49 protein-coding genes, 9 tRNA genes and 1 other RNA gene (2 of these 59 cut by a window edge) are annotated in these 55,573 nt (G+C 67.5%); 35 read left to right on the plus strand and 24 right to left on the minus strand.

Translation table 11 applies throughout. The features are described 5' to 3' along the window. The 3 genes in view from recC to recD are tightly spaced (at most 11 nt apart) and all read left to right on the plus strand, a layout consistent with a single transcriptional unit that may run on beyond the window. A protein-coding gene (recC, locus tag ML342_RS00540) for an exodeoxyribonuclease V subunit gamma (RefSeq protein WP_240124975.1) crosses the window boundary here: on the plus strand, positions 1-2,773 show its 3' portion. 926 nt of this gene lie to the left of the window's left edge; 2,773 of the gene's 3,699 nt are visible here — the last part of the coding sequence; the start codon falls outside the window, past its left edge; its stop codon occupies positions 2,771-2,773. A gap of 11 nt (positions 2,774-2,784) precedes the next feature. Further along, positions 2,785-6,492, plus strand: a complete 3,708-nt coding sequence (locus tag ML342_RS00545) for a UvrD-helicase domain-containing protein (protein WP_240125338.1) — start codon at positions 2,785-2,787, stop codon at positions 6,490-6,492. Further along, on the plus strand, positions 6,489-8,351 hold the full coding sequence (recD, locus tag ML342_RS00550; protein ID WP_240124976.1) for an exodeoxyribonuclease V subunit alpha: 1,863 nt from the start codon (positions 6,489-6,491) through the stop codon (positions 8,349-8,351). Before ML342_RS00545 ends, recD begins: the two co-directional genes overlap by 4 nt. 54 nt (positions 8,352-8,405) lie before the next feature. On the opposite strand, the gene ML342_RS00555 is transcribed toward recD, so the two are convergent. The 5 genes from ML342_RS00555 to ML342_RS00575 all read right to left on the minus strand — a co-directional run bounded on the left by ML342_RS00555 (position 8,406) and on the right by ML342_RS00575 (position 8,970). Further along, positions 8,406-8,490 (minus strand) — tRNA-Leu (locus ML342_RS00555). A 45-nt stretch (positions 8,491-8,535) separates the two neighbouring features. Beyond that, positions 8,536-8,611: transfer RNA gene (locus ML342_RS00560), tRNA-Lys, on the minus strand. A 68-nt stretch (positions 8,612-8,679) separates the two neighbouring features. Then, a tRNA-His gene (locus tag ML342_RS00565) sits at positions 8,680-8,756 on the minus strand. Positions 8,757-8,781: 25 nt separating this feature from the next. Continuing rightward, a tRNA-Arg gene (locus ML342_RS00570) sits at positions 8,782-8,858 on the minus strand. Positions 8,859-8,893: 35 nt separating this feature from the next. Continuing rightward, positions 8,894-8,970 (minus strand) — tRNA-Pro (locus ML342_RS00575). A gap of 276 nt (positions 8,971-9,246) precedes the next feature. Here ML342_RS00575 and tig point away from each other — a divergent pair. The 8 genes from tig (at position 9,247) to ML342_RS00615 (ending at position 18,313) form a co-directional block, all read left to right on the plus strand. Then, positions 9,247-10,539: a trigger factor gene (gene tig, locus ML342_RS00580; protein WP_240124977.1), complete on the plus strand. Its 1,293-nt coding sequence runs from the start codon at positions 9,247-9,249 to the stop codon at positions 10,537-10,539. A gap of 60 nt (positions 10,540-10,599) precedes the next feature. Beyond that, positions 10,600-11,223, plus strand: coding sequence for an ATP-dependent Clp endopeptidase proteolytic subunit ClpP (gene clpP / locus ML342_RS00585; protein WP_240124978.1), 624 nt, complete (start codon positions 10,600-10,602; stop codon positions 11,221-11,223). 172 nt (positions 11,224-11,395) lie between these two features. Further along, positions 11,396-12,685, plus strand: a complete 1,290-nt coding sequence (clpX, locus tag ML342_RS00590; protein WP_240124979.1) for an ATP-dependent Clp protease ATP-binding subunit ClpX — start codon at positions 11,396-11,398, stop codon at positions 12,683-12,685. 238 nt (positions 12,686-12,923) lie between these two features. Next, a complete protein-coding gene (gene lon, locus ML342_RS00595; RefSeq protein WP_240124980.1) occupies positions 12,924-15,401 on the plus strand; it encodes an endopeptidase La in 2,478 nt (825 codons plus the stop codon). Positions 15,402-15,587: 186 nt separating this feature from the next. Continuing rightward, positions 15,588-15,899: a non-specific DNA-binding protein Hbs gene (gene hbs, locus ML342_RS11855; RefSeq protein ID WP_338064974.1), complete on the plus strand. Its 312-nt coding sequence runs from the start codon at positions 15,588-15,590 to the stop codon at positions 15,897-15,899. Positions 15,900-16,003: 104 nt separating this feature from the next. Beyond that, positions 16,004-16,078 (plus strand) — tRNA-Val (locus ML342_RS00605). Positions 16,079-16,136: 58 nt separating this feature from the next. Continuing rightward, positions 16,137-16,213 (plus strand) — tRNA-Asp (locus ML342_RS00610). Positions 16,214-16,336: 123 nt separating this feature from the next. After that, entirely contained in the window at positions 16,337-18,313 is a 1,977-nt protein-coding gene (locus tag ML342_RS00615; protein WP_240124982.1) for a peptidyl-prolyl cis-trans isomerase, read from the plus strand. Positions 18,314-18,381: 68 nt separating this feature from the next. On the opposite strand, the gene ML342_RS00620 is transcribed toward ML342_RS00615, so the two are convergent. Continuing rightward, a complete protein-coding gene (locus tag ML342_RS00620) occupies positions 18,382-19,170 on the minus strand; it encodes an enoyl-ACP reductase FabI (protein WP_240124983.1) in 789 nt (262 codons plus the stop codon). Between the two features lie 106 nt (positions 19,171-19,276). After that, positions 19,277-20,038 (minus strand): hydroxyacylglutathione hydrolase, encoded by a 762-nt coding sequence (gloB, locus tag ML342_RS00625; protein WP_240125339.1) that lies wholly within the window; start codon positions 20,036-20,038, stop codon positions 19,277-19,279. Positions 20,039-20,084: 46 nt separating this feature from the next. Here gloB and ML342_RS00630 point away from each other — a divergent pair, with 46 nt between their 5' ends. Genes ML342_RS00630 through dnaQ form a run of 3 tightly spaced genes read left to right on the plus strand, consistent with a single transcriptional unit; the run spans position 20,085 to position 21,930 of the window. Continuing rightward, complete coding sequence (locus ML342_RS00630) at positions 20,085-20,756, plus strand: methyltransferase domain-containing protein (RefSeq protein ID WP_240124984.1); 672 nt, start codon at positions 20,085-20,087, stop codon at positions 20,754-20,756. Beyond that, a complete protein-coding gene (gene rnhA, locus ML342_RS00635) occupies positions 20,753-21,217 on the plus strand; it encodes a ribonuclease HI (RefSeq protein WP_240124985.1) in 465 nt (154 codons plus the stop codon). The genes ML342_RS00630 and rnhA overlap by 4 nt, the downstream gene beginning before the upstream one ends. Next, on the plus strand, positions 21,217-21,930 hold the full coding sequence (dnaQ, locus tag ML342_RS00640) for a DNA polymerase III subunit epsilon (RefSeq protein ID WP_240124986.1): 714 nt from the start codon (positions 21,217-21,219) through the stop codon (positions 21,928-21,930). Before rnhA ends, dnaQ begins: the two co-directional genes overlap by 1 nt. A gap of 57 nt (positions 21,931-21,987) precedes the next feature. Here the strand turns inward: dnaQ and ML342_RS00645 are convergent, their stop codons facing one another. Then, on the minus strand, positions 21,988-22,692 hold the full coding sequence (locus ML342_RS00645) for a PP2C family protein-serine/threonine phosphatase (RefSeq protein ID WP_240124987.1): 705 nt from the start codon (positions 22,690-22,692) through the stop codon (positions 21,988-21,990). A gap of 232 nt (positions 22,693-22,924) precedes the next feature. After that, positions 22,925-23,015 (minus strand) — tRNA-Ser (locus ML342_RS00650). A gap of 83 nt (positions 23,016-23,098) precedes the next feature. On the opposite strand from ML342_RS00650, the gene ML342_RS00655 reads away from it, so the two are divergent. Then, positions 23,099-23,506, plus strand: coding sequence for a DUF6165 family protein (locus ML342_RS00655; protein WP_240124988.1), 408 nt, complete (start codon positions 23,099-23,101; stop codon positions 23,504-23,506). Between the two features lie 3 nt (positions 23,507-23,509). Here the strand turns inward: ML342_RS00655 and ML342_RS00660 are convergent, their stop codons facing one another. Continuing rightward, positions 23,510-24,562, minus strand: a complete 1,053-nt coding sequence (locus tag ML342_RS00660; RefSeq protein WP_240124989.1) for a glycosyltransferase family 9 protein — start codon at positions 24,560-24,562, stop codon at positions 23,510-23,512. A 21-nt stretch (positions 24,563-24,583) separates the two neighbouring features. On the opposite strand from ML342_RS00660, the gene ML342_RS00665 reads away from it, so the two are divergent. Beyond that, positions 24,584-25,327, plus strand: a complete 744-nt coding sequence (locus ML342_RS00665; protein WP_240124990.1) for a 3-deoxy-D-manno-octulosonic acid kinase — start codon at positions 24,584-24,586, stop codon at positions 25,325-25,327. Between the two features lie 78 nt (positions 25,328-25,405). On the opposite strand, the gene ffs is transcribed toward ML342_RS00665, so the two are convergent. Continuing rightward, an RNA gene (ffs, locus tag ML342_RS00670) (signal recognition particle sRNA small type) lies at positions 25,406-25,502 on the minus strand. Positions 25,503-25,573: 71 nt separating this feature from the next. Beyond that, positions 25,574-25,666: transfer RNA gene (locus tag ML342_RS00675), tRNA-Ser, on the minus strand. Between the two features lie 91 nt (positions 25,667-25,757). Between ML342_RS00675 and dnaX the strand changes: the two genes are divergently transcribed. From dnaX to ML342_RS00705, 6 genes are all read left to right on the plus strand, one after another. Beyond that, the gene (gene dnaX / locus ML342_RS00680; protein ID WP_240124991.1) at positions 25,758-27,482 is read left to right on the plus strand and encodes a DNA polymerase III subunit gamma/tau; all 1,725 of its coding nucleotides are present in this window, start codon (positions 25,758-25,760) and stop codon (positions 27,480-27,482) included. Between the two features lie 50 nt (positions 27,483-27,532). Next, positions 27,533-27,853, plus strand: coding sequence for a YbaB/EbfC family nucleoid-associated protein (locus ML342_RS00685; protein ID WP_240124992.1), 321 nt, complete (start codon positions 27,533-27,535; stop codon positions 27,851-27,853). Between the two features lie 48 nt (positions 27,854-27,901). Beyond that, a complete protein-coding gene (gene recR / locus ML342_RS00690) occupies positions 27,902-28,501 on the plus strand; it encodes a recombination mediator RecR (protein ID WP_240124993.1) in 600 nt (199 codons plus the stop codon). A 230-nt stretch (positions 28,502-28,731) separates the two neighbouring features. Then, positions 28,732-29,082 carry a histidine triad nucleotide-binding protein gene (locus tag ML342_RS00695; RefSeq protein ID WP_240124994.1) on the plus strand — a complete coding sequence of 117 codons (351 nt, stop codon included), beginning with the start codon at positions 28,732-28,734 and terminating at the stop codon, positions 29,080-29,082. Positions 29,083-29,171: 89 nt separating this feature from the next. Beyond that, entirely contained in the window at positions 29,172-29,798 is a 627-nt protein-coding gene (locus tag ML342_RS00700; RefSeq protein WP_240124995.1) for a DUF47 domain-containing protein, read from the plus strand. A 12-nt stretch (positions 29,799-29,810) separates the two neighbouring features. Then, positions 29,811-30,932, plus strand: coding sequence for an inorganic phosphate transporter (locus ML342_RS00705; protein WP_240124996.1), 1,122 nt, complete (start codon positions 29,811-29,813; stop codon positions 30,930-30,932). 33 nt (positions 30,933-30,965) lie between these two features. On the opposite strand, the gene ML342_RS00710 is transcribed toward ML342_RS00705, so the two are convergent. Continuing rightward, positions 30,966-31,376 (minus strand): hypothetical protein, encoded by a 411-nt coding sequence (locus ML342_RS00710; protein WP_240124997.1) that lies wholly within the window; start codon positions 31,374-31,376, stop codon positions 30,966-30,968. 45 nt (positions 31,377-31,421) lie between these two features. Between ML342_RS00710 and ML342_RS00715 the strand changes: the two genes are divergently transcribed. Then, a complete protein-coding gene (locus ML342_RS00715; protein WP_240124998.1) occupies positions 31,422-31,775 on the plus strand; it encodes an MGMT family protein in 354 nt (117 codons plus the stop codon). Positions 31,776-31,815: 40 nt separating this feature from the next. Beyond that, complete coding sequence (locus ML342_RS00720; protein WP_240124999.1) at positions 31,816-32,481, plus strand: rhomboid family intramembrane serine protease; 666 nt, start codon at positions 31,816-31,818, stop codon at positions 32,479-32,481. A gap of 51 nt (positions 32,482-32,532) precedes the next feature. Here ML342_RS00720 and ML342_RS00725 read toward each other — a convergent pair whose 3' ends face one another. Both ML342_RS00725 and ML342_RS00730 read right to left on the minus strand, forming a co-directional pair. Beyond that, on the minus strand, positions 32,533-34,548 hold the full coding sequence (locus ML342_RS00725; protein ID WP_240125000.1) for a M13 family metallopeptidase: 2,016 nt from the start codon (positions 34,546-34,548) through the stop codon (positions 32,533-32,535). Positions 34,549-34,624: 76 nt separating this feature from the next. Then, a complete protein-coding gene (locus ML342_RS00730; RefSeq protein WP_240125001.1) occupies positions 34,625-36,391 on the minus strand; it encodes a peptide MFS transporter in 1,767 nt (588 codons plus the stop codon). 203 nt (positions 36,392-36,594) lie between these two features. On the opposite strand from ML342_RS00730, the gene ML342_RS00735 reads away from it, so the two are divergent. The 3 genes from ML342_RS00735 (at position 36,595) to ML342_RS00745 (ending at position 41,535) form a co-directional block, all read left to right on the plus strand. Beyond that, on the plus strand, positions 36,595-38,535 hold the full coding sequence (locus tag ML342_RS00735; protein WP_240125002.1) for an OPT family oligopeptide transporter: 1,941 nt from the start codon (positions 36,595-36,597) through the stop codon (positions 38,533-38,535). Positions 38,536-38,595: 60 nt separating this feature from the next. Continuing rightward, a complete protein-coding gene (locus ML342_RS00740) occupies positions 38,596-40,674 on the plus strand; it encodes a S9 family peptidase (RefSeq protein ID WP_240125003.1) in 2,079 nt (692 codons plus the stop codon). Between the two features lie 78 nt (positions 40,675-40,752). Then, a complete protein-coding gene (locus ML342_RS00745) occupies positions 40,753-41,535 on the plus strand; it encodes an FHA domain-containing protein (protein WP_240125004.1) in 783 nt (260 codons plus the stop codon). Positions 41,536-41,541: 6 nt separating this feature from the next. Here ML342_RS00745 and ML342_RS00750 read toward each other — a convergent pair whose 3' ends face one another. The 6 genes from ML342_RS00750 to miaB all read right to left on the minus strand — a co-directional run bounded on the left by ML342_RS00750 (position 41,542) and on the right by miaB (position 47,592). Continuing rightward, positions 41,542-42,540, minus strand: a complete 999-nt coding sequence (locus tag ML342_RS00750; protein WP_240125005.1) for a magnesium and cobalt transport protein CorA — start codon at positions 42,538-42,540, stop codon at positions 41,542-41,544. Between the two features lie 31 nt (positions 42,541-42,571). After that, the gene (locus ML342_RS00755; RefSeq protein WP_240125006.1) at positions 42,572-43,789 is read right to left on the minus strand and encodes a lipoprotein N-acyltransferase Lnb domain-containing protein; all 1,218 of its coding nucleotides are present in this window, start codon (positions 43,787-43,789) and stop codon (positions 42,572-42,574) included. Then, positions 43,776-44,654, minus strand: coding sequence for a CorC family transporter (locus tag ML342_RS00760; protein ID WP_240125007.1), 879 nt, complete (start codon positions 44,652-44,654; stop codon positions 43,776-43,778). The genes ML342_RS00755 and ML342_RS00760 overlap by 14 nt, the downstream gene beginning before the upstream one ends. Positions 44,655-44,726: 72 nt before the next feature. Next, positions 44,727-45,209: an rRNA maturation RNase YbeY gene (gene ybeY / locus ML342_RS00765; RefSeq protein ID WP_240125008.1), complete on the minus strand. Its 483-nt coding sequence runs from the start codon at positions 45,207-45,209 to the stop codon at positions 44,727-44,729. 9 nt (positions 45,210-45,218) lie between these two features. Continuing rightward, complete coding sequence (locus ML342_RS00770; RefSeq protein ID WP_240125009.1) at positions 45,219-46,184, minus strand: PhoH family protein; 966 nt, start codon at positions 46,182-46,184, stop codon at positions 45,219-45,221. Positions 46,185-46,197: 13 nt separating this feature from the next. Then, on the minus strand, positions 46,198-47,592 hold the full coding sequence (miaB, locus tag ML342_RS00775) for a tRNA (N6-isopentenyl adenosine(37)-C2)-methylthiotransferase MiaB (protein WP_240125010.1): 1,395 nt from the start codon (positions 47,590-47,592) through the stop codon (positions 46,198-46,200). A 126-nt stretch (positions 47,593-47,718) separates the two neighbouring features. Here miaB and ML342_RS00780 point away from each other — a divergent pair, with 126 nt between their 5' ends. The 6 genes from ML342_RS00780 to ML342_RS00805 all read left to right on the plus strand — a co-directional run bounded on the left by ML342_RS00780 (position 47,719) and on the right by ML342_RS00805 (position 52,663). Beyond that, positions 47,719-48,702: a lytic transglycosylase domain-containing protein gene (locus tag ML342_RS00780; protein WP_240125011.1), complete on the plus strand. Its 984-nt coding sequence runs from the start codon at positions 47,719-47,721 to the stop codon at positions 48,700-48,702. A gap of 89 nt (positions 48,703-48,791) precedes the next feature. Continuing rightward, the gene (petA, locus tag ML342_RS00785) at positions 48,792-49,388 is read left to right on the plus strand and encodes a ubiquinol-cytochrome c reductase iron-sulfur subunit (protein WP_240125012.1); all 597 of its coding nucleotides are present in this window, start codon (positions 48,792-48,794) and stop codon (positions 49,386-49,388) included. 3 nt (positions 49,389-49,391) lie between these two features. Next, positions 49,392-50,663 carry a cytochrome b gene (locus tag ML342_RS00790; protein ID WP_240125013.1) on the plus strand — a complete coding sequence of 424 codons (1,272 nt, stop codon included), beginning with the start codon at positions 49,392-49,394 and terminating at the stop codon, positions 50,661-50,663. Further along, the gene (locus tag ML342_RS00795; protein WP_240125014.1) at positions 50,656-51,399 is read left to right on the plus strand and encodes a cytochrome c1; all 744 of its coding nucleotides are present in this window, start codon (positions 50,656-50,658) and stop codon (positions 51,397-51,399) included. Before ML342_RS00790 ends, ML342_RS00795 begins: the two co-directional genes overlap by 8 nt. 116 nt (positions 51,400-51,515) lie before the next feature. Further along, positions 51,516-52,151 (plus strand): glutathione S-transferase N-terminal domain-containing protein, encoded by a 636-nt coding sequence (locus tag ML342_RS00800; RefSeq protein ID WP_240125340.1) that lies wholly within the window; start codon positions 51,516-51,518, stop codon positions 52,149-52,151. Positions 52,152-52,153: 2 nt separating this feature from the next. After that, positions 52,154-52,663, plus strand: coding sequence for a ClpXP protease specificity-enhancing factor (locus ML342_RS00805; protein ID WP_338064964.1), 510 nt, complete (start codon positions 52,154-52,156; stop codon positions 52,661-52,663). Between the two features lie 62 nt (positions 52,664-52,725). Here the strand turns inward: ML342_RS00805 and ML342_RS00810 are convergent, their stop codons facing one another. The 3 genes from ML342_RS00810 to ML342_RS00820 are packed head-to-tail and all read right to left on the minus strand — an operon-like array spanning position 52,726 to position 54,207. Next, positions 52,726-53,064, minus strand: coding sequence for a DUF3301 domain-containing protein (locus ML342_RS00810; protein ID WP_240125015.1), 339 nt, complete (start codon positions 53,062-53,064; stop codon positions 52,726-52,728). Between the two features lie 4 nt (positions 53,065-53,068). Further along, positions 53,069-53,941 (minus strand): carboxylating nicotinate-nucleotide diphosphorylase, encoded by an 873-nt coding sequence (nadC, locus tag ML342_RS00815; protein ID WP_240125016.1) that lies wholly within the window; start codon positions 53,939-53,941, stop codon positions 53,069-53,071. Then, on the minus strand, positions 53,938-54,207 hold the full coding sequence (locus ML342_RS00820; protein WP_240125017.1) for a Trm112 family protein: 270 nt from the start codon (positions 54,205-54,207) through the stop codon (positions 53,938-53,940). The genes nadC and ML342_RS00820 overlap by 4 nt, the downstream gene beginning before the upstream one ends. Before the next feature lie 58 nt (positions 54,208-54,265). Between ML342_RS00820 and purE the strand changes: the two genes are divergently transcribed. Both purE and ML342_RS00830 read left to right on the plus strand, forming a co-directional pair. Next, positions 54,266-54,772 (plus strand): 5-(carboxyamino)imidazole ribonucleotide mutase, encoded by a 507-nt coding sequence (gene purE / locus ML342_RS00825; protein ID WP_240125018.1) that lies wholly within the window; start codon positions 54,266-54,268, stop codon positions 54,770-54,772. A 14-nt stretch (positions 54,773-54,786) separates the two neighbouring features. After that, positions 54,787-55,573 carry the 5' portion of a 5-(carboxyamino)imidazole ribonucleotide synthase gene (locus ML342_RS00830; protein ID WP_240125342.1) on the plus strand. It continues 356 nt past the right edge of the window, so only the first 787 of its 1,143 coding nucleotides appear in the window; it begins with the start codon at positions 54,787-54,789; its stop codon lies beyond the right edge, outside the window.

A 55,573-nucleotide genomic window follows, 5' to 3' on the forward strand; every position in this document is an offset into this window, starting at 1 on the left:
GGGCCATCCGCTGCTGGCGCGCTGGGGACGTTTGGGGCAGCACTTTTTCGCCATGCTGGTGGAAGAAGGTGACGTGCGCGAAGACATCCGGCACTGGGGCGACACCGAGGACGCTGTGCCGCGTGATCGCCTGGCGCGGCTGCAGGAGAGCATTCGCCGGCTGCAACCCGATCTGCTGCGGGAAGATGCGGCCGATCCCGCCGCCGCTGCCGATGCCAGCCTGCGCATCCACCTCTGCCATACCCGCCTGCGCGAGCTGGAAGTGCTGCGCGATGCGCTGCTGGATGCGATCGACAAGGACGGCGTGCGCCCCGGCGACATCGTGGTGATGGCGCCGGACATCCAGGCCTATTTGCCCTTGATTCCCGCGGTATTCGGCGAGCCCGGCTCTGCCCAGGAGCGGCGGCTGCCCTATCACCTGGCGGATGTGCCGGTGGCGCGCAGCCACCGGTTGTTCGCGCTGCTGCAAACGCTGCTCGACATGGGCGCATCCCGCATGACCGCGCCAGAGGTGGCGGATCTGCTGAGCGTGAAGGAGGTGCGAGCCGCGCTGGCCCTGGAGGCCGATGATGCCCAGGTGCTGATCGACTGGTTGCGCGAAAGCCGGGTGGCGTGGGCGCTGGATGGCGCGCACAAGCAGGCGCTGGGGCTGCCGGCGCGCGCCGAGCACAGTTTTGCCTGGGCCATGGATCGCCTGCTCGCCGGCTACCTGATGGCGGATGCCGCGAGCAGCGCCGATCCGGAGGCGGTGCAGTTGGCGGACGGCACCCGCCTGCTGCCGCTGGCCGGGATCGAGGGGCCGTCTGCAGCCGCGCTCGGCAGCCTCGACCGCCTGCTGTGCGAACTGCAGGCCTGGCGCGCCGTGGCCGAGGTCGAGCAGCCGGCCAGCCGTTGGGCCGTGTGGCTGCGCGAGCGCCTCGACGCGCTGGTGCGGATCGACCCCGACGATGCCGGGGCGCGCGCCGCGCTGTCGGCGCTGCATCGTGCCATTGCCAATCTCGCGGCGGAACCGGCGCGCAATGGCGAGGATCCGCCGCTGCGGCTGGCGGTGGTGCGCGAGGTGCTGCAGGACGCGCTGGCGGCCGTTCCCGAGCGCCAGCGCTTCCTGCTGGGCGGGATCACCTTCTGCGGCATGGTGCCGCAGCGTGCGATCCCGTTCGACGTGGTGTGCGTGCTGGGACTGGACGAAGGCGCGTTCCCGCGGCGGGTGGCCGACGGCGGCATCGATCTGATGGCGCGCCTGCCGCGGATCGGCGACCGCGACGTGCAAAGCGACGATCGCTACCTGTTTCTGGAAACGGTGATGTCGGCGCGCAAGCGCCTGCATCTGTCCTATATCGGCCAGGGCGTGCGCGATGGCAAGCCGCGCAACCCGGCTGCGCCGCTGGCGGAGTTGATGGCGGAACTCGACGCACGCTGCGGTCTCGATCCGGAAAACGGCGAGGCCGTGCGGCCGTGGCAGGTGAAGCATCCGCTGCAGCCGTTCGATGCACGCTATTTCGATGGTCGCCATCCGGCGCTGTTTTCCTATTCCTCGGCGTTCGCGCGCATGCACGGCGAGGGGAGGGCGCGGCTGCCGCGCCTGCGCGACGGCGATCAGCCGGCTCCCGAGCCGCTGCCGGATCCGCTGCCGCTGGCGATGCTGGAAAAGTTTTTCAAGGATCCGGCCAAGGCGCTGCTGAAGGATCAGCTGCAGGTGTCGCTGGATGCGCTCGATGACGAGGCGCGGCTGGCGGAGGAGGAGCCGCTGAATGAGATTGCCCGCATCCATGCGGTGGCGCGCAAGGTCTTCCTGCAGCAGGTGCTGCCGCGCCGCTGCGCCGATCCGGATTGGATCTGGGACCAGCGTCCGCCGGCATGGGTGGAACTCGGCGGCCTGCTGCCGCCGGGCGTCGCCGGCGCGCAGATTTGGGCAGATGAGGTCGCGGCAGTGGAGGCGCTGTGGCAGCGCGCGCAGGCCACCGGCCGCTTCGATGCGCGCAGCCAGCAAGGCCCGCGCACGCTCCACCTGGACGTACCGGTGTGGCTGCCAGGTGATGAGGGGGGCACCGACGGCATGCCGCGGCGTCTTATCGGAACCCTGCGCGACGTATTCCCGCTGGCAGGATCGGAAAACGGGTTGCAGGTGGTGTTTGCCTATCCTGCGCCGAACGATCAGAAAACCCGTTTGCAGGATCACAAAAGCGCATTGAGCTTCAAGCAGCGCGTGCCGGCGTTCCTGCATTGGGCCTTGCTGCGTCTTCACAACTCGGGTGATGGCGAGGCGGCGCCGGCACCGGTGCGGCTGACGTTGCTGCTGGATGGCGAACCGGTGTTCGTCACCCGCATCAATGCCTGGGACGAGGCCTACTGCGCAGCCGATGCGGACACGCGCGCCGGCCTGAGCGCGGATCTCAGGCGCCGTGTGCGCGGATTGATCGCGGTGCTGCGCAGCTGGCGCGACGGACGCTCGTGGCTGTATCCACAGACCGGCTGGAAGGCAGCCCACGCTGCGATTTCGGATCCACATCGCACCGCTGCTGCCATGGCGGCGAAAAAAGAATGGGTCAGGGACTTCGGCGAAGGTCGAGGCGAGCGCGATCACGCCCCCGGCTATGCGCGACTGCTCGAAGGCGATCTGATCTTCGGTGAGCACGCAAGCGATCCGGACGCCACTGCGTTGCAGGCGCTGCTGGATGACGCCCGCCAGGTCATCTCATTGATCGCGCTGGATGAGGTAGCGACACGCGAAAACACCCGGATGGATGCGAACGCATGCGAGGAACGGGCATGAGTGGGCAGGTGATGCCGCCGCAGGACTGGACTTGCCTGCCGCTGACCGAGGGCGGACGCAGCCTGGTCGAAGCCAGCGCCGGCACCGGCAAAACCTGGACCATCGCGGCGCTCTACCTGCGCCTGCTGCTGGAGCGACAGCTGTCCCCGCGCCAGATCGTGGTCAGCACCTTCACCAATGCTGCCGCAGCGGAACTGGGCGATCGCCTGCGTGCCAAGCTGCGCTGGGCGATCGCGGAAGCCTGGTCGTATCGTGAGGATGCGCCGGATGACGCGGCCGAACGCTCCGACAGGCTTTGGCTGCGCGCGCGCTGGCGGCGCGACCAGCAGGCGATCGCGACGGATGTCAAGCGCTTGCAGGCCGCATTGACGGAGCTCGACGGCGCGCCGATCGGCACTTTGCACAGGCTGTGCTCGCGCATCCTTGCCGAGCATCCGGTGGCCGCTGGGGCCGCGTTCCGCAACCGCGAGCTCGTCGATGGCAAAGCGCTGCAGGCAGCGCTGGCAAAAGATCTGTGGCGGGTGATTTCGCAGGGCGAGGACACCGATGAGCTGGTCGCGCTCGCGCGCGCGACCGATATCACGCTCAAGAAGCTCGATCGCTATATCCCCATCCTGCTACATCCAGACGCAGTGGTGGAGCCAGTCGATCCGGCGACCATCACAACGATCATCGCCGGCGTGGTGGGGGATGTCCGTGCCTGGATTGCCAATGTGCGCGCGGTGCAGGCTTCCGATGGCCTGGTCGATCACAGGCGCCGGCTGCCGAAAGCTTGGTATGCGCTCGCCGATGCGCTGGAGGCCGAGGATGGAGATGTCCTCGGCGTGCTGAAGGAGTACCGGAAGGATCTGCTCCAGGCTTCCTTGCGGGAGGGTATCAACAAGGCCGGTCAGACCGATCCGCTGGTGCTCGGGCTGGTTCAGCGATCCGCGGGAATCGTCGAGTCCATCGATCTGGTGACCCAGGATCGCGCCAGCCATGTGCCGCTGCGGCGCTTCCTCGCCGCTGCCCAGCGCTGGTGCCGCAAAACCCTGCAGGCCCGTCTGGAGGCGGCCAATCAGCTCAGCTTCGACCAGCTGCTGGTCGCAGTGCGCGCCGCGCTGGCCCCGCGCGACGGGCAGCGGGCGCTGGCGGATGCGCTGTTCGCGGTTTGGCCGGTGGCGCTGGTGGACGAGTTCCAGGATACCGATCCAGTGCAGTTCGGCATCCTGGATGCGATCTACCGGGACGCGGACGGCGCCCCGCGCGGCCGGCTGGTGATGATCGGCGATCCGAAGCAGGCGATCTACCGGTTTCGCGGCGGCGACGTGCAGGCTTACGAACGCGCGAAAGCGGATGTCCCGATCGCCGATCGCCTGAGTCTTGGGGTCAACCACCGCTCGAGCCGCGCCTATGTCGAGGCGGTCAACCAGTTCTATGAAGCCACCGGCCTCACACTGGGGCCGGAAACATCGGACACGCCGATCCGCTACGCGCGGGTCGAGGCCAGTAGCCGGCGCGACGATGCGCCGTTGTGCTGCGGCCCAGATGCAAAGCCAGTAACCCGCCCACTGGTGCTGCACCGGATCGATCCGGAGATCGCGCCGTCCGATCTCGAGGCCCATGCCCTGCGCGCCTGCGCAAAGCAGATCGTGCAGGCGCTGTCAGAGCAGGGTTACCGTATCGGCAGCAGGCGCTTGCAGCCCGGCGACATCGCCGTCCTATTGCCGACCAACGGTCAGGTCGAGCGCTTGGCGGCGATACTCAAGGCGCACGGTGTGCCCTGCGTGATAAGCGCGCAGAAGAGCGTGTTCCAGACCGAGACCGCACGCGAGTTGCGGTTGATCTTGCACGCCGTGCTGAATGCGCACGATCCGCGCTGCCTGCGCGCTGCGCTGGCCACTCGCCTCTTGGGTGGAAGTCTGGCAAGCCTGCAGGCGCTGTCCCGAGATACTGCGGCATGGGATCGCCATTCCGGCGATTTCCATCGGCTGCATGCCATGCTCGAGCGCGGCGGTCCGCTCGCGCTGGTGGCAGGGTTGCTGGAAAGGCATGCGCAGCGTCTGTTGGAGACGGTGCAGGGTGAGCGCATTCTCACCGACCTGCGTCATCTCGGCGAGCTGTTGCAGGAGGCCTGGCAGCGCGATGGGAGTGGCGAGCGGCTCTTGGCCTGGTTCGCCGATCAAATGGAAAGCGACGGCGAGGACAGCGACGCCGTCGACGCGCGCGCGCTGCGCCTGGAATCGGATGCCCAGCGGGTTCAGGTCATGACCCTGCATGCAAGCAAGGGGCTGGAGTTCGGCGTGGTGTTCCTGCCGCTGATGTGGAAGCACCGACGTTCCAGAGCCTCCGAGCAAGCACCACAGCTGCTGTCCAGCGCGGATGGCAGAGTCAACTATCTGGTCGAAGACGAGGCCAGGGAGCTGGTCAGGCAGCAGGAGTACGAGGAGCGCTTCCGCGTCCTTTACGTGGCTCTGACGCGCGCCATCCATGCTTGCCATGTGTTCGTCCTGCCGGAACCCTGCAAGCCCAGTCCGCTTCTCATGGCGAAGGCGAAATCGCCGCGCGCCGCCGTTGCCGAGATGCAGAAAAACGACGGCTTGACTCCGGTCATCCGCAAGGCGCGCTCCAGAGAGGTCGCCCTCAATGCGCTCTCACTCGAGGCGCTCGCACGCGGCCGGCCGGCGCGCTACATCGAGATTCGCCAGGGCTGGGACGTACCGAACCCGTCTGCATGGAGAGAGGAAACCCCCGACGTGAGCCTGCGCGCAGCGCGTCCTTTGCCGGCGCCGCTTTCTGGCCCGCTGCCGATGCTGCATAGCTTCACGACGCTCAATGGCGGCGCCGGCCATTCCACAGGTGCCGAGGCGAGCGCAGCGGAGGATGAGGTGCAAGCCGCGCCGGCGGATATCGAACAGAGCGTGCCGGTCTCTGACCTGGCCGCGGATGCCGGCGTGGACGCGGCCACGCACCCTGAGCTCGATGCGCTCTCCGCCATTGCCGGCATCGAGTTCGGCAACGCCGTGCATGCGCTGTTCGAGCATCGTGCGCCGGGATGTCCTATCACGCCTGAAAACGTGCTCGCCACTCTGCAGGAGCACGGCATCCAGCTAGACCATGGCGCAATGCAGACGCTTTCCGTCGATCTCGCACGCCGGCTCCAGGCCGTACTGCAGACCCCGCTGGCCGACGTGGGCGGGCCGCGGCTGTGGGATCTGACCGCAGGGGACATGCGCGCCGAGCTGGAGTTCCACTATCTGCTTGATGGAGTGTCGCTGAGCGCGTTGCGCAAGGCGTGCGCCGAGCATGGCGAAGCCGAGCTCGTGCCCGCGCGCGAGCAGATGCTGGCAGGCCTGATGACCGGCAAGATCGACCTGGTGTTCGCCCATGGCGGCCGCTTCCACGTGCTCGACTACAAGGGCAACCGCCTCGGCGGCGGTCTGCGCGCCTCGCTCCAGGACTATGCGCCGCCCGCGCTGGAGATAGCGATGCGCACCAGTGGCTACCGGTTGCAGGCGTTGCTGTACACGGTCGCGCTCGAGCGCTATCTGCGCGCGCGTCTTGGCGATGCCTACCGCCGCGATCGTCATCTCGGTGATTGCTGGTATCTGTTCATCCGTGCCGTTGGGCTGCGTCTACCCGACGGCACGCCCTGCGGCGTGTGGCGGCACCGCTTCGACGACGGGTTGCTGGATGCCGTCCAGCACGTGTTGGGGCTCGAATGGAAGGCGGTCGCATGAGCTTTCGGGTTGCTGGCGAGAGATTCGGTTTCACCTTGCCGCCACGTTGTGATGCGGTGCCCGATGGCTGGCGCGATCTCGATCGCGCGGTCTGGCGCTGGGTGCTGGCGCATGGTGGAGATGCCGCGACTGCATTGGCGGCAGGCTGGCTCAGTCACGCGGAGGGTGAGGGACATAGCGCGCTGTCGCTGCGCCGGACTGGTCAAGACGGCCGGCCGCTGCTGGATGCGGCCCAGCGCGCGGCGCTGGCGTGCAGTCCGCTGGTGACGAATCTGGCACGAGGCGAGATTGCGCAGGATCGGCCGTTCGTGCTGGATGGCGATTCTCTGTACTTGCTGCGCAACTATCGGGCGGAAGTCTTCATAGCCGATGCGATCCGCGCCCGGCGTGCCGCTGCTCGCCCGCCACGTTGCCCGGTCACGCGCGGCGATTTGCGCGTGCTGTTCAATGGCAGCTGGCAGGATGGCGAAGAGCGCCAGCGTGCCGCCGTGTGCCAGGCGGTCGGGCGTCGCCTGATGATCTTGACCGGCGGGCCCGGCACCGGCAAAACCACCACGGTCCTACGCATGCTGCTCGCGCTATCGCGTGAGCATCACGCGCATACCGGAGCTCTGCCGCAACTCCGGATTGCCGCACCTACCGGCAAGGCCGCGCAGCGGCTGGCGGAATCCTTGCAGCAGGGTGTCGATCGTTTGCAGGCCGGCCTGCTGTCCGTCGGTCAGGACTGGCTGCCGCATCTGCAAGCCGTGCAGGCCATCGAGGCGGCTACCGTGCACCGTCTGTTGGGCAGCCGCGGCCACCGCGGTGGCTACACCTATCATGCCGACGAACCGTTGCCGGCCGACATCGTGGTGGTGGACGAGGCTTCGATGCTCGATCTCGGCATGCTGCGCGCCTTGCTCGCGGCGTTGCGCGATGATGCCGTGCTGGTGCTGGTCGGCGATGCCGACCAGCTCACCTCGGTCGGCACCGGCTCGGTGATGATGGACGTGGTGCAGGCGCTAGAGGCCGATCCGCGTGGCGATCTGGTGCGGCTGTCGCATTGCTTTCGCGCGGATCGCGCGCTGGTGCCGATCAACGAGGCCGTGCGCTCGGGGGATGCGGCCGCGTTTGCGTCCGCCATCGCGGCAGCGGCGGTGCATCAGGTGCCGGATGTCGTCAGTCTGCGCCGCCGCGTCTTGGCCTGGGCGCGAGATCTGCAGACGACGTTGGCGCAGGCCGGAATCGCCACGCCGGTGGATGTGGGCGATCAGCAGGCACTGGCGGCGCGTCTGGCGGTGCTACGCCGGCAACAGCTGCTGTGCGCACTGCGCGAAGGCCCGTTTGGGGCAGTGCAGGTGGCCCAAGCGACCGCGGCGCGCTTGCGCACTTGGGACGCCTTGTCTCCGTGGGCGGACGGGCAGTGGTATCCAGGGCGCTGCGTGATGATCACCCGCAACGACCATGCTGCACGCCTCTACAACGGCGATGTCGGTATCTGCGTGCTGGTGCAGGAGGCGGGCACGTCACGTCTGCAGGTCGCGTTTGAGGGTGCGCAGGATCCGGGCGTGAGAGAGGCGGGATCATCCGCGTCCAGTGTCCGCCTGCTGGACCCGGGCGCCCTGCCTCCGCACGAGGACGCATTCGCCATCACGGTGCACAAGAGTCAGGGTTCCGAGTACGACCGCGTGGCAGTGCTGCTGCCGCCGGATCCGACCTCTCCCTTGCTGGTCCGGCAGCTGCTCTATACCGGCGTTTCCAGGGCCAAAACCGCGCTCGAGCTGTGGGCGATGCCAGAAGTCACGCAAAAAGCCCTGGCCACTGCCTTGGTCCGGCATGGCCAGTTGGCGCGCAGGATCACGGGCCCGCCTCGCGGGTAAGGGCGGCGTCGGCATCCGGCGGCCAGGTGGCGTGTGGCCGGAGGCGCGGAAGGCTGGTGCGAAAGGCGGGACTCGAACCCGCACGCCTTGCGGCACTGGAACCTAAATCCAGGGCGTCTACCAATTCCGCCACTTTCGCGATGTTGCTAAAAAAAACGCCCGGGGTCGCCGGGCGTTTCGGGTCTGGTGGGCCGTCAAGGATTCGAACCTTGGACCTATTGATTAAGAGTCAACTGCTCTACCAACTGAGCTAACGGCCCGTTAGACGGATATTGTAGCAGACATCCTGCGTGCTGCAAGCCCTTCGGATGGGCTGCCGGGAAAGGGGTGGGGTGGCTGATGGGACTCGAACCCACGACAACTGGAATCACAATCCAGGACTCTAACCAACTGAGCTACAGCCACCACAAGGACAGCGTTTTCGACACATTGGCGCGCCCGGCAGGAATCGAACCTGCAACCACCGGCTTAGAAGGCCGGTGCTCTATCCGGTTGAGCTACGGGCGCCCGGGCCGGAAAAGGGATGCTGGTTGCTGCCGGAGTGGTCGGGGTAGAGGGATTCGAACCCCCGACATCCTGCTCCCAAAGCAGGCGCGCTACCAGACTGCGCTATACCCCGCCGGCAGAACCGACACACCCCGGCGGCCGCCAGCAGTTGCGGTCGCCTGCCTTCCGCGGCGCGCCAGCGCAACGAAAGGTCGCGTATTGTCTGGCGCCGGCGCGCGCCTGTCAACGCGGACGTGCGACGCGGACGTGCGCCCGGCGCGGCAAGATGCTGGCACCGTCTTCGGAAATCGGCGAAACTAATGCGTTCCGCGCGGCTCCGGCCGTGCTGATGTCCATTCCATCCCGTCGCAACCGGGTTCGCGGGAACCCGTCCAGGAGTCATCGCATCATGCAAGTCTCGGTCGAATCCATCGGCAATCTCGAGCGCCGCATCATCCTCAGCCTGCCTGCGGGCGACGTCGAGAGCCAGGTCGGCAATCGCCTGCGCGAGATTGCGCAGAACCTGCGCATCAAGGGGTTCCGCCCCGGCAAGGTGCCGGCGAAGGTGGTGGAGCAGAGGTTTGGATGGCAGGTGCGCGCCGAGATCGTCGATGGACTGCTGCGCCAAGGGCTGGACCAGGCCGTGCGCGAGCACGCGCTGCGGGTGGCCGGGCTGCCGCAGGTGATGCCGAGCGAGGATGCCGCCGAGGGCGAGCTCAAGTACGTGGCATCGGTGGAGCTGGTGCCGGATTTCGGCGAGCTCGACATGAGCAAGCTCGAAGTGGTGCGCCATACCGCCGAAGTCACCGAGGCCGATATCGATCGCATGCTGGAGAGCCTGCGTCAGCAGCGTGCCAGCTGGCGCACGGTGGAGCGTGAGGCCAAGGCGGGTGATCTGGTCAATCTCGAGATTACCAGCACGGTGGATGGCGTGCGGACCCCCGCGGAGGGCGTCGAGAAGAGCTCCACCGTGCTCGGTTCCGCCGCGCTCTATCCGGAGGTGGAGTCCGCCATCGTCGGGATGCGCGCCGGTGAGGAGAAGACCATCGACGTCACCCTGCCGGCCGACTGGCACGTGCCGCAGTTTGCCGGCAAGACCATCACCTCCACCTTCAAGCTGGTGAGCGTGGCCGAGCAGGTGCTGCCGGAGGTGGATGCCGCCTTCATTCGCAGTTTCGGGGTCAAGAGTGGCGATCTGGAGCAGTTCCGCGCGGAAATCCGCAGCAACCTGGAGCGCGAGCTGAAGGGCGCGCTGATGAATCGTCTGCGCCGCGAGGTGGGCGAGCAGCTGGTGGCTGCCTATCAGCACGTCGAGCTTCCGCCGCGCCTGGTGGAGACCGAGGCGCGCGCGCTGCTGGCCAGCGCCACCGAGGATGCCCGCCGTCGCGGTCAGGTTCTGGAGGCAACCCCGGAGGCCTTCCAGGAGGCCGCCCGTAAGCGCGTGCTGGTGGGGTTGCTGGTGGGCGAGATCGCGCGTCGCAACCAGCTGCGTCTGGATCCGGCCCGGCTGAACGAAACCTTGCGCCTGATTGCGTCTACCTACGAGCAGCCGGAACAGGTCATTGCGTTGTACCGCAACGATCCCCAGTTGATGCAGAGCCTGCAGACCCGCGTGATGGAGGAGCAGGTGATCGACTGGATCGCCGAGCGCGCCAAGCACACCGAGCAGGCGCTCAGCTTCCAGGACGCGATCAGCCAGTAACGCGCCTGGCGCCCCTGCCGCGCCGTGCGGCAGGGATTTCTGAACGAACAGTGAGGTAGCATGGAACCGATCAAGAATCTCAACCTCGTCCCGATGGTGGTCGAGCAGACCAGCCGCGGCGAGCGCGCGTACGACATCTATTCGCGCCTGCTGAAGGAGCGGGTGATCTTTCTGGTCGGCGGGATCGACGATCACGTGGCCAACGTGGTCGTGGCGCAGATGCTGTTCCTCGAGGCCGAGAACCCCGAGAAGGACATCAGCCTGTATATCAACTCGCCCGGCGGCATCGTCACCGCGGGCATGGCGATCTACGACACCATGCAGTACATCAAGCCCGACGTGAGCACCATCTGCGTTGGTCAGGCCTGTTCGATGGGGGCGGTGCTGCTGGCGGCGGGCGCCAAAGGCAAGCGCTATGCGCTACCCAACTCGCGGGTCATGATTCACCAGCCGCTGGGCGGTGCCCAGGGGCAGGCCACGGACATCGACATCCAGGCGCGCGAGATTCTGGCCATGCGCGAGCGGCTCAACGAGATCCTGGCGCGGCATACCGGCCAGCCGATCGAGACCATCGCCCGCGACACCGACCGCGATAACTTCAAGAGCGCTGAGGCCGCGCGCGAGTACGGTCTGGTGGATGAAGTGCTGGTGCGGCGACCAGACGAGTCGATCCAGGCGTCCTGAGCCGGATCGCGCATCTGACCTGGGCATGGATGGCCGGGCTTGAGCTGCGCACTGCACGGCCGATAACGGAATCGTGCGGGCGTGAACCCCCGGCACGGCACCCTGCCAGGCTTGGCGGGAGGGTGTGCTATCCTCGGACAAAAGCCGTGACAGTGCGGCGAGTGAGTGGCAAATGAGCGAAGACCGTCAGGGACGCAATCCCAGCGACAGCGGCAAGATTCTGTATTGCTCTTTCTGCGGGAAGAGCCAGCATGAGGTGCGCAAGCTGATCGCGGGCCCCAGCGTATTCATTTGCGATGAATGCGTGGATCTGTGCAACGACATCATCCGCGAGGAACTCGAGGAAAAGGCGCAGGCCAACCGCAGCGCGCTGCCCAAGCCGCGCGAGATCCTCGAAGTGCTCGATCAGTACGTGATCGGCCAGCAGCGCGCCAAGAAGACGCTCGCGGTCGCGGTGTACAACCACTACAAGCGAATCGAAAGCCGTCAAAAGTCCGATGACGTCGAGCTTGCCAAGTCCAACATCCTGCTGATCGGTCCGACCGGGTCGGGCAAGACGCTGCTGGCGGAGACGCTGGCGCGCATGCTCAACGTCCCGTTCACTATCGCCGATGCGACCACCCTGACCGAGGCCGGTTACGTCGGCGAGGACGTGGAGAACATCATCCAGAAGCTGCTGCAGAAGTGCGACTATGACGTCGAGCGGGCGCAGCAGGGCATCGTGTACATCGACGAGATCGACAAGATCAGCCGCAAGTCGGAGAATCCGTCGATCACCCGCGACGTGTCCGGCGAGGGCGTGCAGCAGGCGCTGCTCAAGCTGATCGAGGGCACCATCGCCAGCGTGCCGCCCCAGGGCGGGCGCAAGCATCCGCAGCAGGAGTTCCTGCAGGTCGATACCCGCAACATCCTGTTCATCTGCGGCGGTGCGTTCGCCGGACTGGAAAAGGTGATCCAGCAGCGCTCCAGCGAGGCCGGTGGCATCGGTTTCGGGGCCAAGGTCAAGAGCAGCCAGCGCAAAGCCGACGTCGGCCAACTGCTGGCGCAGGTGGAGCCGGAAGACCTGATCAAGTTCGGCCTGATCCCTGAGTTCGTCGGCCGGCTGCCTGTGATCGCCACCCTGGAGGAGCTCGATGAAGCCGCGCTGATCCAGATCCTGACCGAGCCCAAGAACGCCATCACCAAGCAGTTCAAGAAGCTGTTCGAGATGGAGGGTGTGGAGCTCGAGTTCCGCCCGGACGCGCTGGCGGCGATCGCGCGCAAGGCGCTCAAACGCAAGACCGGCGCGCGTGGCCTGCGCACCATCGTGGAATCCGTGCTGCTCGATACCATGTACGAGCTGCCGTCGCTGCAGAATGTCAGCAAGGTCGTCGTCGATGAGTCGGTGATCGAGCACAAGTCCGAGCCGTACCTGATCTACCGCAACGTGCCGGCCTCGCCCAAGGTGGCTGCCGCCGACTAAAAATGCGCGCGGCCTGGCCCGAAAAGGAACCGCGAAGGCCGCCGCGAGGCGGCCTTCGGCGTTTCCGGGAGCATCCTGGCCTTAGGTCGCCTCGCGCATTGCCTGAACCGTCTGCCTGAACCGTCCCGGCAGCGTCCGGGGTCAACGGCCGGTGAGCGCTTGCAACACGCCGCGGTCAGCCCCATAAACACAGCACGGTGGCAGCCGTTGCTACCAAGAGAGATTCCGGAGCCTTCCCATGGCCGCATCGAACGATTCCGCCACGAGTCCTTCCCGTGTGTTGCCCGTATTGCCCCTGCGCGATGTCGTGGTGTTTCCGCACATGGTCATCCCGCTGTTCGTCGGGCGCGAGAAGTCCATCCATGCGCTCGATCTTGCGGTGGAGGGCGACCGCCAGATCCTGCTGGTGGCGCAAAAGACCCCGGATACGGACGACCCTGGCGCCGCCGACCTGCACCAGGTCGGTACCCTGGCGCAAGTGTTGCAGCTGCTGAAACTGCCGGACGGCACCATCAAAGTACTGGTCGAAGGGCTGGCGCGCGCACGGGTGAGCAACGTGCAGGTTCGCAATGGCGCGTTGTTCGCCGAGGCCGCGGAGACGTCCACCGGCTCCAGCCGTGATGAGCGTGAGTTGCAGGCGATCGCCCGCACCTTGTTGTCGCTGTTCGAGCAATACATCAAGAGCAGTCGCAAGCTGCCTCCGGAGCTGCTGCAGACGCTGGCCGGAATCGAGGATCCCGATCGTCTGGCCGACACCGTGGCGGCGCACCTGGGGGTGCGCCTGGCCGACAAGCAAAAGCTGCTGGAAACCCTGGATAGCGGCGACCGCATGGAGCTGCTGGTGGCTCTGGTCAATGGCGAGATCGACGTGCAGCAGATGGAGAAACGCATCCGCGGCCGGGTCAAGTCGCAGATCGAGAAGAGCCAGCGCGAGTACTACCTCAATGAGCAGATGAAGGCGATCCAGAAGGAGCTGGGTGAGCTGGAGGATGCGCCGAACGATCTGGACGAGATCGCCAAGAAGATCGCCAAGGCCGGCATGCCCAAGGCGGTGGAGGCCAAGGCCCGCGCCGAGCTGGCCAAGCTCAAGCAGATGTCGCCGATGTCGGCCGAGGCCGGGGTGGTGCGCAACTACCTCGACTGGCTGCTGGGCGTGCCGTGGTCGACCCGCAGCCGGGTGCGCAAGGATCTGAAGGCGGCGCAGGAGACCCTCGATGCAGACCACTACGGGCTGGAGAAAGTCAAGGAACGTATCCTCGAATATCTCGCGGTGCAGGCGCGGGTGAGCAAGATGAAAGGGCCGATCCTGTGCCTGGTCGGACCGCCGGGCGTGGGCAAGACCTCGCTCGGGCAGAGCATTGCCAAGGCCACCAACCGCAAGTTCGTGCGGATGGCGTTGGGCGGCGTTCGCGACGAGGCCGAGATCCGCGGCCACCGCCGCACCTACGTCGGTTCGATGCCCGGGCGGATCGTGCAGAGCTTGAACAAGGTTGGCACCAAGAACCCGCTGTTCATGCTCGACGAGATCGACAAGATGTCGATGGACTTCCGCGGCGATCCCTCATCGGCGCTGCTGGAGGTGCTCGATCCCGAGCAGAACCACGCCTTCAACGACCATTATCTGGAGGTCGATCTCGACCTGTCCGAGGTGATGTTCGTGGCCACCGCCAACTCGCTGAACATCCCGGGGCCGCTGCTGGACCGCATGGAAGTGATCCGGATCGCGGGCTATACGGAAGAAGAAAAGCTCAACATCGCCACCCGCTATCTGGTGCCCAAGCAGCTCAAGGCCAATGGGTTGCGCGAGGGTGAGCTGGTGATCGCCGAGTCGGCCATTCTCGACATCATCCGCTACTACACGCGCGAATCCGGCGTGCGCAATCTCGAGCGCGAGATCGCCAAGATCGCGCGCAAGGTGGTCAAAGACATCGCTCTGAAGGGGGCGCAGACCAAGAAGCCCAAGGGCGAGGCGACCAAGCCGGTCCATATCACCGCCAAGACGCTCGAGAAGTACCTGGGCGTGCGCCGCTACGATTTCGGTCGCGCCGAGGCCGAAAACGAGATCGGTCTGGTGACCGGGCTGGCGTGGACCGAGGTCGGCGGCGACTTGCTGCAGATCGAGTCCACCTTGGTGCCAGGCAAGGGCGCGCTATTGCTCACCGGCCAGCTGGGCGATGTGATGAAAGAGTCCGCTTCCGCCGCGCTGAGCGTGGTGCGCGCGCGCGCCGAGCAGCTCGGCATCCCGCTGGATTTTCTGCAGAAGCACGACGTGCATGTGCATGTGCCTGACGGCGCCACGCCCAAGGACGGCCCCAGCGCCGGCATCGCGATCGCCACGGCGCTGGTATCGATGCTGACCAAGGTGCCGGTGCGCCACGACGTGGCCATGACCGGCGAGATCACGCTGCGTGGCAAGGTCACCGCGATCGGCGGGCTGAAGGAGAAGCTGCTGGCGGCGCTGCGGGGCGGGATCAAGACCGTGATCATTCCCGAGGAGAACCGCAAGGACATCGCGGAGTTACCGGCTACCGTCACCCGCCATCTGCAGATCGTGCCGGTGAAGTGGATCGACGAGGTGCTAGACCTGGCGCTGGAGCGCCCGCTGCCTGTCCGCAAGGGCGATGCCAGGAAGGCGGCGCGCAAGGCGCAGGCGCAGGCGCTGGCCAAGCCCAAGCCGCGCAGCCGTGCTGGCAGCCGCGTCCCCGTCAAGCACTGACGACGGGAAAACGGTTAGAGCCGTCACAGGTTTGCTCGCCAATCGCCGAAACCCGCGCCAGCATTGGCTTTCCGTGTTGCGTACCGGAAATGCCGCTGGTATAAGGTGTGCAACCGCGGCGGCTGGGTCGGCGCCGCGGCAAGCCCGGGTCCACGGCAGGGGAGCGCTGCTGGATCTGGTCAGCGCATTCTCCGCGTCACTTTCCGCAACGGAGCCAACAAGCACATGAACAAAGCCGAATTCGTCGAAGCCATCGCCGACCACGCCGAGCTGACCAAGGCAGACGCTGGTCGTGCCGTCGATGCGATGATTGCCACCATCACCAAAGCTCTGAAGAAGGGCGACACCGTGACCCTCGTAGGGTTTGGCACCTTCTCGGTGCGCAAGCGCGGTGCCCGCACCGGCCGCAACCCGCGTACCGGCGATACCATCAAGATCAAGGCCTCCAAGAACCCGGCGTTCAAGGCTGGCAAGGCGCTGAAGGACGCGGTCAACTGATCGCTCCTGCAGCAAACGATTGGATCTCGAAAAGCCCGGCCTTGTGCCGGGCTTTTCGCTATGGGGTTCCGTTGCAGAGCAGTCGCGGCGATAATGCCCGCCCCGGGCACTTAGCTCAGCGGTAGAGCGGCTCCCTTACAAGGAGCGGGTCGGGGGTTCGATCCCCTCAGTGCCCACCATCGAGTCGAAAAAAGTTGCACTTCCCGGAAAGTTCTGTATACTTTCGCGCTCCACAGCGGAGTGGTAGTTCAGTCGGTTAGAATGCTGGCCTGTCACGCCGGAGGTCGCGGGTTCGAGTCCCGTCCACTCCGCCATTCGAAACGCAAAAGCCCCGCAGCAATGCGGGGCTTTTTCTGTTCTCCAGCCCGCGTCGTGGGGCGGCCGGGCGCGCGCGGCTCGGGTAAACTTGCTCGCTACGCCTCATTCCTGGTTCGCCCATGCTGCAGAAACTCCGCGACAAGACCTCCGGCTGGATTGCCGGCACCATCCTCACGATCGTGACCATTCCGTTCGCTTTCTACGGGGTGGAGTCGTACATGTCGCAGCGAGTGGAGACCTACGTCGCCCGGATCGCGCAGCCGCCGTCATGGTGGAAGTCCGCGCCGCAGGTCTGGCCGGTGACCTACCTGTGGCATATCGAGGACATCGACGCGCAGGAGTTCAAGCAGCGCCTGGAGAATGCGCGTCTCAACATGCGCAACGCGCAGGGTGAGAACTTCGACGCCAAGGCATTCGAGTCGGTGGAGAACAAGCGCCGGGTGTTGGATGCGGTGATCGATGAGCGCCTGATGCGGATGACGGCCCGCAATGCAGGGATCGTCATCAGCGATGCGGAGGTGGCCGACAACATCCGCAAGATTCCGGAGTTCCAGGTCGATGGCGCATTCAATATCGACCGCTATCAGATGCTGCTGGCCGCCCAGAACCCGCCGCTGACGCCGCGTGCGTTCGAGGAGAAAGTGCGTGAGGATCTGGCGACCAATCTGATCCCTGCACGCATCGCGCGTTCGGCTTTCGTCACCGACGTCGAGCTGGACCGACTGATGCGCCTGCTGGGCGAGCGCCGCGACGTCTCCTTCGTTGCCGTCCCCGCCCCGGCGGCGGATACCGCGGAAGTTACCGATGCCGAGGTCGCGGCCTGGTATGCGGCTCACAAGGGCGAATATCGCAGCCCGGAGACGGTGCGCCTGGAATATGTCGAAGTGAATGGCAATGCGCTGCCGGCGCCAGCGGCAGACGAAGCCGCGCTGCGCAAGCGCTATCAGGAGCAGATCGCCAAGTTCTCCAGCCCGGAGAAGCGCGAGGTGTCGCACATCCTGGTGCAGGTGCCGACCAATGCCAGCGAGGCCGAGAAGAAGGCCGCCGAGGCGCGCGCCGCCAAGCTCGCGGCCGAAGCACGCGCGCCGGGCGCCGATTTTGCGGCGCTGGCGCGGGCCAACTCCGATGACACCGGTTCCAAGTCTTCCGGCGGCGATCTCGGCTGGATCACCAAGGGCAGCGGCATGCCGAGCGCGTTCGACGAAGCCGCTTTTGCGATGCGGGTGGGCGAGGTGCGCGGGCCGATCAAGACCGACTTCGGCTGGCACATCATCAAGCTGAACCAGATCCAGCCGGGCGTGCAGCGTTCGTTCGAGGAAGTGCGCCCCGAGCTCGAGAAGGAGTTGCAGGAAACCGGTCGCGAGCAGGCGTTCAACGATCTGACCGGCAAGCTGGTGGATGCCGTGCTCAAGAATCCCACCTCGCTGGCGCCGGCGGCCAAGGCGCTGGGGCTGCAGGTGCAGACCACGCCGGTCTTCAGTCGCGCCGGCGCGCCGGGCATCGCCAGCGACCCCAAGGTGTTGCGTGCGGCCTTCTCCGATGCGCTGGTGCAGGATGGCACCGCCAGCGATCCGATCGAACTCGGTCCGCTGCACACGGTGCTGATCCGGGTGATCGAGCATCAGCCCGAGCAGGTGCAGCCTCTGACGCAGGTGCGCGCCGCGGTGGTGGCGGCAATCCACGCCGATCGCGAGCGCAAGGCGGCGGATGCCGCGGCTGAGGCGCTGCTCAAGGCCGCGCGTGCGCAGGGGCTGGATGCGGCCGCGACGGCGGCCGGGCTGGCAGTGGCCCGGCTCGACGACCTGCCGCGCCGCAGCCCGGCGCCGGTACCACCGCAGCCACTGGTGGATGCGTTCTTCAACGTGCCGCGCCCGCAGAAGGATGCGCCGGTGCTGGGCAAGACCCGCGCCGGTGGTCAACTGGTGGTGTTCGCGGTGCGCGCGGCGCGCGATGGCGACATCGGCCAGGTGACCCCGCAGGAGCGCGCGCAGTTGCGTACGCAGGTGGCCGCCTCGATCGGTGCCCAGGAGCAGGACGCCTTCATCAAGGCCGTGCGCAAGCACTACGTGATCAAGGTCGCGGAAGACCGGTTGTAAGCGCGTAACCGCCGACCCCACAGCAAAACGCCCGGCCATGCCGGGCGTTTTTTTGCATCAGTGCAGGATCAGTCGATCCCAGCCATTCCCATGATGTTGTAACCGGCATCTACGTAGGTGATCTCGCCGGTGATGCCGGCCGCGAGATCCGAACACAGGAACGCGGCGGCGTTGCCGACGTCCTCGATGGTGACCACCCGGCGCAGCGGCGCTACTGCTTCGAACTGGCTGAGCATCTTGCGGAAGTTGGCCACGCCGCTGGCGGCCAGGGTGCGGATCGGACCGGCCGAAATCGCGTTCACACGGGTGCCTTCTGGCCCGAGGGTCATCGCCATGTAGCGCACGATGGCCTCCAGCGAGGCCTTGGCCACGCCCATGGTGTTGTAGTTGGCCAGCGCGCGCTCTGCGCCGAGGTAGGACAGAGTCAGGATGCTGCCCTTGCGGCCCTTCATCAGCGGACGCGCGGCCTTACCTAGCGCCGCCAGCGAGTAGGCGCTGATGTCGTGGGCGATGTGGTAGTTCTCGCGGGTGATACCGTCCAGAAAATCCCCTTCGATCGCTTCCCGCGGAGCATATGCAATGCAGTGCACCAGGATGTCGAAGCCGTCGCTCCAGTGCTTGCCCAGCTCTGCGAAGCAGGCATCGATCTGCGCATCCGAGGATACGTCCAGCGGCAGCACGATCTTGGCGCCATAGGTCGCGGCCGCGTCTTCGACCCGCGATTTGAGCTTGTCGTTTTGGTAGGTCAGCGCCAACTCGGCGCCCTCACGGTGGAAGGCGTCGGCAATGCCGGTCGCGATCGAACGTTGGCTGGCGATGCCGGTCACCAGCGCGCGTTTGCCTTGCAAAAATCCCATGCGATCTCCTTGGACGGTGCGGTGTGCGCACGCGGCGCACCGAGGTCAATGCGCTAAGTGTGCCTTGCGCGCCTGGCTGCGGCCAGTGTGCGCAGCCGTATGGAGCTCAGGCGCGGAAGTCGTCCTTCCAGGCGCGCAGGGTGGCGAAGACCGCGATCGCATCGCTCAGGGCGCGACCGGCATGTGCTTCAGCCGCCGCGCGCACGCTCGGCGCCTCGCAGCGCAGGAACGGGTTGCAGGCGCGTTCCTCGGCGAGCGTGGTCGGCAGGGTGGGACGATCGGCGGTGCGCAGAGTGCCTGCCGCGGCCGCGCGCGCCCGCAGTGCCGGATTGTCGGGATCGACCGTGAGCGCGAACGTCGCGTTGCCCAGCGTGTATTCGTGGGCGCAGCACACGAGGGTATCGGCCGGTAGCGCAGCCAGCCGCGCGAGCGAGGCGTGCATCTGCGCGGGCGTGCCTTCGAACAGACGTCCACAGCCCAGGCTGAACAGGGTGTCACCGCAGAACAGCAGCCCTTCGCCGTGATAGGCCACGTGGCTGCGGGTATGTCCAGGGACGGACAGCGCTTGGAAACGCCAGGCGCCGATCGCCAGCTCTTCGCCGTCGCGCACGCGGTGTGTGGCCTGCGGGATGCGTTCCTCGTGCGGGGCGAACACCGGCGTGGCCGGCCAGCGGGCCAATAAGTCGGCGACGCCGCCGACATGATCGCCGTGGTGGTGGGTGAGCAGGATGGCCAGCGGCGGCGTATCGCCCAGCGCGGCGAGGACGGGCGTGGCATCGCCCGGATCGACCACCAGCGCGCGACCTTCGGCATCGCGCAGCAGCCAGATGTAGTTGTCGTCGAAGGCAGGCAGGCAGTGCAGCGGCATCTGTCCAGTCGTGACGGGGGGCGGGCTTTCCCGCAGAATCGTCACCATGCCGTTCATGCTCTCTGCGCGTCAACCCAATCCCGCCGGCGCCCATGCCTGGTTCGCCAGCCCGGCGGGGCTGGCCGTGCTGGCCAGCGAGGCTGCCGGAGTGGCCGATGCCCTGCGCCAGCGTCCGGGCCAGGCCGCGCTATGGCTGGCGCCGCCGGCGGTCGATCTGTTGCAGGGCGAAGGCGATGCGCTCACCTTGCGCCTGCGCTGCCACGGCGCCGGCTTCAATGGCACCGTGCGCTGCGGGTTGCCGCTGCCGCTGGCCAGCGAGACCTGCGCAGTGGTGATCGTGCAGCACGTCCTGGATACGGAGCCGACTGATGCGGCCGTGCCGCTGCTGGAGGAGTGCGCGCGGGTGCTGGTGCCCGGCGGCTGGCTATGGCTGTTCGCCCTGAATCCGCTTTCGCCCTATCGCTGGCGTTGGCGGGGAGGCGCGCTGAGTGCGCGTGAACCGATCACCTGGCGCCGCCGCCTGCGCGCGGCCGGATTGGCGCCGGAGGCGGTCTCGCTCGGAGTCGGCCCGGTATGGTCGATCGCGGCGGCAACGGGCGAACACGAGGGCGCGGGTCTGCACGCCAGCTACCTGCTGCGCGCCGAGAAGCGGGCGCGCGCACTGACTCCGCAGCGCAGGCTGCGTGCGCTGCGTTGGCAGGCGGAGCCGTCGGCATGAGTGCCCGCAAGCAGGTGCAGGTGCATACCGATGGCGCCTGCCTGGGCAATCCCGGGCCGGGCGGCTGGGCGGCGTTGCTTCACTGGCGCGGGGTCGAGCGTGAGCTGGTCGGCGGCGAGCCGGCCACGACCAACAACCGGATGGAGCTGATGGCCGCGATCGCCGCGCTGGAGGCTCTCAAGGAGCCGTGCGACGTGGTGCTCACGACCGACTCCCAATACGTGCGTCAGGGCATCACCGAATGGATGCCCGGCTGGCTGCGACGCGGCTGGAAAACCGCTGGCGGCACGCCGGTCAAGAACCGCGACCTGTGGGAGCGTCTGCACGCTGCCGCGGCGCGGCATCGGGTGGACTGGCGCTGGGTGAAAGGTCATGCCGGGCAGCCTGAAAACGAGCGCGTGGACCAGCTGGCACGCGCGCAGGCACTGAGATTCAGGCAGCCCCAGGAGTCTTGCGACTGATGCGACAGATCGTGCTCGATACCGAAACCACCGGCCTGGAATGGCAGAAAGGCAACCGGGTGGTCGAAATCGGCTGCGTGGAGCTGCTGGAGCGACGCCCCACCGGACGCACTTTCCATCGTTATCTCAACCCCGAGCGCGAGTTCGAAGAGGGCGCGCAGGAAGTGACCGGCTTGACCCTCGAGTTCCTGGCCGACAAGCCGCGTTTTGCGGAGATCGCCGAGGAGTTCCTGGCTTTCATCGACGGTGCCGAGCTGATCATTCACAACGCGGCCTTCGACCTGGGCTTCCTCAATGCCGAACTGGCGCGGATCCCTGGCGCCGGTCGGATCGAGGATCGCTGCCGGATCGAGGATACCCTGGCACTGGCGCGGCAGCGCTTTCCGGGCCAGCGCAACTCGCTGGACGCGCTGTGCAAGCGGCTCGGCGTGGACAACTCCCAGCGCCAGCTGCACGGCGCCCTGCTCGACGCGCAGATCCTGACGGACGTGTATCTGGCGATGACCTCTGGCCAGCGCGAGATCGGCTTCGGCGAGGAGACCGTCAGCGCTGCGCGCGAACTGGCCGTCCTGCTGGACCTCGGTCAGGCGCCGCCGCGTCCGCGCGTGCGCGTGCAGGCGGAGGAGGCGCAGGCGCACGCCGCCCGCCTGGATGCGCTGGAGAAGAAGGCGGGGCGCTGCCTGTGGCGCGAGCTGGAGGCGGAAGCGGGTTGAAATGGCGGTGCGCGGCTGGGCTGGCGATCCGGCTCGCGGAGCGCCGGCGGCGGAGGCTCAGTGCCTGCGCACCAGTACCACGGTGATGTTGTCGGAGCCGCCGCCATCCAGTGCGGCCGCCACCAGCCCATCCACGCATTCCTGCGCGCTGCACTCGCGGTGTGCCAGTATCTGCGCGATCTCGTGGTCATCCACCTCCTCGGTGAGCCCGTCGCTGCACAGCAGCAGCTGCATGCCGGGGCGCAACTCGCCCGAGAGGGTTTCCACGTTCAGCTGCTCCGGCGCGGTGACGCCCAGCGCCTGGGTCACCACGTTGCGATGCGGATGGCTACGTGCCTGGTCGGCGCTGATCGCGCCCTGGGCGATCAGTTCCTGCACGTAGCTGTGGTCGTGCGAGATCTGGGTGAGACTGCTATCTCGCCACAGATACACCCGGCTGTCGCCCACCCAGGCCACCTCGAAGCGGTTGCCGTCCACCCGCGCCACCGCCACGGTGGTGCCCATCGGCAGGCTGTCGCCGCGGCGCTTGGAGCAGCGAATGATTTCCTCGTCGGCGGTCAGAATGGCGCTGGTCAGGCTGCGCCCGGCACGCACCTCGCGCACGATCACCTCGCGCGCCAGCGCGCTGGCGACTTCGCCGTAATCATGTCCGCCCATGCCGTCGGCCACCAGCCACAGCCCCAAGGTGCTGTCACCGAAGTAGGTGTCTTCGTTCAGCTCGCGCCGCAGGCCGACATGGGTCAGGTGTCCGAATTCGATCATGCGTGCGGCTAAAGCTCTGGATCCATGAGTAATAACGACATCATGCGCGCGAACCGGACGGCAGGGCAACGCGGGTGACGGGGTATTCCCGATGGTGTCCGCGGTGCGTTGCCAATGGCCTGTGCTGGAAGTGGAGGCAGCGGCGGTGGCAGGCAAGTGCCGTGGGTGCCTGCGCTCAGGAAATGCCTGGGCCCAATGGGCCAACGCCCCCTGACGGGGGCGCTGGCGTATCTGGCGGAGAGGGAGGGATTCGAACCCTCGGTAGGCTATAAACCTACGCCTGATTTCGAGTCAGGTACATTCAACCACTCTGCCACCTCTCCGGAAGTGGGGCATGCATGATACGGGGCGCGTAGGCTGGCGGCAAGGCAGGTACACTGGCCACCCCCAACCGGCATCCGTGTCCATGTCCGAAATCCACGTTCCTGTTTCCTTCGGCGAGCTGCTCGACAAGATCGCCATCCTGCAGATCAAGTCCGAGCGCATGACCGACCCGGCCAAGCTGGCCAACGTGCGCAACGAGCTGGCGGCGTTGGAGGCCACCTGGGCCGCGCATCCGGCGTCGCGCCAGGACATCGCTGCTCTGCGCGCCGAGCTGAAGGCCGTCAACGAACGGCTGTGGGAGATCGAGGACGCCATCCGCCTGAAGGAGAAAGCGCAGGCGTTCGACGCGGAGTTCATCCGCCTGGCGCGGGCGGTCTATTTCGAGAACGACACCCGCGCACGGGTGAAGAAGGACATCAACCTGGCGCTGGGTTCGACTTACGTCGAGGAAAAGTCTTACCAGGATTACGGCAGCGGGCAGGGCGTTTGAGGCTCAGCCGAGGCTGGCGCGGAAGCGCTCGAACGCTGCTATGGCGTCTTCGACGCGGATCAGATCCATCACGCCTTCGGCCTCGATCTTCGTGCCCCATGGGAGCTCCGACGCCGGCTTGCCGCGGTATTTCCGCGCGGCATCGTCGTAGCGGTCCACGCACCAGCGGCGGTCGGAATACGGGCCGCTGCGGTGCGGGTTGGTGGCGGCGTGCAGCCCCAACACCTTGGTGCCCATCGCGTTGGCGATGTGCATCGGCCCGGAGTCCGGGGTCACCAGCAGGTCGGCGCGTGCGAGCAGGGCCGGCAGCTGCTTGAGGGTGTCTTTGCCGATCAGATCCAGCACCCCATCGCGCGCCGCCATCGCGGCGAGGATGGCATCGCCGGTGCGGCGCTCCAGTTCGCTGCGGCCGCCGCACAGCACGATCCGCCAGCCCTGCGCGGCGGCGTGATCGGCCAGCGCGGCGTAACGCTCGGCGCGCCAGTTGCGCAGGGGGTGGCTGGAGCAGGGCGAGATCATCAGCGTGCGGCGGCCGTCGTCCGGCCATTGCGCACGCGCCCAGGCATGGGCTGCGTCCGGCACCGGGAGATTCCAGACGACCTCCCGGCGCGTCAGCCCAAGCGGACGGCAAAAACTGCCGATGGCGTCCAGCACATGGACATTGCCGCAGTCGGGGATCCGCTCGCTGATGAACAGGCCGTGGCCTTCCTTGCTGCGGGCGCGGTCGTAGCCGATCCTGCGCTGTGCCGGCACGAACGCGGAGAGCAGGTTCGCGCGGGCCGAGACCTGCAGCTGCAGCAGCGCGTCGAAGCGCTGACCCAACTCGCGGCGCAGGGCGCGCATCCCGGCCAGGCCGGTTTTCTTGTCATACTCCACGAAGCGCACGCCGGGCAGGCCGTCCAGCAGGCGGTGTTCGCCGCGGCCGATGATCCAGGTCAGTGCTACATCCGGTAGCCCGGTTTGCAGGGTGTGCACCAGCGGCAGTACGTGGGTGACGTCGCCCAGCGCGGATAGGCGCAGCAGGCAGATCGAGCGCGGAGCATGGGGTTTGGGCACGCGGTTGCTACACTCGCCAGAATGACTGGTTTCGACGCCAACGAGCATCTGACGCCGTTCCGCGACGCGCGCGGCTATGGTGCGATTCTGTTCGACCGCACCCAGGTGCGGCAACCCGAGCCGGCGTGGTTCGATCCCGAGTATTGGGGCGCGGCGGCGCAACCGGTTTCGGAGGGTGGGCGCGGCGGCGCCTGGTTCATCGACTCCGGCCAGGGCGATGCGCTGCTGCGGCATTACCTGCGCGGCGGGCTGATGGCCAGATTCAGCCGTGATCGCCACCTCTGGCGCGGTATCCAGCGCGTGCGCAGCTTCGCCGAATACCGCCTGCTGCGCGCTCTGCGCGCGAAGCAGCTACCGGTGCCGCTGCCGTTCGCGGCCTGGTACCGACGCGAGGGCCTGCAATACCAGGCTGCGATCCTGATGCAGCGGCTGCGCGACGTGCGCTCGCTGGCCGCGCTGGCCGCGGATGAAGCGGCCCCCTGGGAGGCGGCCGGGCAACTGATTGCGCGCTTCCACCGCGCCGGCCTGGATCATGCCGATCTCAATGCGCACAACCTTCTCTTCGACGCCCAGGGCCGCGGCTGGATGATCGATTTCGACCGCTCGCGACTGCGCATCCCCGCTACCGGCTGGCGCGAGGCGAACCTGCAGCGCCTACGCCGCTCCCTGCACAAACAGCGCGGCATGCGCAGCGCGGAGGCAGTCGAGGCCGATTTCGCCCGCCTGCGCACGGCCTATGCGGCGACCTGGGCGCGCGGCTACTGAGGCTGGCGGGACAGGCGCGCACCCGCCCGGATGACGCGGTCCGCGGGATGGCGACGGGCCGGGCCAGAAAAGGCGGCGGCCCCGCCGACTGGCCTCGGCGCCCGCGTCGATCGATACCGTTGCTGCCTTCCGGCCCTGGCGGGGTTTTCGACCTAGCGTCGCGAGGGGCCGACGGGGCCACCATGGACGCGGGCCGCGGCAGGCGCGGCCCGTGAAGCTTCAAGCATCGACCCGGATGCGTTGAACTGGCGGAGAGAGGGGGATTCGAACCCCCGAGGCGGGGTTTAGCCGCCTACACACTTTCCAGGCGTGCTCCTTCAACCACTCGGACACCTCTCCGGAACGGTTCATTCTAGCGGTGGTGCGAGGCTTCCACAACACGCGGATGGCGTGGCGGCGAGAATGACTCACTCCGTGCCACAATGCCGGCATGTCCTACCTCGTGCTCGCTCGCAAGTGGCGCCCCAAGCGTTTCGCCGAACTGGTCGGTCAGGAACACGTGGTGCGCGCGCTGACCAATGCGCTGCAGACCGGCCGCGTCCACCATGCGTTCCTGTTCACGGGCACCCGTGGAGTCGGCAAGACCACCATCGCCCGCATCTTCGCCAAGAGCCTGAACTGCGAGCGCGGCACCAGCGCCGACCCTTGCGGCGAGTGTGAGACTTGCCTGGCGATCGACGCCGGTCGTTACATCGACTTGCTGGAGATCGACGCCGCTTCCAACACCGGCGTGGACAACGTGCGCGAGCTGATCGAGAACGCCCAGTACATGCCCAGCCGCGGCAAGTACAAGGTGTATCTGATCGACGAAGTGCACATGCTCTCCAAACCGGCGTTCAACGCCCTGTTGAAGACGCTGGAAGAGCCGCCTGCGCACGTCAAGTTCCTGTTCGCGACCACCGATCCTGAAAAACTGCTGGTGACGGTGCTCAGCCGCTGCCTGCAGTTCAACCTGAAGCGACTGGACGAAGGGCAGATCGCCGGCCAGCTGCGCAAGATCCTGGCGGCCGAGGGCATCGAAGCCGATGACGATGCGGTGGCGCAGCTGGCGCGCGCTGCGGATGGCAGCCTGCGCGATGGGCTGTCGCTGCTGGATCAGGCGATTGCCTATGCCGGCGGTCGTCTGGATGGGGCGACGGTGGCGAGCATGCTGGGCACCGTCGATCGCACCCGGGTGCAGGCGCTGCTAGCGGCGCTGGCGGATGCCGATGGCGCGCGGCTGCTGGCCGAAGTGGCGCAGCTGGCGGAGTTCGCGCCAGACTGGGGCAGCATCCTCGAAGCGTTTGCCCATGCGCTGCATCGCATCCAGGTCAAGCAGCTGGTGCCATCGGTCGATGTCGGCGGCGATGCCATCGATGTCGAAGGCTTGGCTGCGCGCCTGCGGCCGGAGCTGGTGCAGCTGTGGTACCAGATGGCGCTGCACGGTCGCCGCGATCTCGAACTGGCGCCCAGCCCGCGCAGCGGTTTCGAGATGACCTTGCTGCGAATGCTGGCGTTTCGGCCAGAGGCCGGCGATCCGGCGCCTTCGCAAATCCGCGCGCCCGTCCGCCACGCCAGCGCGCCGGCTGCGCACGTCCGCGCCGAGGCGGCAGCGCGTGCGCGCGCGCAGCTACAGCAGGAAGCAACGGATCTTGCGCCTTCGGTGCCGACGTCCGATCCGATGCGGCAGGCGCAGAGCTTCGAGACGATCACGCCAAGACAGCCGTCTGCGCCGGCAGCGACAGCGACGGGGCCGGCCGCCAGCGCGCTGTTGGTGACCGATTCCGAACACTGGCTGCAGCTGGTGCGTGAGCTGGCCGCCAGCGGAGAGCTGAAAGGAGCCGTGAAGGTGCTGGCCGAACACGCCGCTTTCCGCGGACACACCGATGGCATGCTGCGGCTGGCGATCGCTCCGGAGCACGAGCATCTGAAATCGCCGCGCCTGGTGCTGCAACTGGATGCCGTCCTCAGCCGGCGCCTGGGTGGCCCGGCGCAAGTGCGGTTCGAAATCGACGCGACCCAGGGGCAGACTGCGCAGGCGCGCAGCGCACGCGAGCGCGATATCCGCCAGGCCGACGCCGAGGCCGGTTTCCTGGCCGATCCCGCGATCCAGCGTCTGGTGCAGACGCATGGCGCGCAGGTCCTGCCGGATTCGATCCGGCCGCTGGATGCCTGACGCGTTCCGATTCCCTATCCCAACGAAGCCCAAACGAAACGGACGCCAATATGCGTGGAAACATTGCCCAGCTGATGCAGCAGGCTCAGAAAATGCAGGAAAACATGCAGCGTGTGCAGGAAGAGATCGCCGCGCTGGAGGTCACCGGGAGCGCCGCCGCTGGAATGGTCGCCGTCACCTTGGGTGGGCGCATGGACTGCCGCAAGGTGCGCATCGATCCGGCCGCGCTCGCGGACCCGGAGATGCTCGAAGACCTGATTGCCGCCGCCTTCAACGACGCCGTCAACAAGATCAATGCGGCCAGTCAGGAGAAAATGGCCGCGGCCACCGCCGGGTTGCCGCTGCCGCCCGGGATGAAGCTGCCGTTCTGATCTCTTCTTGCCGTCATCCGTCAATGCGGAGATGACGGCCAGGACCATATGACCGCTTCCCTGCTCGAACAACTGATCGACGCCCTGCGCGTGCTTCCCGGTGTCGGCCCGAAGTCCGCGCAGCGGATGGCCTATCACCTGCTGGAGCGCCAGCGTGACGGTGGCCGTCGCTTGGCCGAAGTGCTGGCGGTGGCGATGGAGCGGGTGGGGCACTGCCGGCGCTGCCGCGACTTCAGCGAGGTCGAGGTCTGCGCGGTCTGCGCCAGCCCCGCGCGCGACGCCCACCTGCTGTGCGTGGTGGAAACCCCGGCCGATCGCCTCGCAATCGAGCAGGCCACCGGCTATCGCGGGCTGTACTTCGTACTGCAGGGACGGCTCAGCCCGCTGGATGGCATCGGCCCGCGCGAGTTGGGATTGGATCTGCTCGCGCAGCGGCTGGAGGAAGGCGAGGTCCGCGAGCTGATCGTCGCCACCAACCCTACGGTGGAAGGCGAGGCGACCGCGCACTACCTGGCGCAGCTGGCGCGTGCGCGCGGCGTGCGCCCCAGCCGGCTGGCGCATGGCGTGCCGCTGGGGGGCGAGTTGGAGTACGTGGATCGCGGCACCTTGTCGCATGCGTTCGGCAGCCGCAGCGAGATGCCAGGATGAGTGGCGGCAGGGTGGAGAGCGGCGGGTGTCTGGCCTACACTCGCCCGAGAGAACCTCGGATCCACGCAGAGGTTCCCGCCGGCCATGGATGACCGGCCACGCATCCAGCATGCCCGTGATGGATGCGTGGGCGCCGAGTCCGGGCCGATACCGGACCCGGCTGGGCTGACAACGCCTGGATGGTGCTGTCCAGACCTTCCCTAGATTCTGCTCTTCTCCTGCGTCTTGCCATGGCCGATACCATCTTCCACAAGATCCTACGCCGCGAGATTCCGGCCGATATCGTGTACGAGGACGAGCACCTGATCGCCTTCCGCGACATCGCGCCGCAGGCGCCGGTGCACGTGCTGTTCGTGCCCAAGCGCGACTACGCCACCCTGAACGACGTGCCGGAGGAAGACGCGCTCGTGATCGGCCGGCTGGCGACCGCCGCGGCGCGCTACGCCAAGGCCCAGGGGTTCGCTGAATCGGGCTACCGGCTCGTGATGAACTGCAACCAGGACGCCGGCCAGACCGTGTTCCAGATCCACCTGCACCTGCTGGCCGGCGCGCCGCTGGGACGGTTCGGCACCCCGGCCTGAGCCTGCGGGCACAGCGCGGGCGGCCTATTTTGGGTGTTGCGGAAATGTCATAATCCCGCAACTTTTCGCTCAAGCTTGCGCTCAGGCCCATGTTTTCCCTGCAAACCATTTTCGGCTCCGGCATGCAGTTCTATGCGCTGCTGGACGATGCCGCAGCCGCCGCCTACGACAGCGCCAAGGCACTGCACGCGATGATGAAGGCCGCCGACCGCCAGCCGGCGCTGGATGCGTTCAAGTTGGCGCGCCAGCGTGAGCGCGCGGCGGCCGACAAGATCAGCCGCGCGCTGGTGGACAGCTATATCACCCCGATCGAGCGCGAGGACATCGAGGCGTTGGGCTCGGCGCTGTTCAAGATTCCCAAGCAGATCGAGAAGTTCGCCGATCGCTACGCGCTGGCGGTCCAGCATCTGGCCCACATCGATTTCGCGCCGCGCGCGGCGATGCTGGAGCAGGCCGCGGCGGTCGTGGTGGAGATGGTGGGCGATCTGCGCCGGATGAACCTCGACCGCATGAGCGCGCTCAACGAAAAGCTGCGGGCGATCGAGAACGAGGCCGACCGGCTGATGCTGGAGCTGTACCGCGAGATCTACTCCGGCCGGCTGGACAGCCTGCAGATGTTCCTGCTCAAGGAGTTCTTCGAGATCCTGGAGAAGGCCATCGACCGTTGCCGCGAGGCCGGCGTGGTGGCCTACCAGATCGTGCTCAAGAACAGCTGACGGGGCCGCGCCATGCTGACCCTCGTGCTCGTGGTGATCGTGGCCGCGCTCGTGTTCGAGTTCATCAACGGCTTCCACGATACCGCCAACTCGATCGCCACCGTGGTGGCCACCAAGGTGCTCTCGCCGTGGCAGGCGGTCATGCTGGCTGCGGTGATGAACCTGGTCGGCGCCATGATGGGGACCGCGGTGGCCAAGACCATCGCCTCCGGCCTGGTGGATACCGACGTGGTGCAGGTGTCCTCGCAAATAATTCTGTGCGCGCTGCTGGGCGGCATCGCGTGGAACCTGATCACCTGGTGGAAGGGGCTGCCGTCCTCGTCCTCGCATGCCCTGATCGGCGGTCTGTGCGGGGCGGCGCTGGCCGCGGCCCACAACGACATGAATGCGCTGATCTGGTCGCAGACGATGGGCGACTGGACCAAGAACAAGGGCCTGCTGTGGAAGGTGGTGGTGCCGATGGTGTCCTCGCCGATCGCGGGCTTTCTGCTGGGCATCCTGGTGATGTTGCTGCTGTGGGCGATCATCAGCATGCTGGCGCGCGCCGGTGGCCGGCTTGCCCGCTTGGCGCGGCCGCACAAGGTCAATCGATTCTTCGGCAAGGTGCAGATCCTGTCCGCCGCCTACATGGGCTATGCGCACGGCCAGAACGATGCGCAAAAGACCATGGGCATCATCGCGCTGACCCTGTTCGGCGCGCAGTCCGCCGGTGCGCTCAACGATCTGCCGGAGTGGCTGTCCTTCCTGCATCCATCGAGTACCGATCCGCAGGGGATCGCAGGTTGGATCATCGTCACCTGCGCGCTGGTGATGGCGTTCGGCACCGCGTCCGGCGGCTGGCGGATCATCAAGACCCTCGGCCACAAGATGGTGCGCCTGCATCCGATCAATGGGTTCGCGGCGGAGACCAGCTCGGCCACCATCCTGACCCTGGCGGCGCATTACGGCATGCCGGTGTCCACCACCCACTCGATTTCCACCGCGATCATGGGCGTGGGGTTCGCCAAGAACCCGCGCGCGCTCAAGCTCACCGTGGTGGAACGCATCATTTGGGCGTGGATCCTGACCCTGCCGGCTGCAGGCGGCATGGCTTATGGCCTGTTCCGGCTGCTGGAAGCGCTGGGCTGGGCTTGACCGGAGATCCGGCGACGGTCGGCGCGAGCGCGCTTACAGCAGGTCGCCGCCGGCCGACATCCGGTGTTCCATCTGATCGCCGGTGCCGCCGATCTCCAGCACCAGGCGGTCGATTTCGGCGGCGGTCAGCCCGTCATAGGGACGGTTTTCGCACAGGTGCAGGAAGGGGACGCCGTCGAGTTCGCTGATCGCCAGATAGCCGACCCGGCTTTCGAAGTTGAAGCGCAGCGCGCGCCGCGCATCCAGCCCGACGATCGGCGCCACTGCGGTGCTGACCCGCAGATAGTTGCGGCCATCATCGCCCTGCAGTTCGGCCAGGAAGATCGCCTGATGCCGCTTGCCCTGCGCCAGCGACAGCTCCACGCAAACCAGGAACGGTTCCTGCACGCTCAGGCGGTAGCCGGCGCTGACCAGATGGCGGCGGATCTGTTCGAAGTTCTGCATGACGGCGTCACCATGGATGGACCGCCGGCTATGCTAGCGCGGAACATGGCTCGTCTCGACCCTCCCGCTGCGCACGATGCGCCCGATCAGCGCATCCTGGCGGCCATTCGCGCCCTGCCGCGTGGGCAGGTGGCCAGCTATGGCGCGATCGCCCGCCGCGCCGGGCTGCCGGGGCGCGCGCGGCGGGTGGCGCGGCTGCTGGCGCGCAGCGAGGACCCCGGCCTGCCCTGGCACCGGGTGCTGCGCGCGGACGGGCGGATCGCCTTCCCGCCGGGGTCGGATGCGTTTCGCGAGCAATGCCGGCGCCTGCAGGCCGAGGGTGTGCAGGTCGTGCGCGGCCGGGTGCGCTTGCCGCCGGCTGAAGACGATCTCGATGCGGTGCTCTGGCGGCCGCGCTGAGCGGCTATGATGCGCTGCAACGAAACCGGATGACGCACGGATGCCGTTCAACCTGCCCAGGGTCACCAAGTCTCTGCTGATCGCCAACCTGGTGGGGTTTGCCTTGCAGGTGCTGCTCGGCAATCAGCGCCTGCTCGATTTCATGCTGTGGCCGTGGGGCGACGTCAGCGATGGTCTGGACGTGCTGGCGCCGGCGTTCATGCCCTGGCAACTGGCGACATACGCCTTCCTGCACGGCGGGCTGCTGCATCTGGTCTTCAACATGCTGGCGCTGGTGATGTTCGGCGCGCCGCTGGAATACGTCTGGGGCGAGCGTCGGTTTCTGGCCTACTACTCGGTCAGCGTCATCGGCGCTGGGCTGTGCCAGCTGGTGGTGGGATCCTACGCGCTGGCGCATGGCACCGAGCCATACCCCACCATCGGCGCCTCCGGCGGCGTGTTCGGGCTGCTGCTGGCCTATGGGATGCTGTTTCCCAATCAGCGGGTGATGCTGCTGTTTCCGCCGATTCCGATGCGGGCGCGCACGCTGGTGATCGTGTATGGCCTGTTCGAGCTGGGCGTGGGTGTCACCGGTCTGCAGCCAGGGGTGGCCCATTTCGCGCACCTGGGCGGAATGCTGTTTGGCTGGCTGCTGATCCGCTACTGGCGCGGGCAGCCGCCGTTCGGCGGCGGCCGCGGTGGCCCGCGCATGCGCATCGTGCGCTGAGCGGCGAGCAGGTTGCGGTGCGGTCTGCGCCGCGCGCGGAGGGCATCGCCTTCAGTACGGCCGGATGCGCTCGGCGTCCTTCACCAGCATCGGCGCGCCGGCCTTGCAGCCGAATGCCTTGCCGAAGCCGGGCTGCTGCATCGCCGGCGCGTTGGCGCGCCATACGCCCGGCGCGCGCACGTCCTGGCGTGCGCGCAGGCGCGCTTCGTCCGGGGTCACCTGCTGCGCCCACAGCTGCGCCCAGCCAATGTAGAAGCCTTTCTCGGCCTGTGCGTCCAGTTCGGGTTTCGCCGCGGCGAGCGCCGCGTGCGCCAATGTGAGCCCGGCCAGATCGGCCACGTTTTCGTCGCGGGTCAGCTTGCCATCGACCTTGACCCCAGGCAGGCCAGGGTAGGGCAGCCGGCCGTAGAAAGCGGCGACGGCATCGGCCAGCGTCGTCCAGCGCGCGGCATCTTCCGGCGTCCACCAGTCGCGTACATTGCCGTCCCCGTCCACGTAGCGGCCGAAGCCGTCCACGGCATGGCTGAGCTCGTGCCCGACCAGCGCGCCGAACGCGCCGTATTGATTGCCCAATGGCATCGTCAGATCCAATACCGGGGTCTGCAGCATCGCCGCGGTGACGATCAGGCGGTTGTGGGCGAGGTCGTAGGCCAGCGCCGGCTGCTGCGGCAGCACGTCCCAGCGGCGCTCGGCGTTGCCCTTGCCGATCCGGCGCATCTCCTGGCGGTGGCGCCAGGTGGAGGCGATCAGCATGTTGCTACCGAAGCTGCCGCGGCCCATCGGCTGCACGCTGTAGTCGAGGTCGCGTCGCGGCGCGCCGATCTCCACCTTGAGCCCGTCCAGTTTCTTCAGCGCCTCGGCCTTGGCCGCGCCCTGCAGGAGTTCGCTACGTTCGATTTCCTGCCTGAGCGCAGCGCGTACCTGGGTGGCGATCTGCTCGGCCTGCTGGCGGGTGGCGTCGGTCAGATAGGCGGCGACATACTCGCGGCCGAGCATCGGGCCAGCGGCCAGATTGATGGCGTCTAGCACCTGCTTCCAGCGCGGTGCTGGTTCGGTCTGGCCCAGCAGCACCTTGCCGCGGAAGTCGAACGCGGCGTCGCGCCACGGCTTCGACAGGTAGGGGGCCATCGCATCGCCCACCCGCCAGCGCAGGTAGGCCTGCCATTGCGCCGGCTTGAGCGTACCCACCAGCGAATCGAGCCTGGCGAACAGCGCCGGGTCGGCCATCGACACGGCGTCGTCGCTCACGCCCTGCGCCTTCAGGAAGGCGTCCAGCTGCAGGTTGCGGTACTGCTTGCCGAGGCCGGCGGTGGCGACGGGGGCGAAGTTCCTGCGCGGATCGCGCAGGTCCGCCAGCGGGCGTTCGGCGGCGGCGATGCGCTTCTCCACGTCCAGCGCCAGCGCGGTCTGGGTCTCGATGTCCTTGGCCGGCACCCCGGTCAGGGCCAGGATCTTGCGCATGTAGTCGGCATAGCGCGCGAGCAGCGCCTGGGTGTCGGCATCGCTGCGGGTGTAGTAGGCCGGGTCCGGCAGGCCAAGGCCACCTTGGCTGAAGTAGCCGAGGTGGCGGTCGAGGTCGCGCAGGTCCACGTCGGCGCTGAAGTCGAACACGACCGGGATGCCGACTTGATGCAGCGCCGCGATCGCAGGCGCGATGTCCTTGCTGCTGCGGATGGCGTCGATCCGCTGCAGCAGCGGTGCGATCGGCGCGGCGCCGTCGGCTTCCACTGCCGCCTCGTCCAGGCCGCTGGCCCAGAAATCGCCCAGCAGCTTCTGTACCGTGTTCTGCGGAGCGCGCATGAAGGCATCCAGCAGGTCGCGCTGCTGCTGCTCGGCGCGCGCGCCGAGCTGGCCCAGCGCGGAGATGGCGCCCGCCGCCGGCATCGGGTTGGCGGCCAGCCAGCCCTTGTTGGCTTCCGTATAGAGATCGTTGCATGCAGCAGAGACCACGGCTGCCGCCTTCTTTTGCGCTGCCGGTTTCTTCTTGGCGGCCAGGCTTTGCGGAGAGGCGAGACTGACGGCAAGTGCGGTGATCAAGGCGAGAGCAAGCGGGCGTGGCGTCGGCATGCGGCGGGTCTCCTTGCGATCAGGCCAGGGAGTGTAGCAGCGGCTTTTCGCACGGGCCGCGAGTCTGGAGGCAAGCTCACTTCACCCCGTGCATCATGCGTCGCAGCAGTGGCGCGGCGATGAGGGCGGCCACCGCGCAGCCGATCCCGATCCACGTCAGCAACCAGAACAGGTGCGCGTATTTCGGGGCCGCCGCGGCGATGTCCAGCGCCTCGCCCTGCGGCACCTCGATCGCGGCCAGCTTGCCCAGCAGCGCGGCCAGCGTCTCCGAGAACGCGGTGGCCAGGAACCAGGTGCCCATCATCAGGCTGACTACGCGCGGCACCGCCAGTTGGGTCACCGCCGACAGCCCCACCGGTGACAGGCACATCTCGCCGATCTCGAGGATCAGGTAGGCCAGCACCAGCCACCACACGCTGGCCATCGCGCCGGTCGCGCCGACCTGCTGCGCGGCCAGCGCCAGCGGGATGAAGGACAGCCCCGCCAGCAGCAGACCGAATGCCGATTTCGCCGGCTTGCTCGGGTCGGCGCCGCGCGCGTCCAGCCAGCCCCACAGGGCCGAGAACAGCGGCGCCAGCGCGACCAGGAAGAACGCGCCGAGGTAGGTCAAGGAGCCCGCGGTCTGCGGCAGCGCCACGCAGTCGCGCACCAGCAGCACCAGGATCAGCGCGCTCACCGCGAGGAACAGCGCGCGCGGCGCGCGGGAGGCGGGGGCGCGGTCGGACATCCGCGCGGCCACGAAGAACGCCAGCGGCGCCAGCAGCAGCGACAGCGCGGACCACGGCCACGGCGTGCCGTCGCGCACCACCAGCGCCGGCACGATGTCCTTGGTCAGCAGGCGGTCGGTGAAGGTCACCCACGAGCCATAGGTCTGCTCGTACAGGGTGAAGAACACCAGCGCCATGAAGATCAGCGCCATCAGCGCGATCATCTGCTGGCGCTCGACCTGCGTGCAGCGGGTGCCGGTGAACCAGGCGAACCACAGCAGCACCGCGCCCAGCACCACCAGCATCAGCAGCAGCGCCAGCGAGATTTCGCCGCCGAGTGCGAACGCGCCGTTGGCCGCCGCCCACATCAGCCACGCCACCGGCACCACGCCCAGCACCGCCAGCGCGTAGATCAGCCCTTCGCGCGGCAGGCCGGCGACGCGCGCGCGCAGCGCGGCCGGGTCGGCGGGCTCGGCGTGGCCGTGCAGGTATTTCTGACCCCACAGGAACATGGCCAGGCCCGCCAGCATGCCGATCCCGGCCGCGCCGAAGCCGTACGTCCAGCCCCAGGTCTCGCCCACGTAGCCGCACACCAGCGAGGCGAACAGCGAACCGAGATTGATGCCGGCGTAGAACAGCGAGAAGCCGGAATCGCGGCGCGGGTCGTTGTCGGCATACAGCTTGCCGACGATGGTGGAGATGTTCGGCTTGAGAAAACCGACGCCCATGATGATCAGCGCCAGCGACAGATACATCACCTTCAGCGCCCCCTCGTCGCGCACCGCGACGCCGGCCTGCAGCGTCGCCGCGTGGCCCTCGAACGCCATGCCGATATGGCCCAGCACCAGCAGCACGCCGCCGAAGGTCACCGCCTTGCGCATCCCCAGCCAGCGGTCGGCCAGCAGCCCGCCGATCACCGGGATGCAGTACACCAGCCCGCCGTAGGCGCCCAGCAGGTCCAGGCCGGCCTTGTCGCCGAACAGGTGGTACTTGGTGAGGTAGAGCAGCAGCAGCGCCTTCATTCCGTAGAACGAGAAGCGCTCCCACATCTCGGTGAAGAAGCAGACGTAGACGCCCTTGGGGTGGCCGAGGAAGTCGTCGCCTGCGGCCGGGCCGGCCTGGGTGATGGTCTGCATGTGGATCTTCCGAAGGGTGCGGTCCGAAGGGTGCGGAGAAAGTATGGGGGATGCGGAGCGGTACCGCCCCAGGTCGCTCCCCGATATTCGCTTGGCCGGAGCGAGACCGCACCGCATTCCTGCGACGGCGCCGCGCCTCCCGTACTGGACTTACGCTGGCGCAGCGGCTACGTTTCGGCGACCGTATCCAGACGAGGGGCCCGATGTCCACTTCTACGCAGCCGGTTCCACAGCTGACGTTTCGCGCAGTGGCGCTGGCAGTCATCCTGGCGGTGATCCTGTCCGCCGCCAATGCCTACCTGGGGTTGTTCGCCGGGTTGACCATCGCCACCGCGATCCCGGCGGCGGTGGTGTCGATGGGTGTGCTGCGCCTGCTGGGGGGCGGCAGCATCCTCGAAAACAATATCGTGCAGACCGGCGCATCGGCGGGCTCCTCGATCGCCGCCGGGGTGATCTTCACCATTCCCGCGCTGATCATCCTGGGCTACTGGCAGGACTTCAAATACTCGTGGGTGCTGGCGATCGCCGGCCTCGGCGGCCTGCTGGGCGTGCTGTTTTCGGTGCCGCTGCGGCGTTCGATGATCGTCGAGGAGCCGCTGCCGTTCCCCGAAGGCAAGGCCGCCGCCGAAGTGCTGAAGGCGGGCGAGAACCCGGGGCCGGGGCTGAAGATCCTCGGCGCCTCCGCGGGCATCGGAGCGCTGGTGAAGCTGGCCGCCGAAAGCGGCCTGCGCATGATCCCGGACAATGCGACGGGTGCCGGCTTCTTCGGCAAGTATCTCGGCTACATGGGCACCGGTCTGTCGCCGGCGCTGCTCGGCGTGGGCTATATCGTCGGCCTCAACATCGGCATCGTGGTCGTCTCCGGCAGCATCCTCGCCTATAACGTCGCCATTCCGATCTATCACGCCTATGCCGCCTCGTTCGATCCGGCATTCGCCGCCAAGCTCGCGGGGCTGAGCGCTGCCGATGCCGCCGGGCTGATCCGCGCCGAGAAGGTGCGCTATATCGGCGTCGGCACGATGCTGATCGGCGGCATCTGGACGCTGTTTTCGCTGCGCAACTCGCTGTTGTCGGGGATCAAGAGCGGCATTGCCGCCGCGCGCAAAGGCGCGGGCGGCGGCGAGGTGCCCGAGACCGAGCGCGATCTGCCGATGAAATGGATGCTGATCGCGCTGCTGCTGTTCGTGCTGCCGCTGCTGCTGCTGTATCAGGCCATCGTGCAGAGCTGGAGCGTCAGCATTCCGATGACGCTCATCATGATCGTGGCTGGCTTCCTGTTCGTGTCGGTGTCGGCCTATCTCGCCGGCCTGGTCGGCTCGTCCAACAATCCGGTATCCGGCATCACCATCGCCACCATCCTGTTTGCCTCGGTGGTGCTGATGCTGTTGCTGGGCAGCGATTCCAAGATCGGCGCGGTGGCCGCGATCATGATCGGCGCGGTGGTGTGCTGCGCGGCGGCGGTCGGCGGCGACAATCTGCAGGACCTCAAAGCCGGCTATCTGGTCGGCGCCACGCCCTGGAAGCAGCAGCTGATGCTGGGGATCGGCGCATTCTCCTGCGCGCTGATCATGGCGCCGGTGCTGAACCTGCTGGCGCAGGCCTACGGGATCGGCGACCCCACCCGTCCCGGCTCGCTGCAGGCGCCGCAGGCCACGTTGATGGCCTCGGTCGCGCAAGGCCTGTTCGGCGGTCACCTGCCGTGGGACATGATCGGCGTCGGCGTCGGCGTCGGCGCGCTGGTCATCGCACTCGATGGCTGGCTGAAGGCGCGCGGCTCCAGTTTCCGGGTGCCGGTGCTGGCGGCGGCCATCGGCATCTACCTGCCGCTGGAACTGATGGTGCCGATCTTCCTCGGCGGCCTGCTGGCGCATGCCGTCGAGAAGCGCCATGGCATCGCCGGTACTCACGACGAGGCGCTGCGCGATCGGGTGCATCGTCCCGGCGTGCTGTTCTCGGCCGGCTTGATCACGGGCGAGGCGCTGATGGGCATCCTGATCGCGATCCCGATCGTACTCAGCGAGCGCGCCGATGTGCTGGCGCTGCCGGAGCGGTTCCATTTCGGGCAGGGCGTCGGCCTGGCGGTGCTTGCCGTCGTCGCCTGGTTGATTTACCGCACGGGCGCCAGGGCGCATGCGAACGCCTGAACCCTGCGACGCCTGCGCTTGCGCGGGCGTCTTCATTTCCTGCTCCATGGAACCACTGCCATGACCCTTCGCCACGCCCTCCTTCCGCTCGCCCTTGTCCTGTCGCTGCCGGCGCTGGCCGCCGACGCGCCGCCGGCCGCCAAGCGCGGTTTCAGCGTGCAGGACATGGCCTATATGGACCGCTATTCCGCGCCGACGCTGTCGCCGGACGGGCGCGTGCTGGTATTCGCCAGGCGCACCGTCGATAAAGACACGAACAAGCCCAGCACCTCCCTGTGGATGCGCAATCTGGCCAGTCGCGACATGGGACCGCCGAAGCAGGTATCGCCGGAAGGCTGGAGCGTGAACTCGCCGGCGTTCTCCCCGGACGGCAAGACGCTGTATTTCCTCAGCGCCAAGTTGGGTTCGATGCAGCTGTATGCGATGCCAGCGGCGGGTGGCGAGCCCAAGCGCCTGACCGATTTCCCGATCGACGTGGACGGCTACAAGCTCTCGCCCGACGGTAAGCAGGTGGCGCTGGCGCTGGCGGTATTTCCGGAGTGCCAGGCCGACCTGGCCTGCACCAGGAAGAAGCTGGACGAGGCCGAGGCGGCGAAGGCCACCGGCAAGGTGTTCGACCGCCTGTTCATCCGCCACTGGGATGCCTGGAACGACGGCCGCCTGAACCGCGTGTTCGCCGCCAGGCTGGGCGGCGAGGGGATGCTCACCTCGGCCACCCTGCTCAGCGGTGGCATCCACGGCGACATTCCATCCAAGCCGTTCGGTGATCTGTCCGACTTCGCGTGGTCGCCGGATGGCAAGACCGTGGCCATGAGCGTGCGTCTGGCCAATCGCGAGGAGCCGTGGAGCACCAACTTCGACATCTGGCTGGTCAACGCCGATGGCAGCGGCGCGCGCAACGTCACTGCGGCCAACAAGGCCTGGGACGCCAGCCCGGTGTTCAGCGCCGACGGCAAGACCCTGTACTACCGCGCGATGAAGCGGCCCGGTTTCGAGGCCGACCGCTTCGCGCTGATGGCGATGGACCTGGCCACCGGCAAGGCGAAGGAAATCGCGCCGCGCTGGGATGTCTCGGCCGATGGCATCCGTCTGTCCGCCGACGGCAAGTGGATCTACACCACCGCCGAGGAGCTGGGCCAGCATCCGCTGTTCCGCGTCGCGCTGGCCAACGGCGAGGTGGAGACGGTGGTGAAGGACGGCAGCGTGTCCGCGTTCGACCTCGCCGGGCCGACCCTGGCGCTGGCGCGCAATTCACTGGTCACGGGCGATGTGCTCTACACCACCAGCCCGGACGGCAAGGCGCCGCTGCGCCAGATCACCCCGAGCGCGGCGCAGATGCTGCCGGACGTGGCCTGGGGCCAGTTCGAGCAGTTCCGCTTCCGCGGCTGGAACGACGAGACCGTGCACGGCTACGTGGTCAAGCCGTGGAACTACCAGCCGGGCAAGAAGTATCCGGTGGCGTTTTTGATCCACGGCGGCCCGCAGGGCAGCTTCGGCAACGGCTGGAGCTACCGCTGGAACCCGCAGACCTACGCGGGGCAGGGCTACGCGGTGGTGATGATCGACTTCCACGGCAGCACCGGCTATGGCCAGGCGTTCACCGATTCGATCTCCGGCCATTGGGGCGACCGCCCGCTGGAGGACCTGCAGAAGGGCTGGGAGTACGCTCTCAAGACCTATCCCTTCCTCGACGGCGACAAGGCCTGCGCGCTGGGCGCCAGCTACGGCGGCTTCATGGCCTACTGGATCGCCGGCAACTGGAACCAGCCGTGGAAGTGCATCGTCGCCCACGACGGCGTGTTCGACAATTTCATGATGGGCTACGCCACCGAGGAGCTGTGGTTCAGCGAGTGGGAGAACGGCGGCACCCCGTTCGACAACCCGGCCGGCTACCAGAAATTCAACCCGGCCAACCATGTCAAGGACTGGCGGGTGCCGATCCTGATCGTGCACGGCCAGCAGGACTTCCGCATTCCGGTGGAGCAGGGCATCGCTGCCTTCACCGCGGCCCAGCGCAAGGGGGTGGAGTCGCAGTTCCTATATTTCCCGGACGAGAACCACTGGGTGCTCAAGCCGCAGAACAGCGTGCAATGGCACGAGACGGTGAACGCCTGGCTGCGACGCCATATCGGTCAGTGAAGTTTTGACAACTCCATGCCGGCAGCCGGGGAGGCTGGCCGGGCAGTGCCTGAGGAGTAGCGAGGGGAGCTTGATGGTATGAAGCTGATGTTTCCGGGGGGCGAGCACGCACCGTACTTGTTGGAATCCGATGTCACCACCATTGGCAGCGCTCCGGATTCTGGAATCGTGCTGGAGCAGCCGGGCGTATTGCCGCAGCACTGCGCGCTGCAGATGACCGGCGGGCGGGTGCTGTTGCAGGTCATGCCGGAGGCTGCGGTCAGCGTCAATGCGCGCCCGGTGCAGGGCTTGATCGCGCTGCGTCCGGGCGATCAGCTCGACATCGCGGGCATCCAGGTCCGGCTGGCGGCGATGCCGGTGCCCGTGGTGGCCAGGAGCGGCGCGGCGGCGTCCACCGCAGAATCTCCGGAGGCGGCGGGGGATATCGGGATGACGCGGGTGCGCCCGGTGCTGCCGCGTTTCGTCCTGCGCGGGGTCTCCGGTTCGATGCTGGGGCGCAGCCATCCGCTGACGGGCGTCACCACCGTCGGGCGCGCACCGGAGTGCACGCTGCAGATCGAGGATGCAGGATTGTCGCGCCAGCATGCGCGGCTGGTGCCGATGGCGGACGGCGTGCAGGTCGAGGATGCCGGCTCCACCAACGGCACCTTCCTCAACGGTCGCCGCATCCTGCAGGGGCTGGCCGTGGCTGGCGACGAGATCGGCTTCGATACGGTGCGCTTCCGGTTGCTGGATTCCACCCGTTCCGAGCTGCAGCAGCTGGCGCCGCGCGCAGGCGGTTTCCGCATGCCGCTGTGGTGGTGGGTCGCCGCTGCCGCGGCGTTGGCCGCGCTGGCCTGGGTGGTGTTCTGGCTGCGCTGATGGGCGCTACAGCCAATCGATCCGACGCAGATAGCGGTAAAGCCCGACGCAGACCAACAGCACGCCCACGATCAGCAGCGGGTAGCTCCAGCGGCCGTGCAGTTCCGGCATGTGGTCGAAGTTCATGCCGTACCAGCTGGCGATCAGGGTCGGCGCGGCCAGCAGCCCGGCCCAGCCGGCCAGCTTCTTCACGATTTCGCCCTGATATACCGTCACCAGCGACAGATTGACGTTCATCGCGGCAGCGACCATCTCGCGCAGAGTGTCGATGGTGTCGCCTTCGCGCGCGGCATGGTCGTGCACATCGCGCAGATACGGCCGGATCTCGTCCGGCACCGGCAGCGCCGCGCTGCGCTCCAACTGAGCCAGGATGTCCTGCATCGGCAGCACCGCCAGCCGCATTCGGGTCAGGTCCTTGCGTAGCCGGTACAGGCGTTCGATGGTGCCGCGCTGGTAGTGCTCGGCGAAGATGTCCTGCTCCAGCGTGTCCAGTGCATCGGCGTAGGTCGCCACGATTGCCTGGTAGTTGTCCACGATGAAGTCCAGCACGCCGTGCAGCGCCGCCGCCGGGCCGAGGGCCAGCCGTTCCGGCTCGCGCTCCAGGCGCTGGCGCACCGGCGCATAGCTGAGCGAGGCGCCGTGGCGCACCGTCACCAGGTAGCGTGGGCCGGCGAAGATCTGGGTTTCGCCGAAGCGCACCTCGCCTGCGATCCGCTGCGCGGTATGCACGGCGATGAACAGCCCATGTCCATAGGTTTCCAGCTTGGGCCGCTGGTGTGCCTTGTGCGCGTCTTCCACCGCCAGATCGTGCAGGCCGAACTCCTCCTGCAGTACGTCCAGCACGGCTTCATCCGGCTCGTACAGCCCGATCCAGACGAAGCGGCCATCGTCCTGCGTCAGCTCCTCGCTGATCGCGTCGATCGGAATGTCGCGACGGCGCCCGGCGCGATCGTACACCGCGCAGTTGACGATCGCCTGGCGCTGGGAGGCATGCAGTCGGCTCATCCGCGCATCCTGCCCGTGCTGGAGATGGTCATCAACCCGCCGGCCTGCGCCAGGCGCGCGATAGTGCCGCATGGATTGGCAGCAGCAGGGCGATCCAGTGGCCGTTGCGCTGCGGATACAGCTGCAGCCATAGCGGCAGGCAGGCCAGCAGCGCCAGCATCGCCACCGCCACCAGCAGCGCGCGGAAGCGCGGCGTGGGCGTGCGCGCGCGCAGCAGGGCGAGCCCGCCGGGGACCAGCAGCAGGCACAGCGGGTTGAACAGCAGCAGGTTGCGGTTGGCCCACATCGCCTGGTGGTCGGTGAACGCCCAGCCCAGCGCCAGCACCAGTCCGAGCAGACCGCACAGCAGCCAGAAGCCCAGCGCCAGTCCCGCCAGCAGCCGCGGACGGGACGCGCGCAGCCATAGGATGCCGGCTGCGGCCAGGGCGCCGGCCAGCAGCCACGGCCACAGCAGTGGCGCGTGCTCGGCCGGTTCCGGCGGCAGCCGCTGCGGCAGCAGTTCCGCTTCCGCGGCCACCAGCGGACGCCCGGTCGTGCCGCTGACCTTGCGCAGGTCGTCGGCCAGCCGGCGCGGCAGGAAATCCTGCTGCCAGCGGCTCAGCGGGCGGTCGGCGTAGGGCCCCAGGCCGATGTCGAACGCCAGCCACATCCACGCCTCCGGCGAGGCCAGGCGCAGCGCCTCGCCCCGGTAGGTGTCGCCGCTGGAACGGCCTTCCAGCTGCTTGCGCAGATGGCCGTCGAGCGCGCGGTCGAGCGCGTCGCGCACGCGGGTGGCGCAGTTGTCGGTGAAGTAGTCGTAGCGGTAGCGTGCGTTCTCGGGGCGGGCGTTCTCTGCCAGCGCCGCCGCCAGCGCCCGCGCCTGCTCCGGTTCCAGGTCCAGCCACTGCACCCACGCGCCGCGTCCGACCTCGCGGTAATAGGCCATGTCCTCGTCCAGCGGCAGCGCCACCAAGCGATAGCGCATGTCGCCCTTGACGAAGCGGCCGAGGAAGCCGGGCTCGTCGAGGTCGAAGAAGCCGAAGTTGTAGTTGGTGCGGACGCCGGTGCGCGGGTCTTCCACCACGATGGCGTCGTGCCCGAAGCGTTCCCAGAACACCTCGCCCGGGCCCATCGTCACCACCCCGATCCGCGGCGGTGGCGGCGTGGCGGATGTCGCCTGCGGCGCGGCCCGGGCCAGGCCCGTCAGCAGGGTCAGCAGCAGGGCCAGCGCCAGCTGGATTGACGTGCGCGCGCGCTCAGTCGTCGGCATGCACGCTCACGTGCAGGGCATGCAGCCGGCGCGCGTCGGCGCGCGCCACCCGGAAGGTGAAGCGGCCGAGCGAAAGCTCCTCGCCGGCCTCGGGCAGGTGGCCGATGGCGGCGGTCACCAGCCCGCCGATGGTGTCGTATTCGTCATCGTCGAAATCGGCGCCGAAGCGCTCGTTGAAGTCGGCGATCGGGGTGAGCGCGTCCACCACGAACTGGCCGTCGGCCTGGGCCGCGATCAGCACGCCTTCGTCGGCGGCATCGTCGTGCTCATCGTCGATTTCGCCGACGATCTGCTCCAGCACGTCCTCGATCGTCACCAGCCCGGCCACGCCGCCGTATTCGTCGATGACGATGGCCATGTGATTGCGCGACTGCCGGAACTCGCGCAGCAGCACGTTCAGGTTCTTGGCCTCGGGGATGAGGACGGCTGGCCGCAGCAGGGTGTGCAGGCTCGCGGGGCGTTCGCTGGCCACTACGGCGCGCAGCAGATCCTTGGCCAGCAGGATGCCGAGAATCTCGTCCTTGTCTTCGCCGTGTACCGGAAAACGCGAGTGGCCAGATTCGACCACCTGGTGGACCACCTCCATCGGGGCGGCATCCACCGACAGCGCCACCATCTGCGCGCGCGGCACCATCACATCGGCGACCGTCATGTCGGCGATGTTGATCGCGCCTTCCATCATGCGCAGGGTGTCCGGGCCGATCAGCCCGTCGGCCTGCACGTCGCGCAGCAGTTCGATCAGATCCTCGCGGCTGGTCGGTTCGCCAGAGAGGGCGGCGCTGATGCGGTCCAGCCAGGAGCGATGCGGTTTTTCGGCGGGTTTCTCGTCGGCGTCTGGGTGGCGTCGACTGTCATCCTCGGACATGGGGCGTTGAGCCTTGGGCTTACGGCGGGGGAAACGACGGTGAAAGTCTAGCGAATCTGCGGCCGCGGATGTTCATGCGTCCAGATAGGGGTCGGGCAGGCCGAGCGTGGCCAGGATCTCGCGCTCCAGACGCTCCATCGCCTCGGCCTCGCGCGCATCTTGGTGGTCCCAGCCCAGCAGGTGCAGACAGCCGTGCACGGTCAGATGGGCGTAGTGGGCGTTCAGCGGCTTGCCCTGTTCCTTGGCCTCGCGGGCGATCACCGGCGCGCACAGCACCAGATCGCCCAGCAGCGGCAGGCGCACGTTCTTGGGCAGCCCCTCCGGCAGTTCCGCCGGAAAGCTGAGCACGTTGGTGGCGTAGTCGCGGCCGCGGTAGTGGCGATTCAGCGCGCGGCCTTCACGGGTGCCGACGATGCGGATCGCCAGGTTGGCTTCACGGATGCGACCGGCCAGCGCGGCCGCCACCCATTTGCGGAAACTCACTACCGCCGGAACTCCGGCGCGCGGCACCGCATAGCCGACGGCGACATCCAGGCGGACCGGACCTTGGGTCATGCGCGCATCTTACTCTCTGGCAGCGGCATCGCGCGCGTCGTAGGCATTGACGATACGCGCCACCAGCGGATGCCGGACCACGTCGCGCGCCTCGAAGAAAGTGAAGCTCACGCCCTCGACTCCGCGCAGCACCTCCAGCGCATCCTTCAGGCCGGATTTCTGGTGCCTGGGCAGGTCGATCTGGGTCAGATCGCCGGTGATCACCGCGGTGCTGCCGAAGCCGAGCCGGGTCAGGAACATCTTCATCTGCTCGATGCTGGTGTTCTGCGCTTCGTCGAGGATCACGAATGCGTCGTTCAGGGTACGCCCGCGCATGAACGCGAGCGGCGCGATTTCGATCACGTTGCGTTCGATCAGGCGCGCGACTTTCTCTACGCCCAGCATCTCGTACAGCGCGTCGTACAGCGGGCGCAGGTAGGGATCGACCTTCTGGGTGAGGTCGCCCGGCAAAAATCCGAGCTTCTCGCCGGCCTCCACTGCCGGGCGTACCAGCACCACGCGCTGCACCCGCGACTGGTTCAGCGCGTCCACCGCCATGGCCACGGCGAGGTAGGTCTTGCCGGTGCCGGCCGGGCCGATGCCAAAGTTGATGTCGTGGCTGGCGATTGCCTGCAGATATTTGCGCTGGTTGGGCCCGCGCCCCCGCAGGGTGCCGCGCTTGACCCGCACCGCCACGTCCTGGCCGGCAGGACCGTCGATGGGCGCGGCCTGCTGCGCGAATGCGCCCAGGCGCAGGTGCACGGCGTGCTCGTCCAGGGTCTCGCCGGCGGCATCGTCGTACAGCCGACGCAGGAACGCCTCGGCGCGTTCGGCGGCCTCGGCGTTGTCGGCGGCCACCCGGAACACGCTGCCGCGGTTGGCGATCTGCACGCCCAAGCGCAGCTCGATCAGGCGCAGATGGGCGTCGAAGGGGCCGCTGAGGTTGGCCAGCCGCTCGATGTCATCGGGTTCGAGGGTGAAATCGCGACGGTGCATGGTCGGGCCTGGCTCAGGCCGCATCGCGGGTCAGCACCCGGCCGCGCAGGGAGTTGGTCAGCGCTTCGGTGATCTCCACCTGGACGAACTGGCCGATCAGTCGTCGGGGAGCCGGGAAGTTCACCGAGCGCATGTTCTCGGTCTTGCCGGTCAGCTCGTCCGGGTTCTTCTTCGACGGACCCTCGACCAGGATGGTCTGCACGCTGCCGACCATCGCCTCGCTGATCCGGCGGGCATTGGCATTGATCGCGGCCTGCAGGCGCTCCAGGCGGGCCTGCTTGACCGAATGCGGCGTAGTGTCTTGCAGGTCGGCAGCCGGGGTTCCGGGACGGCGTGAGTAGATGAAGGAGAAGCTCTGGTCGAAGCCGACATCCTCGATCAGCTTCATCGTCTTTTCGAAATCGGCGTCGGTCTCACCCGGGAAGCCGACGATGAAGTCGGTCGAAATCGAAATATCTGGCCGCACCGCGCGCAGCTTGCGGATCTTCTGCTTGAACTCCAGCGCGGTGTAGCCACGCTTCATCGCCGCCAGGATGCGGTCGCTGCCGGACTGCACCGGCAGATGCAGGTAGTTGGCCAGCTTGGGCACGTCGCGGTAGGCCTCGATCAGCGAGTCGCTGAACTCCAGCGGGTGTGAAGTGGTGAAGCGGATGCGGCCGATGCCGTCGATTTCGGCGATCGCGCGGATCAAGAGCGCCAGGTCGGCAGTGGCGCCATCCTCGCCCAGCGCGCCGCGGTAGGCGTTCACGTTCTGCCCCAGCAGGTTGACCTCGCGCACGCCCTGGGCGGCCAGCTCGGCCACTTCGGTCAGCACCGACTCGAACGGTCGGCTGATCTCCTCGCCGCGGGTATAGGGCACCACGCAATAGGTGCAGTACTTGGAGCAGCCTTCCATGATCGAGACGAAGGCGGTGGGGCCTTCCGCGCGCGGCTCCGGCAGGCGGTCGAACTTCTCGATCTCGGGGAAGCTGATGTCCACCTGCGGCGCGTTCTGTTCGCGGCGGGCGCGGATCAGCTCCGGCAGCCGGTGCAGGGTCTGCGGGCCGAACACCAGGTCCACGTACGGCGCGCGCTCCAGGATCGCGGCGCCTTCCTGGCTGGCCACGCAGCCGCCGACGCCGATGATGACCGGGCGGCCGCCCTGCTTGAGCTGCTTCCAGCGGCCTAGCTGGCTGAACACCTTTTCCTGCGCTTTTTCGCGGATCGAGCAGGTATTGATCAGGATTACGTCGGCTTCGTCGGCGTTCGTGGTCAGCTGCATGCCTTCCGCGGCGCGCAGCACGTCGGCCATCCGCGCCGAGTCATATTCGTTCATCTGGCAGCCGTGGGTCTGGATGAACAGCTTCGGGCCGCTGCCGGCGGTGGTCGCGGCAGGCGGCGGGGCGGGCAGGGGGTGCAGGTCGGTCATGGCAACTCCGGGGCGCGGCGGTGAGTCCGGGCCGGATGGATGAAAGGGTGGGCTATTCTACGGCAGCGCTCAGGCGGGGGGGCGGATGCTTGCCAAGCAACGGTGTGCAGGGCGAGACTTCCCGCCATGAGGGGGGCGAGAGTCATTCTATCGGGGGCGTTGCTGGCGCTGGCCGCGCCGGTGCTGGCGGGGAGTGTGTATCGCTGCGTGGGTGGCGATGGGTCGGTGAGTTACGGCAACAAGCGCCCGCCGGGTGCGCAGTGCCGGCTGCTCGGAAGCTACCGCGCATCGCCAGCGCGGGCGGCGTCACGCGTCCAGTCGTCCGTAGCCACGCCCGCGCCGCCGCTGGCCACGGTGGTGCGTCCGCCGGCGGCGCCTTCCGCGCCGCTTTCCATGCCGAGAGAGCCGCAGACGGACGGAGGCTCGCCTCAGGTCGCGTCGTTGCCTGCGTCCGCGTCTTCTCCCGCCCCAGCCCCGGGGCCGGCCGCGGGCCCGCGGCTGGTGCGCGGCCAGCTGTATAGCTTTGTCGGCAAGGATGGAGTGCGTACCTACACCAGCGTGCGTCCTGCCGGGGTGCCGATGAGCGCCATTCGCACCATCCATTATTCGTATATCGAGCGTTGCTATGCCTGTGGGGTGCTGCCGGGGGTGGATTTCCGCACGGTGCGCCTGAACACCACCGCCTACCGTGACGAAATCGCCGCGGCCGCGCGCGAGCTTGGCGTGGAGGAGGCGATCGTGCGCGCCATCATCCACGCCGAATCCGCGTTCAATCCCGCGGCCATTTCGCGGGTCGGGGCGCAGGGGCTGATGCAGCTGATGCCCGCCACCGCACGCCGGTTCGGCGTGCTGGATGCCTTCGACGCCGGGCAGAACATTCGTGGCGGGGTGCAGTATCTGGCCTGGCTGCTGAAGCGGTTCAACGGCAACCTGACCCTGGCGGCGGCCGGTTACAACGCCGGGGAAGGGGCGGTGGACAAGTATGGCGGGGTGCCGCCGTACCCGGAGACCCAGCGGTACGTGCAGCGAGTGGGGGTGTTGGCAGAGCGCTATCGGGTCGCCCTGGCGGCCGCAGGCGCCCCCTTGCGCAGCGGATTGTCGGCGCGTTAAGCGTTCATATACACTTCATCGTCCTTTGCGATTGGGGCCGCGGCCTCCAGTCGGTCCGGACAGTCAAGTCCTCTATTACGGAGTACGGGATGGCGAACGAAGAGGTCAATCCTGGGCGACGCCGGTTCCTCACCGCGACGACCGCGGTGGTGGGGGCAGTGGGTGCCGGGTTCGCGGCGGTGCCGTTCATCAAGTCCTGGAGCCCGAGCGCGCGCGCGCGCTTTGCAGGCGCCCCGGTCAGTCAGGACATCAGCGCGCTGCAGGACGGCCAGCAGCTGGTCGTGAACTGGCGCGGTCAGCCGATCTACATCGCCAAGCGTTCCAAGGCCATGCTCGCGACCTTGCCGGTGATGGATCCGCTGGTGGCCGATCCGCACTCGGATGCCTCCTCGCAGCCGTCCTACGCCAAGAACGAAACCCGTTCCATCCGGCCCGAAATCGCGGTGCTGGTCGGCGTTTGCACCCATCTGGGCTGCGCGCCCGAGTTCAAGCCCGAGGTCAAGCCCGAGCCGTTCGATCCGGACTGGAAGGGCGGCTATTTCTGTCCCTGCCACAAGTCGCGCTATGACCTGGCCGGGCGCGTGCTGAAGGCGCAGCCCGCGCCCCTGAATCTGCCGGTGCCGCCCTATCACTTCGAAGGCGACAATGTCGTCGTCATCGGTGTCGATCCGAAGGGAGCTGCGTAAGCCATGGCGAACATCCTCACTCGCGCCGCCAACGGCCTGATGGACTGGATCAACGTGCGCGCGCCCGGTTTGATGCCGGTGTACCGCAAGCACATGAGCGAGTACTACGCGCCGAAGAACTTCAATATCTGGTACATCTTCGGCGTGTTGTCGATCGTGGTGCTGGCCAACCAGATCCTGACCGGTATCTTCCTGACCATGCAGTACAAGCCCAGCGCCGCCGAGGCGTTCGGCTCCGTCGAGTACATCATGCGCGACGTGGAGTGGGGCTGGCTGATCCGCTACATGCACAGCACTGGCGCGTCGCTGTTCTTCATCGTCATCTACCTGCACATGTTCCGCGGGCTGATGTACGGCAGCTACCGCAAGCCGCGCGAACTGGTGTGGCTGCTGGGCATGGTGATCTACCTGGTGCTGATGGCCGAGGCCTTCATGGGCTACGTGCTGCCCTGGGGGCAGATGTCGTACTGGGGTGCCAAGGTCATCATTTCGCTGTTCGGGGCGATCCCGGTGATCGGCGGCGGCCTAACCGAGTGGATCATGGGCGATTACAACCCTAGCGATGCCACCCTCAACCGCTTTTTCGCCCTGCACGTGATCGCCTTGCCGCTGGTGCTGCTGCTGCTGGTGGTGCTGCACATCTTTGCGCTGCACGAAGTCGGCTCGAACAATCCGGACGGGGTGGAGATCAAGAAGGGGCCGAAGGGCAACCGCTGGTCGCAGACGGCACCGGCCGATGGCATCCCGTTCCATCCGTACTACACGGTCAAGGATCTGTTTTACGTCGGCTGCTTCCTGGTCGTCGCGGCGTTCATCATCTTCTTTGCCCCGACCTTCGGCGGTTGGTTCCTGGAACATGACAACTTCACCGAGGCCAACCCGCTGGTGACCCCGGCGCACATCAAGCCGGTGTGGTACTTCACCCCGTACTACGCGATGCTGCGGGTGGTGCCGTCATTCTTCGGCATCAAGCTGTGGGGCGTGCTGGTGATGTTCGGCGCGATCGCGCTGCTGTTTTTGGTGCCGTGGCTGGACAAGTCCCCGGTCAAGTCCTACCGCTACCGCGGCTGGCTGAGCTGGGTGATGCTGCTGATGTTCGCCACCTGCTTTTTGTGGCTGGCCAAGATCGGCGCAGGTCCCGGCACGGATCCGGTGGAGACCATCATCGGCCGCGTGCTGACCTTCCTCTATTTCGCTTTCTTCATCACCATGCCGGTGTGGTCCAAGCTGGACAAGACCAAGCCGGTGCCGGAACGGGTGACGATGCATGATTAAGACCATCTTGTCCCGCGTGGCCCTGTTGGCGGCAGGCTTCGTGCTGTCCTGCGCGGCTCTTGCCAATGAAAGCGGCAACCTTCAGCAGGCCGGAGTCGATCTCAACGACAAGGCCTCGCTGCAGCATGGCGCGGCCCTGTTCATGAACTACTGCAGCGGCTGCCATTCGCTGAAATACGTGCGCTACGCGCGCATCGGCGAGGATCTCGGCCTGACCGAAGACCAGGTGATGCAGAACCTGAACTTCAGCGGCGGCAAGATCGGCGACCATGTGCTGTCGGCGATGCCGCCGGAGCTGGCCAAGGCCGCGTTCGGCAAGGCGCCGCCGGATTTGTCGCTGATCGCGCGCGTGCGCGGCAGCGACTGGATCTACACCTATCTGAAGTCCTTCTATGTGGATGAAAGCCGCCCGGTCGGCTGGAACAACACCCTGTTTCCGAACGCCTCCATGCCGAACCCGCTATGGGAGCTGCAGGGCATCCAGCAGCCGGTCTATGGCAAGAAAACCGAAGCGGGTGAGCTTCCGGTAGAGGGCTTTACCATCAGCCAGGCCGGCACCCAGACTCCGGCGCAGTTCGATCGCACCGTGCGCGACATCACCGCGTTCCTCGAGTACGTCGGCGAGCCGGTGGCGCTCAAGCGCCAGAGCGTGGGCGTGTGGGTGCTGCTGTTTCTGGTGTTCTTCTCGCTGATGGCGTGGCTGTTGAAGCAAGAATACTGGCGTGACGTTCACTGACGCGGCGCCAGCGGCAGGGACGCCGGCGGCAGGGAACGTCGCTTGATCGCCGTCCGCAGCGTGCGGGCGGCGCAAGGTGCGCCCGGCATGGGCCGGGCGCGGGAGTGATCCTGATGATGGCTGTGAGTCCGCGCATGCGAAACGCCTTGACCCTGTATTCTGCTGTCGACGATGTGTTGTGCCACCGTGTGCGCCTGGTGTTGGCGGCGAAAGGCGTTACCTATGATCTGATCCCGGTCGATCCGCACAACCCGCCCGAAGATCTGATCGACCTCAATCCCTACCATTCGGTGCCGACCTTGGTGGAGCGCGACCTGGTGCTGTACGCCGCCAGCGTGGTCAGCGAATATCTGGACGAACGTTATCCGCACCCGCCGCTGATGCCGGTGGACCCGCTCTCCCGCGCGCGCCTGCGCCTGGCCATGCTGCGCATCGAGCACGATTGGGTGCCGCAGGTGCAGGCGATCCAGTTCGGCAACAAGCAGCAGGCCGAAGCCGGGCGCAAGCGCCTGAAGGAGCTGCTGACCGCCGCGTTGCCGCTGTTCAAGGCCAGCAAGTTCTTCCTCAACCAGGAAATGAGCTTGGCGGACTGCGCGATGGCGCCGATCATCTGGCGCTTGGAGGCGTTGGGCATCCCGCTGCCGAAAGACGGCAAGGCGATCGAGGACTACGGCAACCGCATCTTCCGCAACCCCGGCTTCGAACGCAGCCTGACGCCGCAGGAAAAGCAGCTGCGCGCGATTCCGGTCTGAGCATGGCGACCCAGCCTCCGATGCCGGCGATGAGCTCGCAGCGGCCCTACCTGCTGCGCGCGCTGTACGAATGGATTGTCGACAATGGCATGACTCCGCACGTGCTGGTGGATGCGCGCGTGCCAGGCGTGCGGGTGCCGCCGCACACGGTCAAGGACGGCCAGGTGGTGCTCAACATTGCTGCGCGCGCGGTCGGTCATCTGCAGATGGATAACGACGCACTGCGCTTCGCGGCGCGCTTCGGCGGCGTCAGTCACAACGTGGTGGTGCCGCTGCCCGCGGTGATCGCCATCTATGCACGCGAGACCGGCCAGGGCATGGCGCTGCCGCAGGACCTGCCGCTTGCGGAGGAAGAGACTGGCGTGGAGCCCGCGGGGGTGGGCGCCATGCATGCCGACGACGATCCCGAAAGCCACGCTGCGCCGGCCTCCAGTGCGGAAGCGGCCCCGCGCGATGGCGGCGATGACGACCGCCCGCCGCCGCGCCGCGGCCATCTGCGCATCGTGAAGTAAGTGCGGCCCTCACGCTGCCCGCCGCCGGCCGGGCGGCTGGCATGCTCGGGCGATGCTGCGCCTCAGCCCGACGGAAATGCCCGCACCACCGCCTGCGCTGCGCGGATCGGGCCGCTGAAGCCCACCAGTTTGCCGCCCAGCAGCACGATCTGCCCGACGTGGCGATCTTGCCCGTCTTCGGAGTATTCGAAGCGGAAGCGGCGCTCCAGCCCCAGCCAGCCGTCGTCGCGCCGACGCAGGCGCAGGCCGGTGGCATGCACCGACTGATCCAGCCACTGCACTCCGGCTGCCGCGCAGGCATCACGGCTGATTTCGGCGGCGCGCTCAGCGGCCGCGCGGGACGCTGTGAAAAAGAGGAGGCCGGCAGTGCCGACGAGCATCAGGACGAGCAGAGTGGGCATGACGTCAAGCTGGGGGCGGCGGGCCGAGTTTCAACGAAAAATCGATGGCGTGGACGTGCTTGGTCAGTGCGCCGATCGAGATGCAGTCCACCCCGTCCTCGGCAATCGCGCGCACCGCTTCCAGGCTCACGCCGCCGGAGACTTCCAGCGGGATGCGGCCGAAATAGGGCGCGCCTTTGGCGATCCGCACCGCCTCGCGGCGCATGGCCGGGTCGAAATCGTCCACCAGCACGCGCGTGCAGCCGGTATCCAGCGCCTGTCGCAGTTCGTCCAGCGTCTCGACTTCCACGATCAGCGGCAGTTCCGGATGCAGGGCGCGTGCCCGCGCGATGGCCGCAGTCACCGAGCCGAACGCGCGGATGTGGTTTTCCTTCAGCATCACCGCGTCAAACAGCGCCATCCGGTGGTTCGCGCCGCCGCCGACCCGTACCGCGTATTTCTGCGCTACGCGCAGCCCTGGCAGGGTTTTGCGGGTGTCCAGGATCAGTGCGCCGGTGCCGCGCACCGCGTCCACGTAGCGGGCGGTGACGGTGGCGGTGCCGCTCAAGGTCTGCAGGAAGTTGAGCGAGGCACGCTCGGCGCCCACCAGCGCGCGCCGGCGTCCCTGCAACAGCGCCAGCACGCGGCCCGCGGTGACCCGATCGCCTTCCGCGCACTGCCAGTCGATACGCACATCCGGATCGAGCGCGCGGTGGCAGGCATCGAACCACGGCCGTCCGGCCACCACGCAGTCTTCCTTGCACAGCAGATAGGCCTGCTCGGGCGCATCGTCCAGCAGCGCGGCGGTGACATCGCCCGGGCCGAGATCTTCGGCCAGTGCCGCGGCGACATTGGCGGCGACCGCGGCCGGATCGGGCAGGGAAATTGTCGCGCTCATGCGCCCGGAAAGCCGTCGATCTGCGCGGTGGCGATGGCGTCCTCCGCCAGCAGGACCGGAATGCCGTCGTCGATCCGGTAGACGGTCTTGCGATCGCGGGTGATCAGCGCTTCGCGCAGGCGATCGCGTTGCGGCGCGCCATCGGCGCGTATCACCTGGCCGGCAGCGATCGCACGGTTGAGCGCGTCGAGACCTGCGCCTTCAAGCAGTGACAGCGGTTGGCGGGTGACGGGGCAGACGAGGAGATCGAGCAGCTTGCGGTCCATCATTCGGTACGGGCGGACGGGGGCCGTTAGAATACGGCTTTAGCGAACGGGGAACGTCATGTCCGCTGTCAACGAGGGTGTGCCGCTGGTCGGCGTCGTCATGGGCTCGCGCTCCGATTGGGAGACGATGCGGCACGCCGCCGCGCAGCTCGATGCGCTGGGCGTGCCGCACGAGGTGAAGGTAGTGTCCGCGCACCGCACCCCGGACGTGCTGTTTTCCTATGCCGAGGGCGCGGCTGGGCGCGGCCTGCGCGCGATCATCGCCGGCGCCGGCGGCGCCGCCCACCTGCCGGGCATGCTGGCGGCCAAGACCGCGCTGCCGGTGCTGGGCGTGCCGGTGCAGAGCAAGGCGCTGAACGGGCTGGATTCGCTGCTGTCGATCGTGCAGATGCCGGCCGGCATTCCGGTGGCCACGTTCGCCATCGGCAATGCCGGCGCTGCGAATGCCGCGCTGTTCGCGGCCGCGATGCTGGCCACCGAGTTTCCTGCCATCGGCGCGGCGCTGGCCGCCTTCCGCGCCAAGCAGACCGAGGACGTCGTGAGTAACGACGACCCGCGCGCATGATCGGCGAGGCCACGATGACCACCGTCGGCATCCTTGGTGGCGGCCAGCTGGCGCGCATGCTGGCCCTGGCGGGCGCCCCGCTGGGCCTGCGTTTTTTGGTGCTCGATACCGCCCACGATGCCTGCGCCGGGCAGTTTGCGCCGATGGTGGTCGGCGATTACACCGATCCGGCGGCGCTGGAGGAGTTCGCCTCGCGGATCGGCGTGGCGACCTTCGATTTCGAGAACGTGCCGGCGGAATCGGCGCGCTGGCTCACCGGCAAGGTGCCGGTGTTCCCGAACCCGCGCGCGTTGGCCACCGCGCAGGACCGGCTGGCCGAGAAGACCCTGTTCCGCGAACTCGGCATCCCGGTGCCGCCGTTCGCGGACGTGCCGGATCGCGCCGCGCTGGACGCGGCGGTCACCGCGCTCGGCACGCCCTGCATCCTCAAGACGCGCCGGCTCGGCTACGACGGCAAGGGTCAGTTCCGCATCAAGACCTCGGCCGACATCGAGGCTGCCTGGGAGGCATTGGGGCCGCAGGCGGAAAGGGTGGGGCTGATCCTGGAAGGCTTCGTCGCCTTCCAGCGCGAGCTGTCGGTGGTGGCCGTGCGCGGCCGCGACGGCGAGTTCCGCGCCTGGCCGCTGACCGAGAACTGGCATGTCGATGGCGTGCTCTCGGCCAGCTTGGCGCCGGCGCCGGTGGATGCTGCCCTGCGCGACACCGCCTTGTCCCATGCGCGTAAGCTGGCCGAGGCGCTGGACTACGTCGGCGTGTTCGCGCTGGAGCTGTTCTGCCGCGACGGCGAGCTGCTGGCCAACG

It is taken from the genome of Thermomonas alba, assembly GCF_022419205.1.
GTDB lineage: Bacteria > Pseudomonadota > Gammaproteobacteria > Xanthomonadales > Xanthomonadaceae > Thermomonas > Thermomonas alba.

Coding starts and splice junctions, on each gene's coding strand:
- ML342_RS00615 (WP_240124982.1), top strand. CDS start 16,337: ATGCTGCAGAAACTCCGCGACAAGACCTCCGGCTGGATTGCCGGCACC.
- ML342_RS00700 (WP_240124995.1), top strand. CDS start 29,172: ATGTTTTCCCTGCAAACCATTTTCGGCTCCGGCATGCAGTTCTATGCG.
- recR (WP_240124993.1), top strand. CDS start 27,902: ATGACCGCTTCCCTGCTCGAACAACTGATCGACGCCCTGCGCGTGCTT.
- ML342_RS00630 (WP_240124984.1), top strand. CDS start 20,085: ATGCCGTTCATGCTCTCTGCGCGTCAACCCAATCCCGCCGGCGCCCAT.
- ML342_RS00820 (WP_240125017.1), bottom strand. CDS start 54,207: ATGGACCGCAAGCTGCTCGATCTCCTCGTCTGCCCCGTCACCCGCCAA.
- clpX (WP_240124979.1), top strand. CDS start 11,396: ATGAGCGAAGACCGTCAGGGACGCAATCCCAGCGACAGCGGCAAGATT.
- ML342_RS00645 (WP_240124987.1), bottom strand. CDS start 22,692: ATGATCGAATTCGGACACCTGACCCATGTCGGCCTGCGGCGCGAGCTG.
- lon (WP_240124980.1), top strand. CDS start 12,924: ATGGCCGCATCGAACGATTCCGCCACGAGTCCTTCCCGTGTGTTGCCC.
- ML342_RS00740 (WP_240125003.1), top strand. CDS start 38,596: ATGACCCTTCGCCACGCCCTCCTTCCGCTCGCCCTTGTCCTGTCGCTG.
- ML342_RS00770 (WP_240125009.1), bottom strand. CDS start 46,184: ATGCACCGTCGCGATTTCACCCTCGAACCCGATGACATCGAGCGGCTG.
- ML342_RS00620 (WP_240124983.1), bottom strand. CDS start 19,170: ATGGGATTTTTGCAAGGCAAACGCGCGCTGGTGACCGGCATCGCCAGC.
- recD (WP_240124976.1), top strand. CDS start 6,489: ATGAGCTTTCGGGTTGCTGGCGAGAGATTCGGTTTCACCTTGCCGCCA.
- ML342_RS00745 (WP_240125004.1), top strand. CDS start 40,753: ATGAAGCTGATGTTTCCGGGGGGCGAGCACGCACCGTACTTGTTGGAA.
- ML342_RS00750 (WP_240125005.1), bottom strand. CDS start 42,540: ATGAGCCGACTGCATGCCTCCCAGCGCCAGGCGATCGTCAACTGCGCG.
- ML342_RS00810 (WP_240125015.1), bottom strand. CDS start 53,064: ATGCCCACTCTGCTCGTCCTGATGCTCGTCGGCACTGCCGGCCTCCTC.
- ML342_RS00720 (WP_240124999.1), top strand. CDS start 31,816: ATGCCGTTCAACCTGCCCAGGGTCACCAAGTCTCTGCTGATCGCCAAC.
- ML342_RS00735 (WP_240125002.1), top strand. CDS start 36,595: ATGTCCACTTCTACGCAGCCGGTTCCACAGCTGACGTTTCGCGCAGTG.
- ML342_RS00705 (WP_240124996.1), top strand. CDS start 29,811: ATGCTGACCCTCGTGCTCGTGGTGATCGTGGCCGCGCTCGTGTTCGAG.
- purE (WP_240125018.1), top strand. CDS start 54,266: ATGTCCGCTGTCAACGAGGGTGTGCCGCTGGTCGGCGTCGTCATGGGC.
- ML342_RS00695 (WP_240124994.1), top strand. CDS start 28,732: ATGGCCGATACCATCTTCCACAAGATCCTACGCCGCGAGATTCCGGCC.
- dnaX (WP_240124991.1), top strand. CDS start 25,758: ATGTCCTACCTCGTGCTCGCTCGCAAGTGGCGCCCCAAGCGTTTCGCC.
- ML342_RS00710 (WP_240124997.1), bottom strand. CDS start 31,376: ATGCAGAACTTCGAACAGATCCGCCGCCATCTGGTCAGCGCCGGCTAC.
- ML342_RS00755 (WP_240125006.1), bottom strand. CDS start 43,789: ATGCCGACGACTGAGCGCGCGCGCACGTCAATCCAGCTGGCGCTGGCC.
- ML342_RS00685 (WP_240124992.1), top strand. CDS start 27,533: ATGCGTGGAAACATTGCCCAGCTGATGCAGCAGGCTCAGAAAATGCAG.
- clpP (WP_240124978.1), top strand. CDS start 10,600: ATGGAACCGATCAAGAATCTCAACCTCGTCCCGATGGTGGTCGAGCAG.
- ML342_RS00790 (WP_240125013.1), top strand. CDS start 49,392: ATGGCGAACATCCTCACTCGCGCCGCCAACGGCCTGATGGACTGGATC.
- ML342_RS00715 (WP_240124998.1), top strand. CDS start 31,422: ATGGCTCGTCTCGACCCTCCCGCTGCGCACGATGCGCCCGATCAGCGC.
- ybeY (WP_240125008.1), bottom strand. CDS start 45,209: ATGACCCAAGGTCCGGTCCGCCTGGATGTCGCCGTCGGCTATGCGGTG.
- ML342_RS00760 (WP_240125007.1), bottom strand. CDS start 44,654: ATGTCCGAGGATGACAGTCGACGCCACCCAGACGCCGACGAGAAACCC.
- ML342_RS00725 (WP_240125000.1), bottom strand. CDS start 34,548: ATGCCGACGCCACGCCCGCTTGCTCTCGCCTTGATCACCGCACTTGCC.
- gloB (WP_240125339.1), bottom strand. CDS start 20,038: ATGCCGCTGCACTGCCTGCCTGCCTTCGACGACAACTACATCTGGCTG.
- miaB (WP_240125010.1), bottom strand. CDS start 47,592: ATGACCGACCTGCACCCCCTGCCCGCCCCGCCGCCTGCCGCGACCACC.
- ML342_RS00655 (WP_240124988.1), top strand. CDS start 23,099: ATGTCCGAAATCCACGTTCCTGTTTCCTTCGGCGAGCTGCTCGACAAG.
- rnhA (WP_240124985.1), top strand. CDS start 20,753: ATGAGTGCCCGCAAGCAGGTGCAGGTGCATACCGATGGCGCCTGCCTG.
- tig (WP_240124977.1), top strand. CDS start 9,247: ATGCAAGTCTCGGTCGAATCCATCGGCAATCTCGAGCGCCGCATCATC.
- ML342_RS00665 (WP_240124990.1), top strand. CDS start 24,584: ATGACTGGTTTCGACGCCAACGAGCATCTGACGCCGTTCCGCGACGCG.
- ML342_RS00780 (WP_240125011.1), top strand. CDS start 47,719: ATGAGGGGGGCGAGAGTCATTCTATCGGGGGCGTTGCTGGCGCTGGCC.
- ML342_RS00805 (WP_338064964.1), top strand. CDS start 52,154: ATGGCGACCCAGCCTCCGATGCCGGCGATGAGCTCGCAGCGGCCCTAC.
- ML342_RS00545 (WP_240125338.1), top strand. CDS start 2,785: ATGCCGCCGCAGGACTGGACTTGCCTGCCGCTGACCGAGGGCGGACGC.
- dnaQ (WP_240124986.1), top strand. CDS start 21,217: ATGCGACAGATCGTGCTCGATACCGAAACCACCGGCCTGGAATGGCAG.
- ML342_RS00730 (WP_240125001.1), bottom strand. CDS start 36,391: ATGCAGACCATCACCCAGGCCGGCCCGGCCGCAGGCGACGACTTCCTC.
- ML342_RS00800 (WP_240125340.1), top strand. CDS start 51,516: ATGGCTGTGAGTCCGCGCATGCGAAACGCCTTGACCCTGTATTCTGCT.
- petA (WP_240125012.1), top strand. CDS start 48,792: ATGGCGAACGAAGAGGTCAATCCTGGGCGACGCCGGTTCCTCACCGCG.
- nadC (WP_240125016.1), bottom strand. CDS start 53,941: ATGAGCGCGACAATTTCCCTGCCCGATCCGGCCGCGGTCGCCGCCAAT.
- ML342_RS00795 (WP_240125014.1), top strand. CDS start 50,656: ATGATTAAGACCATCTTGTCCCGCGTGGCCCTGTTGGCGGCAGGCTTC.